Origin of the sequence: Flavipsychrobacter sp., from assembly GCA_041392855.1 — a bacterium.
Classification (GTDB): domain Bacteria; phylum Bacteroidota; class Bacteroidia; order Chitinophagales; family Chitinophagaceae; genus UBA5543.
The window spans coordinates 1,573,430-1,631,100 of sequence record JAWKLD010000001.1 but is presented as its reverse complement, the minus strand read 5'-3'; the positions used below and the strand labels follow the sequence as shown (position 1 = coordinate 1,631,100).

The 57,671-nt window shown below is 39.3% G+C and carries 49 protein-coding genes (1 of these 49 cut by a window edge); 21 read left to right on the top strand and 28 right to left on the bottom strand.

Annotation, left to right across the window (positions count from 1 at the left end; translation table 11 throughout):
• Positions 1-381: the 3' end of a GEVED domain-containing protein gene (locus tag R2800_07610; protein ID MEZ5016903.1), read on the top strand. The gene continues 1,059 nt to the left of window position 1, outside the view; 381 of the gene's 1,440 nt are visible here — the last part of the coding sequence; its start codon lies off the left edge, out of view; the stop codon is at positions 379-381.
• 275 nt (positions 382-656) lie between these two features.
• On the top strand, positions 657-2,081 hold the full coding sequence (locus tag R2800_07605; GenBank protein MEZ5016902.1) for a GEVED domain-containing protein: 1,425 nt from the start codon (positions 657-659) through the stop codon (positions 2,079-2,081).
• Between the two features lie 163 nt (positions 2,082-2,244).
• On the opposite strand, the gene metK is transcribed toward R2800_07605, so the two are convergent.
• Genes metK through R2800_07585 form a run of 4 tightly spaced genes read right to left on the bottom strand, consistent with a single transcriptional unit; the run spans position 2,245 to position 7,698 of the window.
• A complete protein-coding gene (gene metK, locus R2800_07600; protein ID MEZ5016901.1) occupies positions 2,245-3,498 on the bottom strand; it encodes a methionine adenosyltransferase in 1,254 nt (417 codons plus the stop codon).
• A 49-nt stretch (positions 3,499-3,547) separates the two neighbouring features.
• Entirely contained in the window at positions 3,548-5,386 is a 1,839-nt protein-coding gene (glmS, locus tag R2800_07595; GenBank protein MEZ5016900.1) for a glutamine--fructose-6-phosphate transaminase (isomerizing), read from the bottom strand.
• Positions 5,387-5,397: 11 nt separating this feature from the next.
• Entirely contained in the window at positions 5,398-6,834 is a 1,437-nt protein-coding gene (locus R2800_07590) for a DUF4270 family protein (GenBank protein MEZ5016899.1), read from the bottom strand.
• Between the two features lie 39 nt (positions 6,835-6,873).
• Positions 6,874-7,698 carry a glycogen/starch synthase gene (locus R2800_07585; GenBank protein ID MEZ5016898.1) on the bottom strand — a complete coding sequence of 275 codons (825 nt, stop codon included), beginning with the start codon at positions 7,696-7,698 and terminating at the stop codon, positions 6,874-6,876.
• 109 nt (positions 7,699-7,807) lie between these two features.
• On the opposite strand from R2800_07585, the gene panC reads away from it, so the two are divergent.
• Positions 7,808-8,650 carry a pantoate--beta-alanine ligase gene (panC, locus tag R2800_07580; protein ID MEZ5016897.1) on the top strand — a complete coding sequence of 281 codons (843 nt, stop codon included), beginning with the start codon at positions 7,808-7,810 and terminating at the stop codon, positions 8,648-8,650.
• Here panC and R2800_07575 read toward each other — a convergent pair.
• Together R2800_07575 and pyk are read right to left on the bottom strand one after the other, a co-directional pair.
• Positions 8,647-9,249, bottom strand: a complete 603-nt coding sequence (locus R2800_07575; GenBank protein MEZ5016896.1) for a hypothetical protein — start codon at positions 9,247-9,249, stop codon at positions 8,647-8,649. The two genes, panC and R2800_07575, sit on opposite strands and share 4 nt — an antisense overlap.
• A gap of 41 nt (positions 9,250-9,290) precedes the next feature.
• Positions 9,291-10,730, bottom strand: a complete 1,440-nt coding sequence (gene pyk / locus R2800_07570) for a pyruvate kinase (GenBank protein ID MEZ5016895.1) — start codon at positions 10,728-10,730, stop codon at positions 9,291-9,293.
• A 549-nt stretch (positions 10,731-11,279) separates the two neighbouring features.
• Between pyk and R2800_07565 the strand changes: the two genes are divergently transcribed.
• From R2800_07565 to R2800_07525, 9 genes are all read left to right on the top strand, one after another.
• On the top strand, positions 11,280-13,535 hold the full coding sequence (locus R2800_07565; GenBank protein MEZ5016894.1) for a T9SS type A sorting domain-containing protein: 2,256 nt from the start codon (positions 11,280-11,282) through the stop codon (positions 13,533-13,535).
• A gap of 153 nt (positions 13,536-13,688) precedes the next feature.
• Positions 13,689-14,552 (top strand): ATP synthase F1 subunit gamma, encoded by an 864-nt coding sequence (atpG, locus tag R2800_07560; protein ID MEZ5016893.1) that lies wholly within the window; start codon positions 13,689-13,691, stop codon positions 14,550-14,552.
• An 84-nt stretch (positions 14,553-14,636) separates the two neighbouring features.
• Positions 14,637-16,508, top strand: a complete 1,872-nt coding sequence (locus tag R2800_07555; GenBank protein MEZ5016892.1) for a T9SS type A sorting domain-containing protein — start codon at positions 14,637-14,639, stop codon at positions 16,506-16,508.
• Positions 16,509-16,551: 43 nt separating this feature from the next.
• A complete protein-coding gene (locus tag R2800_07550) occupies positions 16,552-17,796 on the top strand; it encodes an ABC transporter permease (GenBank protein MEZ5016891.1) in 1,245 nt (414 codons plus the stop codon).
• 11 nt (positions 17,797-17,807) lie between these two features.
• Positions 17,808-18,746: a ribosome small subunit-dependent GTPase A gene (rsgA, locus tag R2800_07545; GenBank protein MEZ5016890.1), complete on the top strand. Its 939-nt coding sequence runs from the start codon at positions 17,808-17,810 to the stop codon at positions 18,744-18,746.
• Between the two features lie 19 nt (positions 18,747-18,765).
• The gene (locus tag R2800_07540; protein MEZ5016889.1) at positions 18,766-19,071 is read left to right on the top strand and encodes a DUF4286 family protein; all 306 of its coding nucleotides are present in this window, start codon (positions 18,766-18,768) and stop codon (positions 19,069-19,071) included.
• 279 nt (positions 19,072-19,350) lie between these two features.
• Positions 19,351-19,632 (top strand): HU family DNA-binding protein, encoded by a 282-nt coding sequence (locus R2800_07535; protein MEZ5016888.1) that lies wholly within the window; start codon positions 19,351-19,353, stop codon positions 19,630-19,632.
• Between the two features lie 89 nt (positions 19,633-19,721).
• Complete coding sequence (locus tag R2800_07530; GenBank protein ID MEZ5016887.1) at positions 19,722-19,865, top strand: 30S ribosomal protein THX; 144 nt, start codon at positions 19,722-19,724, stop codon at positions 19,863-19,865.
• Positions 19,866-20,044: 179 nt separating this feature from the next.
• Positions 20,045-21,031 carry an SDR family oxidoreductase gene (locus R2800_07525; protein MEZ5016886.1) on the top strand — a complete coding sequence of 329 codons (987 nt, stop codon included), beginning with the start codon at positions 20,045-20,047 and terminating at the stop codon, positions 21,029-21,031.
• 1 nt (position 21,032) lies between these two features.
• On the opposite strand, the gene R2800_07520 is transcribed toward R2800_07525, so the two are convergent.
• Both R2800_07520 and asnB read right to left on the bottom strand, forming a co-directional pair.
• Positions 21,033-22,280, bottom strand: a complete 1,248-nt coding sequence (locus R2800_07520; protein ID MEZ5016885.1) for a glycosyltransferase — start codon at positions 22,278-22,280, stop codon at positions 21,033-21,035.
• Positions 22,281-22,338: 58 nt separating this feature from the next.
• Complete coding sequence (gene asnB, locus R2800_07515; GenBank protein MEZ5016884.1) at positions 22,339-24,252, bottom strand: asparagine synthase (glutamine-hydrolyzing); 1,914 nt, start codon at positions 24,250-24,252, stop codon at positions 22,339-22,341.
• Between the two features lie 53 nt (positions 24,253-24,305).
• On the opposite strand from asnB, the gene R2800_07510 reads away from it, so the two are divergent.
• A complete protein-coding gene (locus R2800_07510; protein MEZ5016883.1) occupies positions 24,306-25,673 on the top strand; it encodes a hypothetical protein in 1,368 nt (455 codons plus the stop codon).
• A 1-nt stretch (position 25,674) separates the two neighbouring features.
• Here R2800_07510 and R2800_07505 read toward each other — a convergent pair whose 3' ends face one another.
• From R2800_07505 to R2800_07445, 13 genes are all read right to left on the bottom strand, one after another.
• Positions 25,675-26,751 (bottom strand): glycosyltransferase, encoded by a 1,077-nt coding sequence (locus tag R2800_07505; GenBank protein MEZ5016882.1) that lies wholly within the window; start codon positions 26,749-26,751, stop codon positions 25,675-25,677.
• Entirely contained in the window at positions 26,738-27,859 is a 1,122-nt protein-coding gene (locus R2800_07500) for a glycosyltransferase family 4 protein (protein ID MEZ5016881.1), read from the bottom strand. Before R2800_07500 ends, R2800_07505 begins: the two co-directional genes overlap by 14 nt.
• A 1-nt stretch (position 27,860) precedes the next feature.
• Positions 27,861-29,066, bottom strand: a complete 1,206-nt coding sequence (locus tag R2800_07495; protein MEZ5016880.1) for a glycosyltransferase — start codon at positions 29,064-29,066, stop codon at positions 27,861-27,863.
• A 1-nt stretch (position 29,067) separates the two neighbouring features.
• A complete protein-coding gene (locus R2800_07490) occupies positions 29,068-30,282 on the bottom strand; it encodes a glycosyltransferase family 4 protein (protein MEZ5016879.1) in 1,215 nt (404 codons plus the stop codon).
• A 1-nt stretch (position 30,283) separates the two neighbouring features.
• Positions 30,284-31,171 carry a hypothetical protein gene (locus tag R2800_07485; GenBank protein ID MEZ5016878.1) on the bottom strand — a complete coding sequence of 296 codons (888 nt, stop codon included), beginning with the start codon at positions 31,169-31,171 and terminating at the stop codon, positions 30,284-30,286.
• A 10-nt stretch (positions 31,172-31,181) separates the two neighbouring features.
• On the bottom strand, positions 31,182-31,961 hold the full coding sequence (locus R2800_07480; protein ID MEZ5016877.1) for a glycosyltransferase family 25 protein: 780 nt from the start codon (positions 31,959-31,961) through the stop codon (positions 31,182-31,184).
• A gap of 13 nt (positions 31,962-31,974) precedes the next feature.
• Positions 31,975-33,162: a glycosyltransferase family 4 protein gene (locus tag R2800_07475; protein ID MEZ5016876.1), complete on the bottom strand. Its 1,188-nt coding sequence runs from the start codon at positions 33,160-33,162 to the stop codon at positions 31,975-31,977.
• Positions 33,163-33,165: 3 nt separating this feature from the next.
• On the bottom strand, positions 33,166-34,110 hold the full coding sequence (locus tag R2800_07470; GenBank protein MEZ5016875.1) for a glycosyltransferase family 2 protein: 945 nt from the start codon (positions 34,108-34,110) through the stop codon (positions 33,166-33,168).
• Positions 34,111-34,229: 119 nt separating this feature from the next.
• Positions 34,230-36,008: an ABC transporter ATP-binding protein gene (locus R2800_07465; protein ID MEZ5016874.1), complete on the bottom strand. Its 1,779-nt coding sequence runs from the start codon at positions 36,006-36,008 to the stop codon at positions 34,230-34,232.
• A 54-nt stretch (positions 36,009-36,062) separates the two neighbouring features.
• Positions 36,063-38,501, bottom strand: coding sequence for a polysaccharide biosynthesis tyrosine autokinase (locus R2800_07460; protein ID MEZ5016873.1), 2,439 nt, complete (start codon positions 38,499-38,501; stop codon positions 36,063-36,065).
• A gap of 22 nt (positions 38,502-38,523) precedes the next feature.
• Positions 38,524-39,381 (bottom strand): polysaccharide biosynthesis/export family protein, encoded by an 858-nt coding sequence (locus tag R2800_07455; protein MEZ5016872.1) that lies wholly within the window; start codon positions 39,379-39,381, stop codon positions 38,524-38,526.
• A 430-nt stretch (positions 39,382-39,811) separates the two neighbouring features.
• On the bottom strand, positions 39,812-40,462 hold the full coding sequence (gene pdxH / locus R2800_07450; GenBank protein MEZ5016871.1) for a pyridoxamine 5'-phosphate oxidase: 651 nt from the start codon (positions 40,460-40,462) through the stop codon (positions 39,812-39,814).
• Positions 40,463-40,466: 4 nt separating this feature from the next.
• Positions 40,467-40,607 (bottom strand): hypothetical protein, encoded by a 141-nt coding sequence (locus tag R2800_07445; protein MEZ5016870.1) that lies wholly within the window; start codon positions 40,605-40,607, stop codon positions 40,467-40,469.
• A gap of 136 nt (positions 40,608-40,743) precedes the next feature.
• Between R2800_07445 and chrA the strand changes: the two genes are divergently transcribed.
• The gene (gene chrA / locus R2800_07440) at positions 40,744-41,931 is read left to right on the top strand and encodes a chromate efflux transporter (GenBank protein MEZ5016869.1); all 1,188 of its coding nucleotides are present in this window, start codon (positions 40,744-40,746) and stop codon (positions 41,929-41,931) included.
• On the opposite strand, the gene R2800_07435 is transcribed toward chrA, so the two are convergent.
• A complete protein-coding gene (locus R2800_07435) occupies positions 41,928-42,578 on the bottom strand; it encodes an SCO family protein (protein MEZ5016868.1) in 651 nt (216 codons plus the stop codon). The genes chrA and R2800_07435 overlap by 4 nt on opposite strands.
• A 107-nt stretch (positions 42,579-42,685) precedes the next feature.
• Between R2800_07435 and R2800_07430 the strand changes: the two genes are divergently transcribed.
• Positions 42,686-44,158, top strand: coding sequence for an MBOAT family O-acyltransferase (locus R2800_07430; GenBank protein MEZ5016867.1), 1,473 nt, complete (start codon positions 42,686-42,688; stop codon positions 44,156-44,158).
• Positions 44,159-44,162: 4 nt separating this feature from the next.
• Positions 44,163-45,122 (top strand): hypothetical protein, encoded by a 960-nt coding sequence (locus R2800_07425; protein MEZ5016866.1) that lies wholly within the window; start codon positions 44,163-44,165, stop codon positions 45,120-45,122.
• Here the strand turns inward: R2800_07425 and R2800_07420 are convergent.
• Entirely contained in the window at positions 45,103-48,213 is a 3,111-nt protein-coding gene (locus R2800_07420; GenBank protein MEZ5016865.1) for a class I tRNA ligase family protein, read from the bottom strand. The genes R2800_07425 and R2800_07420 overlap by 20 nt on opposite strands.
• An 84-nt stretch (positions 48,214-48,297) precedes the next feature.
• Complete coding sequence (locus R2800_07415; GenBank protein ID MEZ5016864.1) at positions 48,298-48,798, bottom strand: hypothetical protein; 501 nt, start codon at positions 48,796-48,798, stop codon at positions 48,298-48,300.
• A 36-nt stretch (positions 48,799-48,834) separates the two neighbouring features.
• On the opposite strand from R2800_07415, the gene R2800_07410 reads away from it, so the two are divergent.
• A complete protein-coding gene (locus R2800_07410; GenBank protein ID MEZ5016863.1) occupies positions 48,835-49,965 on the top strand; it encodes an FAD-dependent oxidoreductase in 1,131 nt (376 codons plus the stop codon).
• On the opposite strand, the gene R2800_07405 is transcribed toward R2800_07410, so the two are convergent.
• Genes R2800_07405 through pyrE form a run of 3 tightly spaced genes read right to left on the bottom strand, consistent with a single transcriptional unit; the run spans position 49,955 to position 52,108 of the window.
• Positions 49,955-50,518: a Maf family protein gene (locus tag R2800_07405; protein MEZ5016862.1), complete on the bottom strand. Its 564-nt coding sequence runs from the start codon at positions 50,516-50,518 to the stop codon at positions 49,955-49,957. The two genes, R2800_07410 and R2800_07405, sit on opposite strands and share 11 nt — an antisense overlap.
• Positions 50,511-51,461, bottom strand: a complete 951-nt coding sequence (locus R2800_07400) for a geranylgeranylglycerol-phosphate geranylgeranyltransferase (protein ID MEZ5016861.1) — start codon at positions 51,459-51,461, stop codon at positions 50,511-50,513. Before R2800_07400 ends, R2800_07405 begins: the two co-directional genes overlap by 8 nt.
• 17 nt (positions 51,462-51,478) lie before the next feature.
• On the bottom strand, positions 51,479-52,108 hold the full coding sequence (gene pyrE, locus R2800_07395; protein MEZ5016860.1) for an orotate phosphoribosyltransferase: 630 nt from the start codon (positions 52,106-52,108) through the stop codon (positions 51,479-51,481).
• 46 nt (positions 52,109-52,154) lie between these two features.
• Here pyrE and R2800_07390 point away from each other — a divergent pair, with 46 nt between their 5' ends.
• The gene (locus R2800_07390) at positions 52,155-52,793 is read left to right on the top strand and encodes an NUDIX domain-containing protein (protein ID MEZ5016859.1); all 639 of its coding nucleotides are present in this window, start codon (positions 52,155-52,157) and stop codon (positions 52,791-52,793) included.
• A gap of 47 nt (positions 52,794-52,840) precedes the next feature.
• Here the strand turns inward: R2800_07390 and R2800_07385 are convergent, their stop codons facing one another.
• Complete coding sequence (locus R2800_07385) at positions 52,841-54,205, bottom strand: serine hydrolase (protein ID MEZ5016858.1); 1,365 nt, start codon at positions 54,203-54,205, stop codon at positions 52,841-52,843.
• Positions 54,206-54,470: 265 nt separating this feature from the next.
• Here R2800_07385 and R2800_07380 point away from each other — a divergent pair, with 265 nt between their 5' ends.
• The 3 genes from R2800_07380 to R2800_07370 are packed head-to-tail and all read left to right on the top strand — an operon-like array spanning position 54,471 to position 57,360.
• Positions 54,471-55,469: a histidine kinase gene (locus R2800_07380; GenBank protein MEZ5016857.1), complete on the top strand. Its 999-nt coding sequence runs from the start codon at positions 54,471-54,473 to the stop codon at positions 55,467-55,469.
• Positions 55,469-56,176 (top strand): LytTR family DNA-binding domain-containing protein, encoded by a 708-nt coding sequence (locus R2800_07375; GenBank protein MEZ5016856.1) that lies wholly within the window; start codon positions 55,469-55,471, stop codon positions 56,174-56,176. Before R2800_07380 ends, R2800_07375 begins: the two co-directional genes overlap by 1 nt.
• A 5-nt stretch (positions 56,177-56,181) precedes the next feature.
• Positions 56,182-57,360 (top strand): peptidoglycan DD-metalloendopeptidase family protein, encoded by a 1,179-nt coding sequence (locus R2800_07370; protein ID MEZ5016855.1) that lies wholly within the window; start codon positions 56,182-56,184, stop codon positions 57,358-57,360.
• Positions 57,361-57,671 lie beyond the last annotated feature (311 nt).

Here is a 57,671-nt window from a genome sequence, read left to right as displayed (position 1 = left end):
TTTTTGCAAGGTTTGTCTGGAGGTGTACAATATTACCTTCATGTTAGAAGCAGGTGTACTCCGACTCCACTGTCTGAATGGAATACAACAGGATTATTAACACAACCTCCTTTGTCTGTTAACGCAACAATTGGGGATGGAACTTTTGAAATATCCATATTTCCTAATCCTGTATCAAGTATTCTTAGTGTAGATATAAAAGGAGAGATAGGTGCTAATGCCATATTAGAAATACTTGATATGACAGGCAGGGTTCTTAAACAAAAAAGTGTAACAGTTCGGCTAGAGGAACTAAATGTATCTGAGTTGCCGAGCGGCATTTTTATTATTAAATATCAAGACGATCAAAAGATTCAACAAATAAAGATAAATAAGCAATAAGGTTAATTCGTAATAAATAGAAAGGGAGCCTATTAGGCTCCCTTTTTCTGTGACAATATGATATTTATTACAAACTATTTTAGTTAATAATCTGTCTATAAAATAAAAGAGTTAGCCGTATAACGGCTATACTACCTGTTTTGAGAACATAAAAAGGCATTTAGTAGAAAAATAATAGCCATATAGTGTGCAGCCCTATTGTATTATAGGTATTATTTTTTTATTATTGCTTAATTGTAAATATTTGTCCTAAAGGCATTAAACACACGTTTTATATGAACCAAAAGCCTTACTCTTTTTTCAAAGGTATAGCATTAACTATTGCTATGGTAGCTGCTGCAGTAGTTGCACAGGCACAATACTGTATACCAACATACAGTATACAGTGTGATAACAGTACGTTTATCAACAATGTTACTACTACTGGTGGTACAACTAATATTACTAATAACAATACTGGTTGTGGTAATACGACTACCTCTTATTCAGATTATACGGGTAATAGTAGTATGAAAGTAGTGCAAAATGCAGGTAGTAACGTAACTGTTACGGTAAAAATGGGACCGTCTGGAGGTACAGCGGGTACATATGTATCTAGAATACAAATATATGTAGACTGGAATCAAAATGGAGACTTCACTGATGCCGGCGATCTAGTAGGCTTTATTAATGCGCTTACTGGTGGTGGTGGTTCAGGTAATACTAGCTTTACTGTTCCATTAAGCGCTAAACATGGTTTAACACGTATGAGAATAAGAGCGGCTAGTCGTAAGAGTATTCCAGAGCCAGGAGGTAGTTTTAGCCCATGTGGTAACCACCAAGAGGGTGAAGCGGAAGATTATAATTTTGAAGTGATTAACCCTTGTGTTCCTCCTACAGGTTTGACTATATCTAATGTAGATTACAAATCAGCTACTATAACTTGGAATGTAAAGCAAAATGCTAAATTGTATGAGTACTACTTTACTAATGATAAAAGTACAATACCTCCAACAAGTATTGGATATACATACACATCAGCAACTACATTGAATTATAATAATCTTATTTGTGATACAATGTACTACTTCTATCTACGTAGTGTTTGCGATACTACAGGTAGTACAATATTTTGGGATACTTCAGCTTGGGTAGTAGATTCATTTAGAACAGATCCTTGTTGTTATGCACCAAATGTTTCTGTGCAGAATGTAGGTGCTTCTACAGCTGTTGCTAGCTGGGCGCCAATAAATACTGCTTATGGTTATGAATATATTGTAAGCGTTAATGCAACACTTCCTCAAGTGATACAAGGTACCTATACTACTTACACTAGTGCTTTCTTGCAAGGTCTTTCAGGATCTACACAATACTATGTACACGTAAGAAGTAGATGTAGCCCAACGCCTTTATCCGGCTGGACAACTACAGGTTTCTTAACTCAGCCTGCTGTATCTGTAAATACAGTATCAGGAAACAATATGTTTGATGTATCTGCTTATCCTAACCCTGTAGAGAATAACCTTACAGTGGAGATCAACGGTAAAACTACCGGTAATGCTTCTGTGTGGTTAATTGATATCACAGGAAAGGTGATCAGCAATACACCTGTAACCAGCAATAAAGTGAATGTAGATATGACTAGCTTGCCATCGGGTCTTTATACTGTTAAGTATGTTGATGATGCGCACAATGAAGTATTGAAGGTGACTAAGCAATAATTAATAATACTTTTTATAGGAAAGGGCAGGTAGTATTTACCTGCCCTTTTTATTTTTTATAAGACTGATTGCTTTTCAGCAGCTGTGATGTATAAGTAGTTGCTAGTAAATATAAAAGCCTCGCAATTTGCGAGGCTTTTATATTATAGTATTCTTGTATTGACTATTTTAGGTTGAATGCTTTCTTTACTTTACTTACAAAGTCTAGTTTCTCCCAAGTAAATAGCTCAACTTTTACTGTTTTAGTTTTTCCTTCAGCATTAGTGAACGTCTTAGTTACTTTCTCAGGTTGACGTCCCATGTGACCGTATGCAGCACATTCGCTATACATTGGTTGGCGTAGTTTAAGACGTTGCTCAATGAAGTAAGGGCGCATATCGAATACGCTTTCTACGATTTTAGAAATTTCGCCATCAGTCATTTCCACTTTAGCAGTACCATAAGTAACTACATTGATACTTGTAGGCTTAGCTACACCAATAGCATAAGATACTTGTACAAGAACCTCGTCACAAAGACCAGCAGCTACAAGGTTTTTAGCTATGTGGCGTGTTGCATATGCTGCAGAGCGGTCTACCTTACTAGGATCTTTGCCAGAGAAGGCACCACCACCGTGAGCACCCTTACCACCATAAGTATCTACGATGATCTTACGACCTGTAAGGCCTGTATCTCCGTGAGGCCCACCAATAACAAACTTACCAGTTGGGTTGATGTGATAATTGATCTTATTGTTGAACAAAGCTTTGTATTGAGGGTAAAGCTTTATTACTCGAGGTATTAATATTTTCTTTACGTCATTAGTGATCTGCTCCAGCATCTTCTTCTCAGTATCAAAATCATCGTGTTGCGTAGAAAGAACGATAGCGTCTATACGTACCGGCGTATTGTCGTCATTATATTCTAATGTTACTTGGCTCTTAGCATCAGGACGAAGGTATTTCATCTTCTTGCCCTCTTTACGTATAGCCGCAAGCTCACGTAGCAAAGCATGAGACATGTCTAATGCCAAAGGCATGTAGCTAGCAGTTTCGTTAGTAGCATAGCCAAACATCATACCTTGGTCACCAGCACCTTGGTCTTCTTTCTTCTTCTTGTCTACACCTTGGTTGATGTCAGGAGACTGCTCGTGAATAGCAGAAAGTACACCACAAGAGTTAGCTTCAAACATATACTCACTCTTAGTATATCCTATTTTAGCAATAACGTCACGAGCAATGCTTTGAGCATCAATGTAGGTATTACATTTTACCTCACCTGCAAGCACTACTTGTCCTGTAGTTACTAAAGTTTCGCATGCTATTTTTGAATTCTTATCCCAAGCTAGGAAGTTGTCTACTAAAGCGTCAGATATTTGGTCTGCAACTTTATCCGGATGTCCTTCAGATACTGACTCTGATGTAAATAGATATGACATTTATCTCTTTTCGTTTTTTATATAATGATGGTTGCGAATATACAATCTTTTATTCAACTGTAACCGACTTTGCAAGGTTACGTGGTTGATCCACATTACAGTCTCTAAAGATAGCAATGTGGTATGCTAGTAGTTGTAAAGGAACGATACTGATCAGTGGAGAAAGTATCTCTTCTGTTGCAGGTACTTCTATCACATGGTCAGCCAGTTTTTTGATCTCGGTATCACCTTTTTGTACTACCGCAATTATCTTTCCTTTACGTGCTTTTACTTCCTGTACGTTTGATACTATTTTCTCGTAGGCACTTTGGTTGGTGGCTAAGAATACTACAGGCATTTCCTCGTCAATAAGTGCAATAGGACCATGCTTCATTTCTGCAGCAGGGTAGCCCTCAGCATGTATGTACGATATTTCTTTCAGCTTCAATGCTCCTTCTAGAGCTACCGGGAAGTTGTATCCACGACCCAGATATAAGAAGTTACTCGCATTTTTGTAGATAGAAGCTATTTCTTTTATTTGCTCATCTAGTTTAAGAACTTCTTCTATTTTGCCAGGTATGTTTTCCAGCTCATAAAGAATTTCTTTAAGTCTTGATGTGGCAATAGTTCCTTTCTCTTGCGCTATTTGCAGTGCAATAAGCGTCAATATTGTTATCTGTGTAGAGAATGCTTTGGTTGACGCAACACCTATTTCCGGTCCTGCGTGAGTGTAAGACCCTGCATGAGATACACGTGCAATTGAAGAACCGATAACGTTACAAATACCATATATCAATGCTCTACGTTCTTTGGCTAGCTCTATAGCTGCTAAAGTATCTGCGGTTTCGCCAGACTGTGATATAGCAACAACAACATCACTTTCGTTGATGATTGGGTTGCGATAACGGAATTCAGAAGCATATTCTACCTCAACAGGTATACGTGCCAGGTCTTCGATCAAGTATTCACCGATCAAACCACTGTGCCATGATGTACCACAAGCTGTAAATAGAAAACGTTCAGCGTTATTGATACGTTTGATGTATTCGCTTAGTCCTCCCAGTTTTATCCAGCCTTTATCAGCACTCATACGTCCACGAAGAGCATCAGCAATAGCTTTGGGTTGTTCGTATATCTCTTTTAACATGAAGTGGTCAAAGCCGCCTTTTTCAATAGCTTCAAGACTCATTTCTAACTTCTGTACCGCTGGAGACTTCTCTACATTGCCTAGTGTTTTGATAACGTATTTGCCATCACGATTAACCACTGCATATTCCTGATCATCCAGGTATATAACGTTTTTAGTGTATTCTATAATTGGTGTAGCGTCAGAAGCTATGAAGAATTCATCTTCGCCAACACCTATTACCAATGGGCTTCCTTTACGTGCAGCTATTAGCTTGTCGGGGTTAGACTTGTTGATGATAACAATAGCATAAGCACCTACGACTTCATTTAGTGCTACGCGCACTGCATCTTCCAACTCTAGCTTATCCTGTTGTTGTATTTCCTCTATCAGGTTAATTAAAACCTCTGTATCAGTGTCTGATTGAAATTTATAACCACGCTTTTCCAATTCTTCTCTGATAGAAGCGTAGTTTTCTATAATACCATTGTGAATAATAGCTAAGTCCCCCGACTGAGAGATATGTGGGTGGGCGTTACTATCATTAGGCTCTCCATGTGTTGCCCATCTGGTATGACCTATGCCTATAGTTGCAGATACGTCTTTGTTGTCCGTCTCTTTTTCTAGTTCACTAACCTTGCCTGCCTTTTTATAGACGTTCAGGTCGCCGTTCAACAGTGCAACACCTGCACTATCGTAGCCCCTGTATTCTAATCTCTTTAACCCTTTAATTAATATAGGGAAAGCCTCTTTATTGCCAATGTAGCCAACTATACCACACATAAGTATGTTCTTTATTGAGTTTTAGAATAAACGATATGGAACTCAACAGTGTAAGTACTGTTTGTTTCACCACCGGCAATAAGTCTATATGCCGCAGGGAAGCCTTGAGCGCCTATCAAACGCAAATGTAACTCATCGCGTTTGTCTTTAATAGCTTTTTGCACCTCTTTAGGTATATTAAATTTGTATTGTTTAACAACCTTTCCATTAATAGCACCGAAGGATGATCCGCCACCAATAAAGGATATAGCAGACGCCTGATCGTTATAGTTTCGGTCTTCTATAGAGTAAAGAGTGCCATCGGGGTTTACGCCCCAAGGGTCTATTCTTACAGGTCCCCAGAATGTAGAGTCTTCGTTAGCATTGCCAGAGCCTACTAGCGAGATAATGATCTCGGCTTTATTGATAATGCCCGTTGGCATGTTTTTAATGTTAGGTATACGTAGGTCGATAGCAGCACCCGGAAGGTTTTGTAGTATTATTTCAGGGTCTGATTGATCTTTTGTTTGTGCGTATTTGTCAAATATAGCTTTAGCCTTAGGTGTATATGCACGGCTCACCCAGTTGAATTGAGCACATTCGTCACGATCGAAGTCAAAAAATAGTGTTTTTTGCTCGTTAGGGGTTGCATTGTCATGATAGTAGAATACCACTGCTGCACGTGTGTAGTCTTCAGAACCGTCTAAGAAGAAGTACGGCATTAGGTTGGTATTCTGGTTGGTGTCTGGCTCTATGTAAAAACCTTTGAACTCTGCTAGAAAATTAGCAGGAGTCTGAAAAGTAGAAGTACCTACTTTGCTTATAACCCTGTCTATATAAGTTTGAGGTAGTTTAAAACGAAGGTGAGGCCCTACAGTATCTTTATTGTTGCCTGTACCTACTATAGGTGGTGTCATTGTACCTACCGCCGCAGATGCTCTTAATGCTTTTAGGTCTACATTAAGGCTAGCCAAAGGATTGTTTCGATCCACATTCTTGGTAGTATTACTATAGTACACATCGTCTATGCTTAAGTCTTCTGTAAGCTCATATACGTTGAACTTCTGATTTTGAGGGTTGGTAGTATCTCCCCAAGAAAAGCGGGTGTATGGAAGTACCAAAACCGCAGAATCAATAGTATATGGGTTAGACGAAAAGTTGATATCATTGGAGCTAGGTTTTACTTGAAAGTAAACTCCGGCATTTGTTTTGCCAAAATAAGGGTCTACCACAGTACCTACTGCTCTAATGATACGTATGCCATCAAACTTAGCACTCGTTCTTAATGTATCTATATATAGCGATTTGCTAATAATAGTGAAGGTGTCCGGTACCTCTATAAGGTTGATGAGGTTGTTGCCTGGTGCTACTTTAGCGGGTATAATGGTATCTTCATTGCAGCTGGTAGCCAGCAGGCCTGCACTTGCCGTAAATACTGCGGCGCTTAAAAACTTTAAAGCTTTTCTCAAAATGGTCTTATAATTTTCGCTAAGATGGTAAAAGATATTCTAAGACTCTGTTAAGCTTTGATAAAGATCGAACAGAGTAGATATATCTTCTTTCCATGCTTCGTTGTGCTGTACTACTTTTTTGTATCTGCTAGCCTTGATATCACCTTTTATTTGTGCCTCAACATCTGCATCTCCATGTATTACTACATCAGCATGTTTTGCACCGCCAATTGTTAAGGCTTCGTTGGTGCCATCTTTAAAGATCTCAAGGTCCTTATCCTTAATGTCTGCACTGATAGCAGCTTTTTGAAGGAAGTTTTCACCTAGTTTTTCTGTAAACTGGTCAGACTGAGCAGTATAGATAACCTTCGATTCGTTGAAAACAGGCTCTTTTTTGTAGGTTGTCTTTAGGTACAAAGGTATTAAAGACGTCATCCAGCCATGGCAGTGTATGATATCCGGAGGCCATCCAAACTTTTTAACCGTCTCCATAGCACTCTTACAGAAAAATATCATACGTTCTGCGTTGTCATCAAAGAACTTATCCTTGGCATCGCGGAATACTTGCTTACGTTTGAAGTAATCGTCATTATCCATGAAATAAACCTGCAGACGTGCGTTGGGTAAAGAAGCCACTTTGATGATTAAAGGGTAGTCATCCTTATCAATAATGATATTGATACCGGAAAGACGTACTACTTCGTGCAAGCGGTGTCTTCTTTCGTTAATTACACCAAAACGAGGCATGATGATCCTGATCTCCAAGCCCGAGTCAAATGTTTTTACCGCAAGGTCGTTCATGATCTGGGCAAAATCAGAAAATTCGATGTAAGGGGATAGCTCGTTGGCAATAATTAAGACACGTTTTTTGTCTGCAGCCATGTGTATGGATTATTTATTAAAAGATGTATTATGAATAAAATTGTCTGCAAAATTACGAAAATATTAATTTACCTGCCTTATTTTGTCCCCGTTGTCTTAAATATAAAGCATGATCATCTTCAAAAAAGTGGCTGATATTCAACCTTACTTGTTGAAAATCAAGGAGAAAGGACAAATTATAAGTTTTGTGCCTACGATGGGGGCATTGCACCAAGGGCATATCTCTTTAGTGCAAAATGCTCAAGGTGAGGATACCATTACTGTGGCTAGCATTTTTGTAAATCCAACCCAGTTCAATGATAAAAAAGACTACGAAAAGTACCCTATATCTGTAGAAGATGATATAACCATGCTCATTGACGCAGGTTGCGATATTTTGTTCCTTCCATCGGTAGAAGAAATGTATCCTGAAGGGGCAGATAAAATGCCTACCTATGATTTTGGATATCTAGATACGATACTGGAAGGGAAGGAGAGACCGGGACATTTTGAAGGCGTTGGTCAGGTAGTGGCCAGATTACTCGATATCGTACAGCCTCATAAACTTTATATGGGGCAAAAGGACTACCAGCAATGCATGGTCGTTAAAAACCTATTGAGGCAATTGGGTTTGAATACAGAGTTGATCATTTGCGCTACACAAAGGGAACCTGACGGCTTGGCTATGAGCTCCAGAAATAGAAGGTTGACAGAGTTTCAGCGGGCAAAGGCGATGTTGCTATATCAGTGTTTAGTATCTATAAAAACAAAACAAACAGATAGTAGCTTTAGTACAGTACAGAAAGAGTGCATTGATATATTGAAAGACAAGGGCTTTGTTCCAGAATATGTGTCTTTAGCAGATGCCGATGACCTAACACTACTAGAGGAGTATGATGCTAATAGAAATATGGTAGCACTTGTAGTAGCTTGGCTAGGTGATGTGCGGCTTATTGATAATATGCTGCTCTAGTCTTGATCTTCATAATCAGGCTCATCTCTAGGGTCTGTCGCTCGCTGTATATATATAGTAAGGTGTTGCGCTATGGCAGGGTTGTATTTGCAAATAGCAGTAAATGTCACTTTGTCAAAATTGATGGTCTCTGGTTTTAGCCAGGTGAAGCCATCCATTGCACCAGCACTACAGCTAACACTAATCAGCGAAGTGTCTAATGGGAATATTCTACCATTAGTAAATATACCCTCTATATTAAGGTAATAATTTAGCACGGGTTTGATACTATCAGTATATAAGTTGAAACGTATATCGTCTAGAATAGGTAGCTCTAAGGTCAACGGAATTTCTTTACCTCCTGTTTTTAAAGTAAAGGGGAGTTTCCCCTCTGCTGCATAAAGGTCTTTTTTCTCAAAGTGGAGGTTATTACGTTTCACTATTCTACCTTGGTAGTACAACACTCCCTTTGTAGTGCTAGTAGCATCTGATTGATCGCTGACGTATACGGAGATATTATTATACAATTCGGGCATATCATCTTTGTCATAGCTCAGCTCGTAAGGCTGGGCTACAACAATTGATGGTAAAGCCAATAAAACAAGTAGAATAAACCTCATAGGTATATACTAAGTCAACAAATATGCCAATGATAAGGAGCTTATTTTACTCTGGATATTTTTAACATATTGGTAGGCAGGTGCTCCTTAACAGGTGTGCTGCCTGTGTTGATCACAATATCATTTGTTTTTAGCAATCCTTTCTCTTTAAGTATGGCTATCTGATCTTCAAATATTTCATCCAAACCTTCCTCTCGCTCGTAGAAAAAAGCTTGTACACCCCAGCTAAGGCTAAGTTGGTTGACAAGGGTTTCCGTCTTCGTAAAGATGTATAGCGGAGAGCGTGGTCGGTAGCTGGATAACATAAAACCAGTGTAGCCCGATTGTGTCATGCCTATTAAGGCATCTGCATTTACATTCTGCGCTATCTCACAAGCATTGTAGCAAAGTGCATCACTCAAAAAAGATGGCGAGTGAGGCTGTGGTACAAGGTTATGGTTGTATATGATCTCTTGTTTTTCTACTTCGTTGATGATGCTGACCATTGTCTCTATCACTTTCACAGGGTATTCTCCCATTGCGGTTTCTCCGCTTAACATCACGGCATCAGCACCTTCCAGTACGGCGTTGGCAACATCGGTTATCTCACTACGGTTAGGGCGTGTTCTGTCCATCATGCTTTCCATCATCTGTGTAGCTATGATCACAGGCTTTGCCCTATGGATACATTTACGAACAATGTTCTTTTGTATCATAGGTATTTTCTCCAAAGGCAGCTCTACTCCCAAGTCGCCACGAGCTACCATTACCGCGTCTGTGGCTAGTATTATTTCTCTAAGATGTTCTAGCGCTTCAGGCTTCTCTATTTTCGCTATGATCTTTGCATGGCTGCCCTTTGCTTCCAATATCTTTCTTAGCGTATGTATATCATCTGGTTTTCTTACAAATGATAATGCTATCCAACCTATATTCTGCTCTGCAATGAAGTCAATATCCCTCATGTCTTTTTCAGAGATAGAAGGTAGAGATATTTTGGTGTCAGGTAAGTTCACTCCTTTGTTAGAAGATAGAGTGCCTCTTACCAAGACTTCTCCTTTTACTCTATTGTCAGTGGTTATTTCTTTTATCAACACTTCCATCTTGCCATCGTCGAGTAGTATTTTCTCGCCTACTTTTACATCTTTGGCAAAGTTGGGGTAGGATATATATATATTATCATGTGTGCCTACTACTTTTTCATTAGTAAAGTAGATGGTATCACCCTCAGCTAGTTCTAGTGCATTGTCTTTTATTTCACCTACGCGTAGCTTAGGGCCTTGTAGGTCGCCAAGTATCACAATATTAAAAGGGAAGTCATCATTGATGCGACGTATATGCTGGATGACCTCCTCGTGTTGGGCATGAGTGCCATGTGAGAAGTTCAGTCTGAATACGTTTACCCCTGCTTCTACCAGTGCCAATAGTTTCTCGTATGTATTACATGCTGGGCCAACGGTTGCTATGATCTTCGTGTTGTGTAATTGGGAGTTGTTATTACTCATAATGATGCAATTTCTCTTATTTCTCGGGAAATATAGGGCTTTTAAGATTAATTAATTGCTATTCCCCTTTAAGTGAAAATTAAAGACAGTTTTTGAAGTAGCCAAGTCTGTTTTATTGGATGGTATAGTGATTTCGTATTGATTTTCTGGCTATTGGTTATTTCATGGTTCATACAGGTAGGTGGTTATATTAACTTTGGTTTTATAAAGCCGACATCCCCCTATTTGGAGCCAAGTGTATTGACTTGTCATCATGAGACTCACCATAACCAAGTCGCACAGACCTTTGAGTTTTCTACAGAATGGTACTACCTAAAGTGGCTATTCTTAGAAAATATACCAGATTGTAAGTAGGCTCATTATTGCTTAGTAAACCTACTTACAATCAGGTTTGTGTTTTCTCTTTAAAGGTCTTTCGTGCAACCAAAAGGCACTTTCGTATTACCATATCGTTATTTCGTATGATCGGATCAAAGATTTGCTGTCATATGTCATAACTTCATCATACACCCTCCGGAACGATTTTTTTCACTTAAAAACCAATTCATCATGAAACAATTAAGACACTTCCGTCTAGGAAGTAACAGCTTTATTACAAAAGCTGCATTAACAATTGCCTTAGGGTTGAGCTCTCTTTCTAGCTTTGGGCAAGCTACAGTTATCAACAATTACACGACTGGCGAAAACTTAAAAAACTACGCAGTAGAAGAAGTGCCTGGCTCTAATGGTAATGCCATGATCATGGCAGGTACTATTTTTGGTACAGGTACAATTGCCAGCCCTAGAACCAAGCAAGGAGAGTCTATACACTTTATGTATACAACCGGTGCTGGCGACCTGCAATGGGGTGGTACTTACTCTGTAGGTGTTCGCTACGATTTGACACCGGAGTATGAGGATGTACGCTGTGTAGATATTGTGCCTTACACTAGTACCGAGGCATTAATAGTAGTAGAAGCAAGAGCACTAAACCATCCAAGACATAATACCAGAGATCTGATATTGGTATTACGTATAAATATTGCAGATGGTCGCTTGTTGAATACCTACGAGATAGCATCTCCACTACCACAAAGTGGTGACTATGCTAACATCTATGCAACTCATGCTATTTACCACGAGGAGTATAATGGGGGAACACCATCGGGTAACTCCTATCTATATATATGTGGTTATGATGGTTTAGAAACAGACTTAGGTGGCCCTGGTAGACTATTTGGAGATGGTACACCAAATTTCATTCCTCAGTGGGGACCTAGCTGTCAAGACAAGCGTATCTTATTGATCAAGTTCGATATTGATAATAATATCAACCCTACACCGCAGGTAGTAGGTGCTAAAACTTATGACAAGCCATGGGTACAATGCTCTGTTGATCAGGTTTATCCTGAGCTATATGATTTTGATATGGCGATGAGAATAGTGCCAATGAATGATGGTACTGGAGATCTATACATCACAGGTAGTACTAACTCTGATTATATATATGACAACTCTAAGTACTCTAGTACTCCGGCAATGTGGTTGAGCTACGGTTCTGCAACATTATCATTAAGAGTGGATGAAGCTGGTACTGGTGGTGGAGCATTCAATACCGTAGCATTAAGACCATTTATTGAAAATAAAGTATTGCCTTTTGGTGGAGAAACACCATCGAACTTAAGAATGTTTGAGCATGGTTATGGTGCGTTTGAAGATAATTTAAACACAGGTTTGTATGTATTTAGTAATGCATTTCTTCCTGATAACTCTACTATGGGTACACCTAGTTCTCCAGGTACTGGTTTTAAAACCTATGCTGAGATGATACGTATGACTTATATAGATAAGGCTACGCTGAACTTTACACCATACACACAAAATCACAGAATTGCATTTAGCGCAATAGATTATAATTGGGGTACACAGGTGCTACCTAGCCCTAATGGTACTGATAAATTATACTTAGCAGGGTTACAGTCAGGATGGGACCAAGGTAATTGTGGTAACCCTACAAATGGTAATAACCCGCCAACCTTGTCGAATAATATCAATCCTTTCATGGCTGAAATTGAGCCTACATGGAGCGGTACAAATATTGGTATCAACAATATTAATTTCTGGAAAACCTACTTTACACAAAACAATACCGGCTATTTCGATGACTTAGGTGGCGGCTTGTCTAATATTACTTGGGCTACTGAGTTTGTGGCCAACAACCCTAACTTGAATGCACGTATCTCATTCATGGCGCCTAAGTGGGATCCCAATAGTAATGTATTAGGTGTTAAATACTATCGTACTGATGGTAATGGAGACCTAAGTACGGCAACCACACTATGTAATAATTCATACCAGCACTGTACACCAGTTTATAGCGATATTGATATTGCTGACGGTTGGTGGAATTATGACCAAATAGAAGATCCAAATATCAGCCTTATTACAACAGATGGTAGCGTACCGTTCAAATTATTGATACCTGCACCTGCCAAGTGTAAAGATTTCTGGTTCTACAAGCCTTCTGGCGTAGCTAATGCTAACACTAAAGGTTTAGATAATGCTCAGTTTGAAGTATATCCTAACCCGGCTAATACTTATGTAAGTGTTAAAGTAAAAGGCGAGGTAGAAGATGATGCACCGGTAAGCATAGCATTATATAATGTTATGGGGCAGCATGTAGCTTCATTGTACGATGGAACAGCCTTAAAGCTTAAGTCTGACTACCGTATGGAGCTTCCTAGCTCATTAGCTACAGGTGTATATATACTTAAAGTTACTTCTAAAGGTAGCGAGCTACATACACAAAGCGTTAGTATTCAATAGGTAATACGCTGATTTATAACAGACATAAAGCCACGCAATACGTGGCTTTATGTTATTTTGGTGAATGTGTATAACCAATATGGTGTATTCTTTTGAGTTTTGATATACATGGCGTACTTTTGCGCGCAGTTTATCAATTCATATTAGTATTATATGTCAGGACAACTTAAAGAGGTCAGAAACCGAATTTCATCGGTAACGTCTACAAAGCAGATCACAAAGGCGATGAAGATGGTAAGTGCCGCTAAATTACGTCGTGCTCAAGATGCCATTCAGCAAATGCGTCCTTATGCGCAAAAATTGCAAGAAATGTTGAGCAATATTGCTAGTGGTAGCGATATGGATATGAAGTTGGCTGAAGAACGCCCGATAGAAAATGTATTGATCATTGTTGTTACTAGTGATCGTGGTCTTTGCGGAGCGTATAATACGAACTTGATCAAAACTGCCAGAGAGCTTGCTAATAAAACATATACAGGGAAGAATGTAACCTTATTGCCAATAGGTAAAAAAGGTTATGACTACTTTGTAAAGCATGGCTATAAAGTGGTAAAAGAATACTGGTCTATATTCTCTGATTTGACCTTTGAAAGCGTACGTGCTGCTTCTGTATATGCGCAGGAGGCGTTCTTGAATAAAGAGTATGATAAAGTAGAATTGGTATATAGCGAGTTTAAAAACGCTGCTACACAAGTATTTACTTCAGAGGCTTTCTTGCCAATACCTAAAGTAGAGAAGAAAGAAGGAGAAGCTAGTTCTGACTTTATTTTTGAGCCTACTAAAGAAGTATTGATCGAAGAGTTGATGCCGAAGATATTGAATACACAAGTATTCAAAGCGGTATTGGATTGTCACGCATCTGAGCACGGTGCTCGTATGACGGCAATGGATAAAGCAACTGAAAATGCGGATGAGTTACTTCGTAATTTGAAGATCAGCTACAACCGTGCTCGTCAAGCAGCTATTACTACAGAGCTTACAGAGATCGTAAGTGGAGCTGCTGCACTACAAGGATAATAACACAGGAATATCATTTATATGAACCGCTGCATGGCTATATGCAGCGGTTTTCTTATTTTTAGTGGAAATAATTACCAGAACATGCGTAGAATTTTACTATCGGCAGTTGCAGTAGCAACAGGAGTGGGAGCTTTGGCTCAGTCGGCAAAAGTGACGAAGTATACAACACCTTTGGCAGCAACAGTGGTGCTAAGCGAAGTGGAGGATAAATACACGGCACAAGTATTCAACCTAGAAGCACCAAGCCCCGATGGTAATATAGATAAAGAAAAGCTACGTGAGGTAAAGGAAAAAGTACATCAACTATTTCCTTATAAAGTAAACAAAGCAAGTAGAAAGACTACTGCCGGTGCTGCACCCGTAGTAGCTATAGATTTTATAGCAGACTCTCTTACTGGCATTCCGCCGGATAATAACATGGCCATGTCTAAGGGAAATAAAGCAATAAATGTGCTCAACAGTAGTATTGCCGTATTGGATGGTACTACAGGTAAAATGACCTTTAAAAAGGCATTAGGGCTATGGACCACTAGCTTGGGTTTAAATGGTATTGGCCATCATAAGTATGACCCTAAAGTGATCTACGATCCAATATCAGACCGATATATCTGCGTAGTACTTAGTGGTACTGATGCTACGAATAATATTGTGATTTGCTTCTCTCAAAGCAACGATCCTGCGGGCGCTTGGAATATGTATAAGTTTTATGGAGACATAAAAGGAGATACTACATGGTTCGACTATCCTGCCATTTCTATTACTAAGGATGAGTTTTTCCTTACGGGTAATAAGCTAGGGTACAACTCTAGTTGGAAGACAGGATTTAAAGAAACAGTAGTGTACCAGATAGATAAGCAAAGTGGCTATACAGGAGCAACTAACCTAACTTATCAAATTTGGGATAGTATTAAACACGCTAATGGCGATTATGTAAGATACTTACATCCGGTACAGGCGGGTGCTACTATTGAAGGCCCTGCACAATACTTCATGTCCAACAGGAACTTTGGTATACAAACAGACTCTGTATGGTTGGTAAAAATACCGGACAATATAGCTAGTGGTAATAAAAATGTTGAAGTGAAGTTTTTGAGAACGCCAAGCAAATATGGTGCTCCGCCAAATGGTCGTCAACCAGATACTAGTGCTACACTAGCTACTAACGATGCTCGTATGTTGGGGGCTTTTTATATAGATGATGAAATACATTTTGCTAATACTTCTGTTAATCCTACTAGTGGTGCTGCAGCAGTATTTCATGGTGTAATTAAAGACTATAAGAATAATCCTACTGTTACACATTCAAGCCTTATAGGTGTTGATACTCTAGATTTTGGTTATCCTAACCTAGCCTATGCCGGTAAGAAGAATGGTAAAAATCAGGCAATAATCGGTTTTAACTTCACAGGACCTAATACCTTCCCTGGCTTGGCAGCTATATTATACGACGGTACACAATATTCCGATATCGTACGTATAAAAGAAGGTGCAGGTAGCATCAAAATGTTATCGGGCAAGGAGCAACGCTGGGGCGACTATACGGGTGCTCAGGTAGATTGGAATAATCCTGGCTCTGTATGGGTAGTAGGTATCTATGGTAAGAAGGTAGGCACCAATACACAGTATGGCAACTGGATGGCCAAGCTAACATCGCCAACGCACGTAGGCATTACTGAAAAACAAACGGCTAGCCGCACTGATGTAAAAGTGTATCCTAACCCTGCTTACCAGTTCATAGGTTTTGAGTTTGATATGAAAGAGGCAGAGCAAGTAAGCTTTGCTATTTATGATATGAAGGGGCAGAAAGTAGATCAGGTGTTAGAAAAACATTGTAAGCAAGGTCATAACCTTATACGTTTCAATATAGGCTCGTTACCTACAGGTAACTATGTGCTCAAAGCACAAACGGCTACAGGTGTAAGTGTAATGGCAGAAAAATTTATTAAACAATAATTTAAGTTTTGTTTGCCATAGGCATGCTAACTTTGCTTAAGGCATGACACAGTTTTTTTTCAATCTCAGTCAAGCATTCAGAGCGATCAAGAATAATCGACTTCGCTCTATCCTGACCATATCTATCATAGGTATAGGCATCACCGCGCTTGTGGGCATACTCACTGCTATTGAAGTGATGAAGGCTAGTATCTATACTAACTTTAGTAGTATGGGGGCTAATACCTTTCAGGTAACAAGTGATATCATTACCCAGAAGAAAAGAGGGGGAGGCATGCATATCAGCTTCAGTCAGGGCAAAACCATCAACTATGATGAGGCTAAGGCTTTTAAAGATAGATATGAATTCCCTGCTACAATTGGCGTATCTATGACGGGTAGCGGTATGGCAGAGGTGCGCTATGAGTCTGAAAAGACCAACCCCAACATTAGTACAATGGGGGTAGACGAAGCTTATTTTAAAATTTCGGATACCAAACTAGATTTTGGACGAGTCTTCTCCGACTATGAGATAAAGACAGGCGGCTATGTATGTATATTAGGCAACGGGGTAGCTAATAAGCTGTTTAATAACAGACCTAAGAATGCCATAGGTAAACTGGTATCTGTAGGTAGTATAAAATATAGAGTAGTAGGTATCTCGGAAGCAAAGGGTGGTAGTATGATGATGAATGCCGACAACTTGGTATTCTTGCCGTTGGAAAATGCGCGTAAAGTATATGGTGAGGATGAGCGGTTTGTGATAAATGTAATGGTAAAAGATATTGCCCAAAAGGAAATGGCCAAGCAAGAAGCTGAAGGGTTATTTCGTGTGATAAGAAAAATACCCGTTGGTTATGAGAATAACTTTAGCGTGAGTGAGAATGATAATTTAGCGAATATTCTTTTGAGCAGCATTAGCATTGTAGGTATTGCAGCGGTGTTCATTGGTTTTATCACCCTGTTGGGTTCTGTTATTGGTTTGATGAACATCATGTTGGTATCAGTAGCCGAACGTACCAGAGAGATAGGTGTAAACAAAGCCTTAGGTGCCCGTTCTTCCGTTATCAAAAATCAGTTTCTTACCGAAGCTATTATGATAAGTTTGTTAGGCGGTGTAACAGGTGTGATAATGGGCATGCTTGTTGGTAATTTGTTTGGTATAATATTCAAAACAGGTTTTATAGTACCTTGGGTATGGATAGGAGTAGGGGTAAGCCTTTGTGCATTGGTAGGTATTATATCTGGCATATATCCTGCGCTGAAGGCCTCAAAATTAGATCCTATAGTAGCACTACGCTACGAGTAAATATGTAGACGATGGAAGAAAGTACAGGACTGGTATATAAATCTACAGGTAGTTGGTATTCTGTTTGCGATGATAAAGGACGCTTTTGGAAGGCGCGTGTAAAAGGTAAGTTGAAGATCGATAAAGACATCTCCTCTACCAACCCCATAGCTGTAGGCGATAGAGTAGTTTTTGATATAGAAGATGAAGACGCTGATGTAGCTATTATTAAAAGTATTGTAACACGTAACAACTATATAGTTCGTGTATCTCCACACAATAAAAACCAAAGACATATTGTAGCTGCCAACCTTGATGCAGCATTAGTTGTAGCTACTATTACCGAGCCGCGCACTTCGCAAGGGTTTATAGATCGTTTTTTGCTTTCGGCGGAAGCCTATCATATTCCTGCTATTATAGTCATTAATAAAACAGACTTAATAAAGAAGGAAAAGCACTGGATGCAGCTGGCACATTGGAAAGATATGTACGAGGCTGCGGGTTATGAGTTTTATACTGTAGTGGCACTAAACGATGATAGTATTCAGCCTCTGAAAGACAGGCTTGCAGGAAATACAACACTTTTCAGCGGGCACTCAGGAGTAGGTAAAAGCACACTGATCAATCAACTGATACCCGGCTTGGATATTAGAACAACAGAGGTGTCTGAATGGAGTGGGAAAGGGCAGCACACTACAACATTTGCAGAAATGTTTGACTTGCCTAATGGTGGTCGTATCATTGATACGCCGGGGGTGAAGGAGTTTGGTCTTATCGGTTTTGAAAGGGAAGAATTGGCGCAATACTTTCCTGAGATCCGTGCACTGATGAACGACTGTAAGTTCAATAACTGTATGCATTTTAATGAGCCCGGATGTGCTGTAAAAAAAGCTGTAGTAGATGGAGCGTTTGATGAAGATAGGTTTACGAGCTATCTTACTATACTGGATACCGTGGAAAAAAAATGGTAAATAAAGACAAAGGATAATTATGATAATATACAATGTAACTGTAGGTGTAGACCATAGCATAGCTGCTGAATGGCTGACTTGGATGAAAGAAGAGCATATCCCCGAGCTGATGGCTACGGGCCTTTTTGAAGATGCTCGTTTGTGTAAAATATTGATGCAAGATGAGACAGAAGGACTTACCTATACGGCACAGTATTTTTGCAAAACAATGAGCGAGTACGATAGCTATATCAGCGATCATGCTGACACTATGCGTGCTAAAGGAATAGACCGCTTTGGCGATAAATTCGTGGCATTTAGAACAATAATGGAAATTGTGTCCTGATTCTCAGGTGTAATCACCTGTATTGCGCTCTAGGAGCGCAATACAACATAGCAAATTTCTTGCCAATATGACGATAGCCCCTATAGTAAAGGGTTTCAGCTTTCCTAATGTTTTTTTACAGTGTTGATAACTTGTTGTTTTTTGTGGAAAGCTGCTACAGGCAAGGGTTTTCGGCGATAAAAAAAAGACAAGTGATATTTGGAACTGTACCAAACGTGAGTATATTTGCTTACACTGTTTTGAAAAAAACATTATTTATTTACAACTAAACATATAGTTATGAACAAAGCTGAATTGATCGAGCAAATTGCTAAAGATGCTGACATTACAAAAACACAAGCTAATGAAGCATTGGATTCTTTCACTAATACAGTAATCAAAACACTTAAAAAAGGTGACCGTGTTACTCTTGTAGGTTTTGGTACTTTCTCTGTTTCTGAGCGTTCTGCTCGTAACGGTCGTAACCCACAAACTGGTGAGGTGATCAAGATCAAAGCTCGCAAGGTGCCTAAGTTTAAGGCTGGTAAAGAATTCTCTACTAAGATCAGTGGTAAGAAGTAATTCTACTTTTAAGAGTATTATAAAAGCAAGGAACGGTGTTTCTTGCTTTTTTTTGTATTTTCGCATCTTAAATAAAAAAATAGAATAAAATGGGCAGAGGTGATAAACGCACAAAACGTGGCAAAATAGCAATGAGTTCATTCGGTAAAAGCCGTATAGCTCGCCGTTCTACTAAAGTAGCTTTGAAAAAAGCGAACAAGGAGAAAATGGCTGCTGCCGCTAAAGAAGCTTAATTGATACGCTTCTTCAACGTTATTATCAAAGCCACTTATTCGAGTGGCTTTTTTAGTATCCTGCATTTTGCTATTAATTAGTTAACAGCGCTGCTTCTATTTAGTTTTCATTATTATTCGGCTAATTTTGCCCCCGTACACCAGATAATGGGTACAACAACTAACCAAAAAAACAAACAATGTCTGCATTTCATACAAAAGATATTAGCCAACACAGTTTTTTAGTGACGGGTGGAGCCGGTTTTATAGGCTCGCATATTACCGAGTACCTATTGAAGAATGGTGCAGGTAAGGTACGTGTACTAGATAATTTAGAAACAGGATTTCAGAAGAATATTGACCTTTTTACAGGCTATGATAACTTCGAATTCATGAAAGGCGATATCAGAGATGCAGCTACATGTGTGAAGGCTTGTGAAGGCATTGATTATGTATCGCACCAAGCAGCATTGGGCTCAGTGCCTCGTTCGGTAAAAGACCCAATAACCAGTAATGAAGTAAATGTAAGTGGCTTTGTAAATATGATAACCGCTGCTAAAGATAGTGGTGTAAAAACATTTGTATACGCATCATCCTCATCGGTATACGGAGACGAACCTAACTTACCTAAACGTGAGGAGAAAGTAGGTAATCCTTTATCTCCTTATGCAGTTACTAAAAAAACTAACGAACTATATGCCAATGTATTTGCAGATTTATATAGTATGCAGGTAGTTGGTCTAAGATATTTTAATGTATTTGGTCCACGTCAAGACCCCGACGGCCCTTATGCTGCAGTTATTCCATTATTTGTAAGTGGTATTCTCAACCAAACTCCTGTATACATCAATGGTGATGGTGAGCAAACAAGAGACTTCACTTTTGTGGACAATGCTGTGCAAGCTAACGTAAGAGGTATGCTTAGTGATAACCCAAAATCATTTGGTGAGGCCTATAACGTAGCTGTGGGGGAGAACTTTACGGTAAACTTCCTATACGAGTCTATAAGAGAAATGCTAGGTGTAGCGCACGAGCCTACACACCGTGAGCCACGTGCAGGTGATATTCGCGATTCTCTTGCCGATATTAGCAAAGCACAAACATTGCTTGGCTATGCACCAACACAAAGGTTTATGGATGGGTTGAAACAAACTGTAGCCTTCTTTGAAGAGATATACAAGAAATAGATCAGTACTGGTCTAGCGAGTTGGGTATTGGACGGCCACTATGGTTGCGATAGCTTACATTCTTTAAGTCCATTAATCGGTAGTAGTACTCCGACATGTCTTTTACCAAACGCTGGTAAGAGTATTTGTCTTGCACAAACTGACGTCCTTGGCTGCCAAAATAAGCACGTTTGTTCTCATTCTCTACAAACCTAAGCAGTGCCGCTGCAAATAGCTCGGCATCGTTTGGCTCTGTAATATAGCCGCATTGGTTGTCTATTACTACATCCATTACACCCCCTACATTGGTAGATACAACAGGGCGAGAGGCTGCTTGTGCTTCTATAAGCGATACAGGCGTACCTTCGTTGTGAGAAGTAAGTGCTACTATATCTAATCCCGCAAGTACTACATCCATGTCTGTCTGCCAAGAGGTGCATATGGCTGTTGCGGCACGTTGCTCTTCAGGATAATAAGCATAGTCAATCCCAGCTTCTTTAAACTCATCTTCCAACTGTGGTCGCATATCACCATCACCTATTACAATAAAGCGAACCTTTTTGTCGGTTTGGTCTAATACCCTTTTAGCAGCTGCTACAAATAAAGAGTGATTCTTGACTGGAACTACACGTCCTATGATACCGATGGCTATTTCGTCATCAGCTATCTGGAAACGTTTACGAAACTCTGTTCGTTTAACGTCTTGGTGTGTTTGGAATTTTTGTAGGTCTAAGCCCAAAGGTATGACCGCCATTTTCTCTCTAGAGCATATCTTGTATTTGTCTACCAGTTCATCTCTCTGCATATCACTGATGGCGATAATGCCTGTAGATTTCCTTGCCAGATAGCGTTCTATTTGTACAAAAGTATTGCTCTTCATTTTACTGAAGTAGCTATGAAACACGTGCCCATGAAATGTATGTACAATAACAGGCACCTTGCAGGCATCAGCTGCTAAACGACCTATGACACCAGATTTGGCAGCATGTGTATGAACTATATCAGGTCTGAATTTTTCTATTAATTCTTTGACCTTTTTATAGGCATGACCATCGTTGACGGGACTTATTTCCCGTTTCATTTCCGGTACTACAACAGGTGTGATGCCAAGATCCATACTCAAGTGGTCTGCATCTTGTTCATGGTCGTCCTTACCTCCTATCACCAACATGGTCTCAAACTCTGGAGCCATGTATTTGGTCAGGTAAGTGGCATTAATGGCAGGGCCACCAATGATCAGTCGGTTTAATATGCGTAGTACTCGGGGCATTTATTGTATTATGTTCAAAAATACATTAATACTAGCTCTAATGAAAGTAAAGCCTTGATTATGAGAGGTGTTTTTTCCACCAGTGTTGAAAAACTATTAATGCCCATATAGTAGCATGACTATCTTCGGGGTTATTACTGCGCAATTTACGTTTCAAGGCTTCAATCTCTTCTACATTAAATATACCTTGCTGCGCTACAAAATCCTTTTGTAGAAGGTCGTCATTTATTAACCCCCATAGTTCATTCCTAAACCAACCTAATAGTGGTATTTCAAAACCATGCTTTGGACGGTTGTATATTTCTTCGGGTAGCATATCTCTAAAAGCATCTTGAACAATGCGCTTCTTCATGCTGCCATCTATTTTATATTGCTCAGGCAGGGTGAAGGCAAAGTCTACCACCTTGTAGTCTAGGAATGGGCTACGTACTTCCAAACTGTTGGCCATACTCATCAGGTCTACTTTTACCAGCATATCACTTATGAGTACCAAGTTCATATCTGTAAGCAGTACCTCATTATAGTCGCCACCATTATTGATGTGTTTTAGTATGGCGTCTTTCTCTCGTTGTAATAATGGTGTATCTGTTTTAGCCATTACTTCAGGTCTTAGCAATTTTCCTGCTTGGTTGGCAGTGTTGAAGGAAGCCCATCTCCAGTACCTTTCCTTATCGCTAAGTTGTGCACCTTCTGCAAAGCGGTGTAGCTGGCGAAATATATTAGTGACCTTATTGTTACGGCTACGAGGCAGCATTTTCCAAATGGGTAGCCCCGCCTTCACTATTTGGTTGACCATAGAGCTTTGGCGCACTTTCCATTCGGCAGCATGTTTGTTATAGCCGGCAAATATCTCATCACCACCATCGCCACTTATAGCTACAGTTACATGTTTACGTGTGTTTTTGCAGAGTATATAGACAGGAATGGCAGAGGAGTCTGCAAAAGGCTCATCAATATAGTCTAGTACATCGTGTACATGCTCTAGAAAGTCGTTGGTGGTCAAGGAGAATACCGTATGGTTGGTATTGTACTTCTTAGCTACCAGCTGTGCATATTTTGTTTCATCGAAGTAGGGGTTGTCTTTATACCCTACAGAGAAGGTGTTCAGGTTGTTGGTGTACTTACTCGCTAGTGCTACCATAACTGAGGAGTCTATTCCTCCGCTAAGAAATGCCCCGAGTGGTACATCAGATATCATGCGCTCTTTTACCGAGTCATCCATGAGTTGTACCAGCTCTTGCTGAGCAGCATCATAACTATAGTTATTATAGGCTTCTTTCTTAATCTCTATTTCGTAGTACGGTTGATATTCTTTAATACCTGTAGGCGTGCAGATCATGTAATGCGCCTGCTTGAGCTTAGCTACGCCTTTCAGCATGCTTTGTGGCTGCGGCACATAGTTGAGTTGCAGGTATTGGAGTAGCACGTTATAGTCTAGCTCCTTAGGTATGTCCCATGCTAGCAAAGACTTCATCTCCGACGCAAAGGCTATATGCTTGTCATTAGCATGGTAGAGTAGTGGCTTCTTACCAAAACGGTCTCTGGCTAATATTACCTGTTTAGTTTCGTGATCGTAAAAGGCAAAAGCAAAGAACCCACTCAGCCATGGTAAGCATTTGGTGCCATACTCTATAAGTAGGTAAAGGAGTACTTCTGTATCAGAAGTCGTTTTAGCACCGCCTATACGAGCCCAAGTATCTTTTAGGTGGTTTATTGACAGCTGTTGATAATTGAATATCTCTCCGTTGAATACAATTGTGTACCTTCCAGTAGCATCCGTCATGGGTTGGGTAGCACCTTCAGAGGTGTCGATAATGGAAAGTCTTCGATGACCTAAAGCAATACGGTCGTCATTAAAATGACCACCACTATCAGGACCACGCAGGTAGAGTTTATCTGTAGATTGCGCTACCTTTGTAAGATTATCGTTGCTGCCATTATTAAAAACGTAGTAGCCGGTAATACCACACATGAGCTGGACTAAATGAGTTTGGTTAAGCTGTTAATATTGCAAGATATAATAAAATGCATCACTTAGAAGATACTTCATTTATTCATTTGCTGGACTATTTGCTCCTGCCCTTCTATTTGGTGATCATTTTTTTTATTGCCAGCAAGATAAGAGACGCTTACTACCCTCCAGGCCACCAGTGGAGACCCTATTTTATGCCCGGCCTGATAGCCAAAATACTAGGTGGTCTTTTTATCGGATTTATATACCAATACTACTATGGTGGTGGTGATACCTCCAAATATTTTGAGCATGCCTCAACGATCAATAGCTCTTTCGGTGAGTCGCCCATTATGTGGTTTAAGCTCACCTTTAGGCTAGCCGACTGGTACGATGGGCCATATATGAAGTACATTAACCAAATGGAATGGTATGAGGCACCTACAGAGTATATGGTAGCCACTATAACAGCGCTTATAGCTACGCTTACCTTCAGTACCTATTTGCCTACGTCTGTACTATTAGCATCGTTGGCTTATACAGGCATTTGGGCCTTGTTTCGTACGTTTGCTACCAAGTATCCACAATACACACTTTATATAGCGATTGCAGTATTGTTTATCCCAAGTACCATTATGTGGGGTTCAGGCATATTTAAGGATACCATATGTATGTTTGCCCTCGGGTGGCTAACCTATGGGGTTTTTAGGTTACTTATCAATAGAGACTTTAGGATAAGTATCATTTTGTTGACTGTATTTGCTTTTTACCTTATCGCTAATATTAAGGTGTATATATTAATAGCCTTCTTGCCGGCTATTGTATTCTGGATACTATCTACTTACTCGCACTATATCAAAAACCCTTTTGCACGCTTCTTTACTAAGATCGGTGTTATTATAATCTGTATCGGTGGATTCTTGTTCTTTGCATCGGCATTTGCTTCCACTTTGGGTAGGTATTCGCTGGATAAGGTGGCAAAAACTTCTTATTTGGTAGGTAACTATATTAGTGAGCAAGCAGGTGATGCAGGTAGTGCTTACGATATAGGAGAGTTTAGTCCAACACCAGCAGGTATGTTGTCGAGGTTTCCTGCTGCGGTAAATGTATCGTTATTCCGCCCTTACTTATGGGAAACCAGAAAGCCCATACAGTTTATAAATGCTATAGAGGCTACCATACTATTGTTGCTCACTATTAAGGTGTTGTTCTCTGTAGGTTTGGGTAGAGTATGGAAGAGTATAGCTACAGATCCCACCATTCAGTTTTGTCTCATCTTTACGCTCATTTTCGCATTTGCGGTGGGATTGTCGTCAGGTACTTTTGGTACACTGTCTCGTTACCGTATACCATGCCTGCCGTTCTATACTATGATGCTAGTACTTATCTACTATAAGAATAAACCTATAGAAAGCGATTTCTTTGCTTTTAACCTTAAGTGATCTAACTAAAGAGTTGTAGGAAAGTATCTTTTTGCGAAGCAATGCTGTAATTAGATGCCATCTTCTCCTTGCCTGATTGCCCAAATGATCTACGCAAATTTGCATCTGCTACAAGTGATGTTAATGCAGTTACCCATTCTTCAGGGCTATTACATAAATAACCGTTTACGCCTTCCTCTATAATAACTTTATTGACCCCAACAGGGTTGGCTACAGCGGGTATGCCAAGAGATAGATATTGGATCAATTTAAAACCGCATTTTCCTTCGCTCCAAGCATCAGCTTTAAGTGGCATGATGCCTATATCTATTTTTAAAAGGTCGGCTACTTCGGTTTCTTCACTCCATTTGATGAACTCCAAGTTTTTTAGCGGGAGGTCAGGCTGTTTGTTGGCAATGACTATAAAACGAGTATTGTGTTTTTCTTCCAGCTCTTGTAATACCTCTATGACATCATCCAGATATTTGAGGGTAGAGTGGCTACCTGTCCAGCCAATTGTAACCTGTCCTTCATGATGTTGTTTCTCGCCCTTGTGCATACGTTGCATGTCTACACAAGTAGGTAGCAATACTACACTGTCATTATGCTGTTTGGCAAAATTGCAGAGATAGTCATTACCTCCTGCAACCTTATAAGACCATTTGCAAATGCTTTTAGTCTTCCATGCCGCTTTTAGTAGTGCTGCCAGCTTATTTTCATTACTAGTGTTCTCCATCCATATAGCATCGTCAAAATCGAAGATGATCTTTTTACGCAATACTTTAGCGATCAGCCACTCAAATATAGGAGGCCCTAACGGGGCTGCTTCTCTATGTATAAATATGTAGTCGTACTTAGGTACGTCCAACAATACGGTCTTGAATCTTTTAAGGTAACCTTTAATAATACCTACTGCTTTTTGAAGAATAGAGCCATTTTTATATAGCACATTCCACGTTGCCTCATCCATAAAAGGACTAATGGAATAATCAACTTCCGCAGCTTGAAGTTCAGGTTCAAACAGTTCTACCCTAAAGCGTTGAGACGGAGCATGCCTTACAGGGTAGGGTACTATGAATAATACTTTAGCTGCCGACATGTTGCTCCTCTTTTAAAATTGATTCGATAGCTGTTGTATAATTACTGATAGAAAACTTATTTCTTACATAGGCCTTCCCAGCCAAAGCGTAGTCGTCTCTTACCAGTCTATTATTGGCTAGGGTTAGTATAGCATCACTCATTGCTGTAGTGTCCGCTTTCGGCACCAATAGCCCTGTCTCTTCGTGTACTATTATTTCTTCAGGTCCTCCGCATTTGGTAGCTATTAATGGCGTACCGTAAAAGGCAGCTTCTAAACAGGTCATGGAGAAAGACTCCGCATCAGAAAAATTAAGTACTATGTCAGCCTCCTTTATGTCTTGTTCTATATTTGTGCTAAAGGAATCGAAAGTTACCACTTCTGCAATGCCCAACTCTTGAGCTCGTTTTTGTAGTTCTACTTTAAAGGCTGCATTTTTATCCAAACCCATAATACCTCCTGCAAACCTTAAACGAAGCAATTGGTTTTGTTCGTAAGCCATAGCAAAAGCTTCTATGGCATAATCTTGCCCTTTGCCTTTTATGTAGTTGCCTAGGTAAAGCAGGTCTATAGTGTTCGTTTCTTCATCGTTATCTTCCGGTAGTTGTTCTTCTAGTTTTACAGGGTCATATATTCTTATGGTATTTTCCTTTTGTGGTAGCTGTTGCAGTACTGCATCAGACACAGCAATTACTTTGTAGGAATATTTTTGCGCCAACTTTGTCCACCATTTATTAAGTATACCAGGTATGGCTGAAGGTAAGAAGCGCACATAAGTGATCAACTTACCTTTATAACCTAGTTTTTTTAGCATTACACCTATTAGGTTGTAGTAGTCGTTTACCTGTACTACATCTATATTTTCATTGGCTACTATGCGAAATACTTCAACGGCATTTCGTAACAACATAAGCGGGTATAAAAACAGCACAGGGATAGAACGCTTTATTTCTACCATGTGTAGTTGGTGTACTTTGTATCCCTTTTCCTGCAACGGCTTTTTTAAGTTGCTATTGCTATGTAGTATAAAGGTGAACTTATGCTGGTCTGATAATAGGTCAGCTTCATTTAGTGCACATTTAAAGGCGCCTGTAAAGTTTAATGAGTTGTCTATTATCAGTATGTTCAAACTATATTGTTTTTTGATTGATCACATTGTCCCACTGTGTGAGCATGGCATCTAAGGTAAAACGTTTTGTGAGCCTATCATAGTCCTCTGGCATTGGCTTTCTAGCATTCAGCCAATGTTGCATTTCGGTCACCCATTGTTCAAAACGTTGTTCATTTATTTCATTCAGCATGGGTAGTAGTGAGCCTACTGTTAGTCTGTGCGTTTCTTCCGTTGGTGCATCCAGCCCGTTAACGTTTAATATCTCTCTAGGGCCGGTAGGGCAGTCGGTGCTTACCACAGGTATTTGGCAGATCAACGCTTCTGCTAATACATTTGGGAAACCCTCCCAAGAAGAGGACAATGCGAATAAAGAACTATGATGATAATATTTAAAAGCATTTGATTGAAAGCCCATTAAATACACATCGGCTTCTTCATAGGTTCCTTTCCAATCACATGCTTTCATGCCAAGTGATCGTGTTAATGCTATGAAGTCATCTTTTAGTTCTCCATCGCCCAGTATCATTAGTCGGGCATCTGTGGTCGTCTTTAACCTTTGAAGTAAGCGAATAAGCTTGTCTTGTTCTTTGGCTACATGCAACCTGCCTGATGTGATGATAACAGGCTTATCATATATCTTCTTTTCTTCTCCAGTAAGTGGCTCTTGTGCTTTTTGTAGAATGTCTTCTGTCTCGTAAAAGTTGTAGATGACCGTTAGCTTCTCTTTACAGATGTTGAAGTAATGGTTGAGTTCGTCTGCTAAAGCTTGTGTTACACAGATTACTTCATCAGCACGCTTGTAAAGAAATGGAATAAGTATTTTCTTTCTTATCGTACCCATTACTCCACTTATCACTTTGTCGTGCATCTTGGAGCCGCGAATACTAAGCACAATTTTTTCTCTACCTCTGGTAAGCACATTTACATAGTCTGGTCCTTCTAAAAAACTGATGGATACATCTATGTTCTGTTCTTGTTTGAGTTTTTTTATTTTTTGTATACGGTATTGCCAAGCTTTTATTTTTCCTACAACACCTGTATGTGCAGGAGGGTCTACAAAGACCACTCTTTTACATGTCTTGTAAAACTTTTCTCTATCGGTACCCGAAAGAATACAAAGTGTAACCTCATAGCCACGCTGCTCCAGATAATAACTTAGTAAGGAGATAGAGCGTTCTGCTCCTCCTTTTCCAAGTTCCGACCCTATGAGTAATACATTCTTCATACTATAATTTGGTTACCTTTTTCTCTAAATAATCTACTAAAGCTGTAAAAAGCTCCTGCATTTTATAGTTGTCTAAATTTGTCTTGGCATTGATGCCCATTTGTGGCAATGCCGCTCTGTTGTTATAAGCATTTAGCACTTCTTGTTTTATCCTTCCTGCATCTCTAATAGGTATTATGACACAACCACTGTTATCTCTACTCAGCAACTCGCCTGAACCACAGTTCTCTGTTATGATAACTGGCACGCCATAATGAGCTGCTTCTAACGCAGTATATGGTCCTCCTTCTGAAAGGCTAGGGATGACGAAGATGTCTAAGGTTTTTAAAAACTCAGGTACACTGGATACATGCCCTAAGTATTTAATTTTCTTCAGGTTGCCAAAGTGTTCTGCTATATAGTCTTTTAATTTAGGTTCTATATATCCGGCAACAGATAGCTCTATATTCAGGTCTTTGTTCTCTTCCTGTAGTTCTTTCCATGCTGTCAATAAATATTGCAACCCTTTTAGTACCACAGTATGTGCCATATAACCTACATGAAAAGTAGCACCTTTGGTACGCTCTTCTAATGTATATGGTTTGAAGTCAGGTTTTAAGTGTCCTGTTATATTAACTACTTCATAGCTTTTACGTGCAGCATTTACATAGCTGTCATAAACCGTTGGGTAGGTACCTATTACAGTGTCTACATACCCTATGGATTGATTGTAGAACTGTAGCCTTGGTTGATAAGTATAGGCATCGGTATTATGAATGCCAAGTAGGTTCTGCTCTTTAGTGATGAGGTCGTAAATATAGTTCTCTTCCTGATTGGCAGGGATGTATACAATAGGAATGCCTAACCGTTTGGCTTTTTTAAATGTTCTTCGCATATGAGCATTGGTGGTGAATAAAATACCAATGTCTTTTGTGATATGCTGTGTGCAGAAACGATCGTATTGTTGTTCTTGTATCAACCTGAACTTATGCGCAGGTATTTTTAAGAACTGGTTCAGTTTGTTGAGTAAGAATAAATAATAGCGCGACCATTTAGATACAGGTTCGCAAGGGAAGTCTGTCGTATGTTTCCCTTTTGAAAAAACGATAAACTTTTCTAATAAATTACGTTGATGCAATTCTTTTGATAAGTAATAGCCCAATCTGGCCATGCCGCCCGCACTATTAGCGGTAAGCGATTGAAAGGAGACGACTAGTATTTTCTTTTTTGCGTTCATCTTATTGCAACATTTCAGAAAGGGTCACTTTTTCTACATTATCATACTGAGAGACATAATCTAAAAAGTCAAGCAGTACTCTTTTCATAGTAATGGTCTCATCATAAACCATAGGATAATCAAACTCTACATAGTGTGTAGAAAGTACAAAATCTCCATTATGTTTCCGTACCATATCAAAATCATAAATCAGAGAATCCAAGCGTGTACCAGGTTGTAAAGGATAATGGTATGGTAGCTCGTTATGGTTTTTATAGTGTACTACTCTCGGGTAGTCAGAGTCTCTATGCAGTACTTTAAATGCTAGTTGTTTGGCTATGTTTTGCAAACCCTTTATGTCCTTTTCTTTTTTGTAAAAGGCAATACCTCCTCCGCAAATGTTTAAGCCGGCATTGATCACTGAATTGTAGCCCAACTTGCTCAATAAGTTTTGTGGTGGGGTGAAAACAGATATGTTACAACCCAATAGTTGGTTAAGGTGTGTTACTTCTGTTTTAATATCTTCAGTAAGATCTCGAGTAGTAAAATACTCTGCACATCTTACATAGTTATTAGCCCTGCTTTTAGGCAGGTAGGTATCTTCGTTTCTATGATATTTGGCATGGTAGGCAATGTCTAGCTTTCCTTCTTTTACCTTTTCTTTCAGGAAGTCTACCAACGCACCATTACCTTCTATTGGATAGGGGGTATTATCGTTGGTCCATGCTTCCCAGTCGGTATCATGTTTGTCTTTATATATTTGGTGTACCCAGTGCGACCATTTGCCTTTTACCTTAGAGATAAGGCAGAGTGTCGGGGGATAGCTATCCCATATGTCACCATAACAAGCCTTCAGTTCTTCAGGCGATGTAAAATAGTTGGTGTCGTCGTCTCTTATTGCAAATCTCATAAAGAAGCGTTTAGTCTATTAGGCGAAATTTTTTTAAAGAATTTGAATAGGCTTGTCGTCTACGTGTAATGATAGTACTAAAAATAGGAATCTTCTTGTTTACTATAGTAGTAATCAATCTTTTTAAAAATGCTTGTGTTTTTGTTTGGGTATAGTCTATTTCCGATCCGAATTGTTCATTTTCAGTAATAGGTGCAGGGAAAATACAATCAATAGAATGAAAGGCTCCTTCCTGTTTGAAAACAACCCAAGAGTCGGCTTGCGCTAGCAGTGGATAGTTGACGTCTACCATGCGCTGACAAGTCTGTTTTGATAAAATATAAGCAGCAGCACGGCCTATGCCATGTATTTCTGATGGGGTGCAGATATGATAAGTTTTATCTGCTTTTATGGTTTTACCTTCCTGCTTTTTTAGGTCTAAATAACCCTCTCTACACCAAAAGTAGGTAAGTAAGGTTATGTTATCAGGGTTTAGTTTAGCTTTTATTTGTTCTAAAAACTGTTTGAATTTCTTTTCTGTGATCTTTACATCATCTTCCAACACTAAAGCGTAGTCCTCTTTTCCTGCTATTACTTTTCGGTATACGTTGATGTGCGATAGCGCACAACCTGTTTGTGAGCGTGTGAACTCTTTGGGGTTGGTGGTGTGTTTGATATATTCTTCTTCAGTGAGCAGTTTACCATCAACAGCTTCTACTATTTCATAATTAAGCTCCATGCTTTGTAGCATTTTCTCCATAGATTCTCTTCTATAGATACTTCGTTTCATGTTGATAACGTAGATTTTCATGCTATATAGAAGCTTAAAAGTGTTTGTATTCCTTTAAATAGGCATCAATACATTTTTTCATGTCAAACTGCTCATAGCAAATAGAGGTATTGGCTATATGCTTCTCAAGTAGGGGTTTATCGTTCAGGTAAGTGTTCATCGCCCGGCCAACGTCATTGGCCGATACCGTATTGTTCTCTATTGGAATAATAAGTCCTGCAACAGCCTCGCCACACTTTATCATGTTGTTGATCTCACCAGCATTGGATGCAACTACTGGCTTGCCGCAGCATAGGTATTCTATCACAACTGTTGGCAGACTTTCTGAGGGGTAGGTAGTAGGTAGTAGTCCCACATCCATCATATTTACCCAGTCAAGTGGATTGTCCGCATGACCTGTGAAGTGAATATTCTTTTCGCTAGCGTACTGCTCTTGTAGCTCTGTAAGGTAATCGCTAGCACCCACCAGTACTAAATGAGTATTGTCTGTCTTTATTTTTATAAAGGCATCGATAGCTACTTGCCATCCTTTTTCTAGTATGCCTCGAGATACCATACCGAATACAAAATCCCCGTCAGGGATATGTAGTTTGTTTCTTAGCTCTTTCGGTTGTCTTTTTACTTGTCCTGTATAGCCATTGTATATCTTGCTGAGTTTGTTGTTGGTCTCTTCGGCAAAATGCTCTTTAAAGAAAGCCAATTGTTTGTCTGATATGCAAACAACTCTATTTAAACGTTTAAGGTTATGCGTTGCTTTTTTCTGATAGTTGAGCAATGGTATCGGCACATTGTTCTTTGTCTTGTTGTAAAACTGTAGATAGTCTCCGTGAATGGTATTTACAACAGGGATATTCTGTTCTGATGCCACATCAAGACATACGCTATCTGTTTTAAGTAAATGGCTATGTATGACCTCTGTTTTGTGCGTAGCTATTACTTTTCTTAAAGCTTTTTTGATGTATTGTATTCTAAAGCTGTAGTCTATCTTCAGGCGAAACAGAACGCCGTCTATTTTTCTTAGTAGAAATGAGTTAGGGATATGAGCCTTAGTAATGGGAACGTTAGGTGCTAGTAAGTTGTAGAGCTTATCATTAAAGCCATCTTTGTAGAAAATAAACAAATGCACATTGTGCCCTGCTTTTTGCAACGAGGTTGCTAAGCGCAAGATAAATGTTTCAGCTCCACCGGGATGTATTACTTCTGTAGCTAACAGTATATTCATTACTTAGCTGTTTAGGTATTTTCTTCTATAATAGTACAGTATAGTTCTAAAGCCATCTATGCTATTCTTTTTATATTTCAGCTTTTTCAAAATTAGCTTTTTTGCTGTAGCCCAGTCTTTTCTATCAATAGCCTTTGCTGCCCATATCCTATACTTCTCAGCCATTAGAGCATTATCTTGAAAAAGAGACATTTCGAAGTCTCTTAGCTTCCTTCGTTGGTTTTTCTGCAGCCAGTCGGTACCAGTTTCTTTTATCTGACGATATAGTTCGCCCAGTAGTTCGTTAGCAAACATTTTTCTCGGGCTGTCAAATACATTTGTTAGCGAGTTGGGGTTTGAACGGTAACCATACAGCGCATCTTTTACAAAGTAGATAGGGTATTTACTGTTCACTACATAAGTCCAGTAATGATCATCTCCATATACATCATCGAAGTAGTCTGAAAAATAGCCCACCTCATTAAAGAGCTCTTTTCGCCACATCAACCCAGGAAACCAGAAAGGATATTCTCTTTGTAGTTCTGCTATGACAAAGTCTTGTTCATACTCCTTGCATTCCAACACATTATCCTGCTCGTCAATAATTTCATAGTTAGTACCACATATCATCAGTTTCGGATCATTGAGGAATGGGGCTACTTGTTTCTCCAATCGCTCTGGTTTGCTGGTGTCATCTGCATCAAGCTGAGTGACTAGCTCTCCTGTTGCTCTTTTTAAAGCATCATTCTTATTGCCTAGGTATCCCAAATTCTCAGGCTGAACGATCACTTTTACTCTTGGGTCTTTATCAGCATAGCGTTGCGCTATTTCTACAGTATTGTCTCCGGGAGAGGCATCATCACTTATAATTAGCTCCCAGTTGGTATAAGTCTGGTCGATAATGCTTTGTATTGCACGCTCTATATATTGTGCCGAGTTGTAGGCACACATTATGATACTGACTTTCATTAGGCGTTCTCTTTGCTTTTTGTGTATAAGTAGTACCTCTGTGTCTTATTATTCATTTCCTGCAGTTTATTGATGATTGCTATTGTGCTTTTGTCAACAATAATGATAGCTGTATATATTTAGTTATGATTGGGTTGGTTTTCTATTAGTTTTTCATAACTAATAGACGAGCCTAATATTCCTTTTTCAATATTGTAGATCTTCTCACAATATTTCAAAGAAGAGTATCTATGTGCTATAATAATAATAGTTAAGTTCTCGTTTCCTAGTTCTCTAATAGCGTTGGTTATTTCTTCTTCTGTTTTAGAGTCTAATGCAGAGGTAGCCTCATCAAACACCAATACTTCTGCGCCTTTATAAATTGCTCTGGCTATGGCTATACGTTGTTTCTGTCCACCCGAAAGGTTATTGCCCCTTTCGTTAAGTATGGTATCTGCGCCGTTCTCCCAACTATTCACTAAGTCTGTAAGGCTGGATAATTTTATTGCTCTTTGTAGTCTTGCATCATCTATTTGGTCTCCTACTTCTCCTATGGCAATGTTCTCTTTAAAAGATGTGTTCATGATGAATACATCTTGTCTAACATAGCCCAGTATCTTCCACCAGTTTTTAGTGTTGTCTTCTTCTAGTGTTGTGGTGTCAATAGATATATTACCTTCTGTAGGGCTAAGGAAGCCCAATAGGTTGCTAACTAAGGTAGATTTACCAGAGCCTGATTTACCAACAATACCAATTTTCTCGCCCTTCTTTATTTCTAGGTTACAACTTTTTAATACAGGTGTGTTACTACCAGGGTATTGGTAAGAAACATTATTGAAGTTAATTGTACGCTCAAATGATAAAGGCTCGATAGCTGGAGTGTCTTCTTCCGTATTATCAGAAGGTGTAAAGTCTGGGTCTTTAAATAGAAAATCAGTAGAGTTAAGGTTGTTCATTGCCATTACAAACCTATTCACAGATGGTATGCTTCTATATGCAATTACAGAGAAGAGAGTAATGGTAGTAATGATCTTTTCGGCATCTTTTAGTACAAAAACCCCATAGAGTAGTATTACTATGATACACATAAAAATTACGATCTCGATGATACGTGTAGGAATGAACATCATGAAGTCCAACCTAGCTTGGTATACACTGAAGTTTTTAGCAAAACCACCAAACCTTTTTTTGAAACGCTCTTCTGTACCAGCTATCTTAATATCAGTATAGCCAAATATCATTTCTTGAGCACTGGCATATAGTTTAATACTGTTTTGAGACTTTTCACTACCTGCATGCTTTATCATGTTTTTTACCTTGGCATAAAACCCTCCCATTACAGGTAGTAGTACCCCAATAAGTAATAAGAAAAGACGCCAGTCGTAAGTGCATACTATAATTGCAGTCAGTGCAAATATGATCATCTCGTTGATGAGGATAATGGTAGAGATAGCAGCATTGCTACATAGTGCCGACTGGTAATAAGTAAGTTTACTAACAAGCTCGTTTGAGGTGTCTTTCTGTATGTCTAGTAGAGATCGGTTGTATACTTTCTCCAATACATTCATCGAAGAACTAACGTAAAGGCTACGAACAAAGTTTACCTGAAGTTTATTGATATAAAGCCCGAAAGCATTTTTTAGCAGTATCAAAAAGAAGAACAGAAGTACTGTATAAACCAATAATTCATTTTTAGTTAACCCCGCAAGAGAAGGCAAATAGTCTACTAGTGTGGTATGGAATGTTTCTGACAACACAAGCCCTACAACTGGTATCACAAATCCTAAACCTACCAAATCACTTATAGAGCTGATAAAGGTGAATAGTATCAACCAATTGAACGCTCTTTTTTGTTTGGTATTAAAGAGGGCATGAAGCTTTTTTACCGACGAAATAGCACTCGTACGTTTAGAACTCATTCTGTTTTACCATTTATGGTTAGGTACTACTACTGTAAGCAATAGTATCATTGATTATTTTTTAGTAAAAAACCTAGTAATGAAATTAGGTTTCTTCTTTTTAGACGAATTGTCAACATATCCATACCCATATCCATAGCCGTAAGAATATCCATATCCCGAACCGCTACCATACCCATATCCATACTTCTTCAAGAACTCTACTCCATTAAATATAATAGCAGGGTTCTGTATCTTCCCGTCTTTATGAAGCACGTCAAACATTCTTACCTGATCTTTAGCCGTAAATGATTGACGAACAATAAATAGATTCACATTGGCATGTTGAGATAGTATTAAGGCATCTGATACCAGCCCGATAGGTGCGGTGTCAATGATCACAACATCGAACATCTCTTTTAGGTCGGCCATGAGCTGCTGCATTTTGCCCGATACTAATAATTCTCCAGGGTTTGGAGGTATAGGACCACAATTGGCTATGTATAAATTCTCATGAATGCCCGATGCTTTTAGTACTCCTTCCAGTCCTGTCATGCCAGCAAGGTAACCGCTAATACCGCCATTGTTTGGCAAGCCTAGATACTGAGATATTTTTGGTTTACGCAGGTCAAACTCCATGATCACAACTCTTCTCTTGGCCAAGGTCATGGTTACACCAAGGTTGATAGAGATGAAAGATTTACCCTCACCACTTGAGCTTGAAGTGATCATGAATACTCTGCTATCTTTAGCAGAAGCCATGAACTCAAGGTTGGCTCTTATTAGTCTAAACTGCTCTGCAACACCCGTACGTATATGCGGACCAACAACAATAGTATTATCTCTGTTAGTAGCTTCTTCAACTCTACCTACCGAACCAAGTACAGGTATGTCAGTAATGGCTTCTATATCGTTATCGTTGATGATGCTATTGTTCATCAACTCTCTTGCAACTATGAATGTACCTGGCACTAATAGCCCTAGCAATATCATCATCACATATATAGAGTTACTAACCGGCTCTATTGGTTGGCTTGAAGCATAAGGTACTACTACTACTTTAGACTTGTTAGTAGCGGCATATTCCGAAATTTCATTCTCTACTCCTTTTTGGTAAAGGAATAAATAGATGCTTTGTAGTACAGGGTAGTTTCTTGTAGCATCTTTAATGTCATTATCAACATTAGGAGCTACTCGAAGTTTGTCTTCAGCTTCCCTAGCATTTTGTGCTGCGTTAGCCAGTTGCCTGTTTATAGTTTTCTCAATGGCCAAGCTGGCATCCGTAATGCTTTTACGCATGGCAGCTATTTGGCTTTCCAGCTCTAGCAGAGTAGGGTGAGATGGACCGTAGTTTCTAGCCAGTTGCTCCAGCTTTTTTACTTGCGCATTGTATTGCCCTACAAGTCCGTTAAGACTCGCATCTCCTATTGTCAATCCGGCAATCACCTCATTTCGGCTACCAGCACCATTTTGCATGTTATTAATGAGGGCTCTTATCTCATTAATTTTCATATTCAGTAGCTGTATCTCGTTTTCTGACTGAGCTTTCTCTGTAATGAATTTTGTAGTCTGTGCTGTAGGGTTAACGATGTCGTTGGTTAGCTGAATGTCAACAGAAAGAGAGTCCATAGACTTTAACTCTTGAATCATGTTGGCCTTACGGTCGTTGATGAACTCACGAGTTTTTTTAGCTCTATGGTTAATGCTTTCCAGCTCATTCTTTCTGTAATAATGGATCAGTACATTAAGAAAGTCTACTCCTCTTTGGCGTATATTATCCGTATAAGACAAGTCTAGTAGGCTGTTCCTTCCATCATTAAGGTAAACTTCAAAGCTACTGCTTACAGCTCCTACCGCATCGCTCATGTCTTTTATTTTGACCAAGAAAGGCGTAGCATCTAAATAGCCTTTGTTTACATCACGTCCATCGTTGTATATGATCTTGAATCTTCCCCAAGGTCTTTTTATCCATGTATCATAGAGTACTCTTTCCGAAGCTTCACCTTCTATTAGTTCAAACTGGCCATCAACAATTTGTTTAATGGTCAACTCCATATTACGCCCCTGAAAACCAGTAGTATCGAATAATACTTTTATTGGACACTCTTCATAGATCTCTGTTTCCTTTACACGTCCTATAGCCCAGTAGCGAATGTTAAGATCAAGAGAATCCACAACCTTCGCTATCATATCTTGCGACTCCAGTATTACTTTCTCGTTATAGAGGTTCACTCTCGATTTGTCCTTGTCGGGAGCCAATTCTGTTAATACACTTTGCGCTACGTTGTTATCGTCTTGATTGTCTATCAAAATGGAACTATCGATAGAGTAGATAGGAGTCGTGTACCGTAGGTATAGGAAACCTGCGGTCATAGTGATGGAAATAGCCAACACAAACCAATACCAGTTACTAAGCAACGCTCCCAACATTCGTTTAAAGTCGAATGAGGAGTTAAGTTGCTTCAGTATCCTAGTGGATGCCTGAGGCATTTGTTGTGTTGTGTTCTGTTCCATTTATCTCAATAAAGGCTTGCCTTTATTTTGTACTTGTTAATCGTGAAATACTATAGAATGTTAACCCCGCAGATATTAGCGTGGTAGCAGTAGGTAGGTAGAAACGCAAGAAATCGTTGTTTTCTTGTCTTTTCACCCTTCCCGGTTCTACATATATCACATCATTTTGTTTCAAATAGAAATAAGGGCTTTGGAATACATCTTTACTGTTTAAGTTCAGTCTGGCATATTCTCTTTTCCCTTCAGTTTCCCTTATGATCAATACATTGTCTTTTCTTCCTGTAATAGGAATATCTCCCGCTGCAGCTATAGCATCCAGAATGCTTATTTTTTGGTTAGGAGATATAATTGTTCCCGGAGAGCTTATCTCTCCCAAGATGGTTATCGTAAAGTTGATGATACTTGCCTCTACTACAGGCTCTTTCACATAAGCTTCCAGTCTTCTTGCTAGTAGTTCTTTGATCTCTCTAAGTGTTAGGCCCGAAACTTTTAGCTTGCCGATCATAGGGTAGTCAATATAGCCCAGCTCGTCAACCAAGAAACCTTTATTGGTAGCACCACCACCAGCTCCGCCGCCACCGCCTGCACCACCACCACCTGAAGGAGCAATGGAATAATTAGTACCTGCATTGTTGAATATAGCAGCTGGGTCAACTCCGCTAGTAGCTACATCTGTAGAGATACTGCTGATGGTACTAACATTTATGGCAAGAATATCTTTAGGTAGTATTTTGAGTTCTTTGATCGGCTCAATATTATCTACCTGAACATGAGGGTTTTGTGGCGTATTCTCAACGAAGTATACAGTTTTTTGAGGTGTAGCACATGATGCTACTAATAAAAGGCTTACTACGGCAATGAGGTATCTTTGCTTCTGCATAGTTTTGTGAATTTACATGGGTTTGTAAATCAAATTTGTTCAATAAGTTGTAGTATAAAGGTGCAGGAACCCGGAGGTGCTGAACCTCCTCTCTAAGTCTTCTATATATGTAGCTTGTACCTAGCACTGTTGTGAATAGAAAGCATAATCTGGTAATAAGTATCGCAGTTACACTTTACCTTTTATTTCTATTAGTGCAAAATACACAGTAAGCACTAGAAAAATTAACACTGTGGATAACTTTATCAACAGGAAATCAACATGTTATTAACATCCCTTTGTTGCTTACAATTACAAATTTAGTATGCTTTAGGTTGATAACCATGAGTAGTCATGTTATCCTGATGTTAATGATACGGATAGCTCTGCTATAGAACAGCTTATGTATTTAATAATATGTAATGATTGAAGTGGGAGAGGGTAGGCTGTGTTATGGGGCAAGTCTATTCTTTTGCCATTCATTTTCTTCGTTCAAAGAAAATAAGATACGGTCATGCATTCTGTTGCTACGACCTTGCCAAAACTCTATATGTGTAGGTATGATCTTATACCCACCCCAATGCTCCGGACGTGGTATTTTGTTGCCAAACTTTTCTTGGTAGAGCTTATAGTTTTCGTCAAGGATGTCTCTACCCTCGATAATACTACTTTGTGGAGAAGACCAAGCGCCTATTTGGCTGCCTTCAGGTCTTGAAAAGAAGTATTCATCATTCTCTTTGTCGGATATTTTTTCAATCCTGCCTTCTATGCGTACCTGGCGCTCTAGCTCGTGCCAAAAGAATACGAGTGCAGCATTCGGATTGTTTTCAATATCCTGTCCTTTAGCGCTGTTGTAGTTGGTGAAAAAGACAAAATTATTGTCTGTAATGCCCTTCAGCAGCACAATGCGTGCATGTGGTCTATTGTCAGCATCTACGGTAGCTATGGTCATAGCATTTACCTCTGATACCTGCGCATCAAGTGCTTCATTAAACCATTTGTTGAAGAATGATATAGGATTGTCGCCCACAGAGTGGTCGTCAAGACTAGCCAACTGATATTCAGTTCTTATATTGGCTATATTTTCTTTTGGCGTAGACAAGGGACTACTTTTTTTCGCCTCCTAAGTATTTAGCCATAACGTATAACACCCCAATTGTCATCAAAAGAAGTAGTGTGTAAGAGATAGTAGTACCTAGGCTGTAGTTTACTGAGTCGTAAAATGCGTTCAATAATTGAAGTCTCATAAAAACTTATTTCAAATTTTGCGTTTGCAAGATACAAAACCATTAGCTTATTCTACAGCTATATATTTCACTTTTTTGTGAGTATTTTTCCGCCAGGAAAATAAGACGCTAATTTTTGTTACGCCATATACCATTTTTGAGAACAGTTTTCTTGTATGCCATTACTGCTTTTGGTGGCCCGCAGGGGCATTTGGGTATGATGGTACGCACCTTTGTTCAAAAGCGTAAAGATATTACCGAAGAGGAGTTGGTAGAGTTCAATGCATTTTGTCAGATGCTGCCAGGGCCATCTTCTACACAAACAGTGATGTTGATAGGGATGAAGCGTGGAGGTATTCCGTTGGCGTTACTCACCTTACTTATTTGGATACTACCTGCGGCTATATTGATGGGGGCTTTTTCTTTTTTAGTGACCTATATAGATACAAAGGATATTAATACCAATTTGTTTAAATATGTTCAGCCCATGTCTGTTGGGTTTATATGTTATGCCGCAGTGCGTATGATGAAGGTAAGTGTACGGCACGTGGCTACATGGTCTATCATGATAGGTTGCGGATTGGTAACGATCTTTATACGCACACCATGGATATTTCCTGTATTACTATTGGTGGCAGGTGTTATTAGTAATTTTAGTAATAAGCGTATACCTGATAGGAAGGATAAGCCAAAGCCCATTAAATGGGTGAATATCTGGATATTCGCGGTCATCTTCATTGTTGCAGGTGTCTTGAGCCAGCTAGCAGTAGTGTACCAGCTGGAGAACGGGCGTATACTAAATCTGTTTGAGAACTTTTATCGTTTTGGTTCTATTGTATTTGGTGGTGGGCAAGTGTTATTGCCTATGATGCTTTTCCAGTTTGTAAACCGCCCTATGAGTATGGGGATGGCGCCATTACTAACAGGTGAACAGTTGCTAACAGGGTATGGGGTAGTGCAGGCATTACCTGGTCCTGTGTTTTCTATTTGTGCCTATGTAGGCGGTTTGGTAATGAGTCCGTATGGTGCTGGCTGGCAAATAGCAGGGTGCATAGTTGCTGCTATAGCGGTCTTCTTGCCTAGTACGTTACTTATTTTCTTCCTATTTCCTGTATATCAGAACTTGAAAAAATATGTGGTGATATACCGAGCCCTTGAAGGCATTAACGCAGCTATAATAGGTATGATATGGGCATCTGGTTTTATCCTATTCCAAACAGTGCCGTTTGAGTGGACGAATGTAGTAGTAGTAGCTATTACATTTTGTATCCTATTTTTTACCAAGATACCAGCACCCTTTATAGTGCTGGGCTGGTTGCTATTGGGGTGGACGATGTTTACTTAGTGCTTCGTTTCTTCTTCCTTCGCTTCTTTTAGCAGTTGGTCTATCGCGCCAATTAATTTTTGAACTTCTGCTGTATCTGTACCTTTATATTGCCCACGGATATAACCGTCCTCGTCTACTAGTACAAAACGATCGGTATGAATAAAATCGCTGGCGATGTCTACAGTGCCCGTATCGTCAGCAGCAGTTACTAAATAGCTGAAGCGTGCAGCATCGTATAGTGCTTTTTTGTCACCTGTAAGAAATAGCCATTGCTTAGGGTCTGCCTCAAATCTTAAGCTATAAGCTTTCATTGCAGCTACTGTATCCTTAACAGGATCTACCGTATGTGATAAGATTTTCACATTAGGGTAGCCTTTGTACGCCTCATATACAGTATTCATATTCTCGTTCATCTTTGGGCATATACCTTTACAGGTAGTGAAAAAATATTCTACTACCAGAATATTTCCGGCAACATCGGCTTTGGTGATGGTATTGCCTTCTTGGTCTGTGAAAGAGAAATCTTTTGCTTTATGGCCTGGTTGCCCAATTATTGGAAGTGCTTTAGGGCGCTTGTTATGCTCACCCATTGCCCACCATACGAAACCTGTACCAAGAGCTATAAAAAATACAATAAGAAATACGGCTGACTTTTTGATTTTCATAATGCCGCAAAGGTAAGGCACAAATGCTTAATAGGTAAATAACCTTGTGTAATTTGCATAGGCTGGATATAGTTTTTATATTGAATGTACACCCCTAGTCTATGTAAATGCTATTTAACTCGATACAGTTTCTTGTATTTCTGCCAATAGTAGTGTTGTGCTACTATAAGTTGGCACATAAATATCGTTGGATATTATTATTTGTGGCAAGTTGTTATTTCTATGCCTCGTTTATACCCGAGTATCTTTTTATCCTGCTGGGCATTATTCTAATAGACTTTTTTGCGGCAAAAGCTATTGCCAGAACTGTAAATAAGAAGAAGAAAAAGCGATACTTGCTCGTTAGTATATTAGCCACTTGTTGTGTTCTTTTTGTTTTTAAGTATTTCAATTTCTTTTCAGAGAATGTAAATGCATTAGCCAGTTTTATCGGGTGGAACTATTCTGTAGGTATTTTGAAGTGGGCATTGCCCATAGGCCTGTCTTTTCATACTTTTCAAAGCCTGAGCTATGTAATAGAAGTATACTGGGGCAAGCAAGAGCCTGAAAAGCATTTAGGAATATATGCAACTTATGTGATGTTCTTTCCGCAACTGGTTGCTGGGCCTATTGAGCGACCTCAAAACCTGATCCCTCAATTCAAAGAAAAACATCCCTTGTTGTATAAGAATCTAAGTGTGGGCTTCCGTATCGCATTGTTGGGTTTTTTCAAGAAAATGGTCATTGCAGATAATTTAGCACTTTATGTAAATGAGGTGTTTTATGCGCCCGATTACTTCGGAGGTAATATGGCGATACTAGGGGCTTATTTTTTTGTGATACAGGTGTATTGCGATTTTTCCGGTTACTCTGATATTGCTATTGGTGTGGCCAGAATGATGGGCTTTAAACTCATGGTGAATTTTAGGCAGCCGTTATTCTCAACTTCAATTATCGAATTTTGGCGCAGGTGGCATATCTCTCTGTCTACTTGGTTTAGAGATTATATCTACATACCGCTTGGTGGTAATAGAGTAAAGGGGTATCGTATTTATTTCAACTTGTTTGTTGTGTTTTTAATATCCGGTGTATGGCATGGAGCAGGGTGGACATATATTATTTTCGGTGCACTGCAGGCAGCATATATAAGTCTTGAAGTATTATTGCTGCCCATCACAAAAGGCATTAATGCCAAATGTAAAGAATGGAAATTGAGTAAATGGTGTAATGCTTTGGCATGGATAATTACATTCCATTTTGTGGTGTTGAGTTTTGTTGTATTCAGGGCAAGTGACATGCAAAATGCAATAGATGTGTTTCATGCGATGTCATTTGATGCAAGCACTTTTATTAGCCAGTTGCAGGCTATTTCTGAAAAAGTTCATGCTGCGAACCTGCTAAGAATACCTGTACTCTTTTTGTTGGTTTCCTTAGCGCTGTTCTGGTTGATCGACTTAATATTATTTCGCATTGAAGCAGAGCAACTATTGGATAAAACACCCAAACTGGTACGCTGGCTAGGGTATTATACCATCATTGCATGGATATTATTTTTTGGGATGTACGAAACGGCACCAAAGTTTATCTACTTCCAGTTTTAGTATTATGAGTGAACGTAAAAAAATATGGTCCAATATATTGTTGTTTGCATTGCCGCTGTTGCTCGGGCTTGTAGGGTTGTTTATAGCAAATGGTAATGAACGGTTCCGATATCATTTTCCCAAGTACAATTGTTCAGGGCATAGTGGGTGGATATATGATAGGCTCAACCTAATAGATAGAAAAGTAGACATAGCCTTCCTAGGCACTTCTCGTACTATGGATGCTATCAATGATCATGTTTTAGAGCAGCGTATTAAGGATAGCGGTGTTGATATGAATGTGCTGAACATGGGCTACTGTAGGTTCGGTAGAAATATGCATCACTTATTAGCCAAGCGTATGCTGGAGCGATGGGACCTGAAGCACGTAATACTGGAAATAAACTTAAAAGAAAATTGGGACGGGCATGAAGACTTTGCCTATCTGGCTAGTAATGAAGAGTTGTTCCAGCCTGTGATGATATTTAACGATAACTATATTGAAGATATATACAAAGCGTCCAAAGCTCGCTTTGATGATGTAAGAAGCCAGCTGTTTCGTGTAGACATGCTACCGCCTGTACACGACGACTGGTTGTTTGGGCATTTTACAGACACCACACATGTAGCAAGCGAAGTACTGGATAGATTGGCAGAAGAGGGTAAGCATATTCAAAAAACAGAAGGCTTTAGTAGATGGTTTCGTTACCAGTACTCATTTAGGTATATAGATAAAACCATAAAAATGCTGGAGGAAAAAGGCTGTCAAGTACACTTTCTTTATTTGCCTCAGTATGGACTAAGTAGAGTGCCTGAAGAATATGACTTTTTCAAAAAAAGAGGTACCGTTTTGATACCTCCTGATTCTATTTATAACAATAAGTATTATTGGAAAGATGGCAGCCATATGAATGAGTATGGTGCTACTGCTATGAGCCAATGGCTAAAGCATGAGTTGGTAGCTATTATCCAACCACCACATTGATCATTCTGCCTGGTACGTAAATGAACTTACGTAGCGTTTTGCCTTCCATCCATTTAATAACAGTTTCGTTGGCTAACACTTGTTGTTCCAATTCTGCCTTGTCTATATCCAAAGGAAACTCCATTTCATCTCTTGTTTTACCATTGATGGCAATTGGATATTTCTTCGTGTTTTCTACCAAGTACTTTTCTTCAGCAGTAGGGAATGGCGCTAGTGTTACACTATCCTTATGTCCTAGTTTGTGCCAAAGTTCTTCTGCCAAGTGTGGTGCAAATGGTGCAATGGCAATTGCCAATGGCTCCAGTATAGCACGCTTATGACAGTTAAGTGTTGTTAGCTCATTCACACATATCATGAACTGCGCAACAGAAGTATTAAAAGAGAAACGCTCTATATCATCGCCTATTTTCTTTATGGTTTTGTGTAGCAATTTAAGCTCATCGTTGGTCGCTTCTTCATCTGTTACTATCCAGCCTTTTTGATCGTCAGCATACAAACGCCATAGTTTTTTCAAGAAACGATGTACTCCCTCTATACCTTTTGTGTCCCAAGGTTTGCTTACTTCTATAGGCCCAAGGAACATCTCATACATACGGAAAGTATCCGCACCATATTGAGCAACGATGCCATCAGGGTTTACTACATTGTATTTACTTTTTGACATCTTTTCAACTTCGGCACTACAGATGTACTTTTGGTCTTCTAGTAGGAATTCATCTTTTGAGTATAAGATGTTGTCTTTTCTTAATTGCTCAATGTCTAGCTCTAAGCCATCTACATACTTGATATTAATATGCTGTTTGTCTACGTGCGATTTGTCGAATTCTTTTAGTCTATTATATGAAATATAAAATTCACGCCTATCTTTTTTTGAGTAGTAGTTTTCTTCATTATTAAAAATATTACTTAATAAAGTCTTTAATTCAGAAATATCCCTTTGATAAATCTCAAAGATTTCTTCACGGCTTATTAGTATTATTTGTATATGCTTGTATGTGTCACTTAATTTAGCTAATCGCTTTTGTATGTTTTTTTGATAAGTTACGATGATTGCAATGCCTTCTTTTTCACTGAAGTAGTCGGCTTCAATTGGTATATTTTCATATTCACTTTTAAATTCATAGCCACTAAAATGCTTTTTTAGTGTTCTTAAAATAAGAAAAGATGCAGCATCAGTATTAAGCCTATACACAAATCTGGAACTACCCTGTATCATCCCTTGGTTAATGAGTTGCTTGAAGGGCTCATCGAAACCAATATGTCCTAGATCATACAATGCTTTCGTCCACATACGGCTGTATAGCAGATGGCCTACAGCATGCTCTGTACCGCCTACATATACATCTACAGCTTGCCAGTAGTCAGTCGCTTTTCTATCTGCAAAAGTTTCATCATTGTGAGGGTCCATATAGCGTAGGAAGTACCAGCTACTACCCGCATAGCCAGGCATAGTATTGGTCTCACGTTTGCCAATAGCAGTATTTACCCAATCTTCCTCATTTGCCAAAGGGCCTTGTCCTTCTGGTCCCGGTTTGTAGTTATCAACCTTTGGTAGTTCTACAGGAAGGGTTTGGTCAATACCTGCTGCTTCGTTTTCGTCAGTGGCATAAGGTTGGCCGTCTATATATACTATTGGAAAAGGTTCGCCCCAGTAGCGCTGGCGACTAAAACCTGCATCGCGCAATTTGTAGTTGATCTTAGCCGTGCCCAATCCTTTTTCTTCAATAGCTTTTACAGCTACACTTATCGATTCAGGAATAGCTATGCCATTTAAGAAATCGCTATTCTCAATAGTTCCTTTCTTGTCAGTATATGCTTCCTCTCCATTGTAGTTATTGCCAAATATATTGGTGATAGGTATGTTGAAATGCTTGGCAAAAGCATGGTCACGCTCATCACCCGCAGGTACAGCCATAATAGCGCCTGTACCATAGCCTGCTAATACATATTCTGATATCCATACAGGTACTTGCTGCTGCGTGAAAGGGTGTGTAACATAGGCACCAGTAAAAGCACCCGTAATGCTTTTTACCTCCGTCATACGCTCACGCTCACTACGGCTCTGTACGTATGCTCTATATTTTTCTACTTCCGTTTTTTGCCCGGCTGTTGTTATCTCATTTACCAGATCATGCTCTGGAGCTACTACCATAAAGTCTACCCCAAATATGGTGTCGGGGCGAGTAGTAAACACTTTGATATGCTTATCCGTTCCTGTGATCGGGAAGTCTACTTCTGCACCTTCACTCTTTCCTATCCAGTTGCGCTGCATTTCTTTCATGGCATCTGTCCAAGAAAGATTGTCGAAACCTGATAGCAAACGTTCTGCATATTCAGTTATGCGTAAAAACCATTGGTTCATACGTTTCTTCACTACAGGATGTCCGCCACGTTCTGATACGCCATTTTGTACCTCATCATTTGCCAATACAGTACCTAGCGCCTCACACCACCACACTTCTGCATGGCTTAGGTAAGCAAGACGGTATTGCATCAATACCTCACGCTGCTCTTTAGCAGGCATAGCTTTCCATTTCTCTGCAGAAAAACTCAAACTGTCGTCAGCAGGGCAAGTATGGTTGGTGTTTCCTTCTTGTTCAAACAGGCTAATAAGCTCGGTAAGTGGTTTTGCCTTTTGTTCCGTTCTATCAAACCAACTATGGAATAATTGTAAGAATATCCACTGTGTCCACTTGTAGTATTTAGGGTCGCTGGTGCGTACCTCACGGCTCCAGTCGTAGCAAAAGCCTATATTGTCCAACTGCTGACGGTAGCGCGCAATATTTTGCTCTGTAGTGTCGGCAGGGTGTTGCCCTGTTTCCAAAGCGTACTGCTCGGCAGGCAAGCCAAAGGCATCATAACCCATTGGGTGGAGTACATTGAAGCCTTTCAGTCTTTTGTAACGGGCAAAAATATCAGAAGCAATATAGCCCAGTGGGTGACCTACGTGCAAGCCCGCACCACTTGGGTAAGGGAACATGTCCAGCACATAATACTTAGGTTTATCGCTATTGTTGCTTACTTTATATACTTCGTTCTCTTTCCAGAACTTTCGTGCATTCTGCTCTATTTCGCCGAAATTGTACTCCATTGTATTGCCGTATGTCTATTATAGATAGTCTGTTGGACGGCAAAAATACAAAACCAGCGATGATAATCGAGCTAAAATGCCAGATTACAACTTAGCGCAGTCTACATTTCTGAAAATAAACTTAGGAGGTGCTTGGTTGAAGAAGAATTTGGCCTTACAACCTTGGTCGCTATATTCCACTTCTGTCTTAAACATCGACTTTTTTACATCCATAGGAAATACCCATATATCGCAGGTGTCAGGTCTTAGCGTCATTTCTGTAATGTGGAATATGGCTGCTTCACCGCTTTTTACTTCTTGTGCAAGGGTTTTCATGTTTTCCATGACATCTATTTGCTTAATAGCTATACCATTCGAGGTATCGGGCATCTCTATCAAAAAGTTTTGCTTGTTGATATATATCGTTTTGGTAGACTTCTTGACTTTGTTTTTTGTAAGGGAATTGAAGATACCATCGGTCTTACAAAGCTCTTTAGCCACATATTGATAGCAGTTTTTTACTTCAAAACCTTCAAACGGTTGTTCTTCCTCCTGAGCAAAAATAAATTGAGGTATTAGTATTAATGCAAATATTAGTCGTTTCATACTGCCAATTTAAGGTAAAGATTTTTACTTTGTATCATGCTCAGTTATTGGGAACAAGAAAGTTTAACAGAATATGATGCCATAATTATTGGTTGTGGCATTGTAGGGCTTAGTACAGCCATAGCGTTAAAGGAACAAAAAGCGAAGTCTCGAGTATTGATTCTGGAGCGAAGCTTGCTGCCTGCTGGTGCCAGCAGCAGGAATGCAGGGTTTGCCTGTATGGGCAGTGTTACAGAGCTTTTGGACGATCTGGACCACACTACAGAGGATGAGATAGTAGACTTGTTTGTACAAAGAAAAGAGGGGTTGTCTATTTTAAGAAGTAGACTAGGTGATGAGGCAATAGGTTATGCCGCTAACGGTAGTTATGAATTGATCAATGAGCAAGAAAAATATGCTTTGGAGAAGATAGATTATTTTAACCGACTATTACTCCCGGTTAATAAGCAGCCGGTTTTTAGATTGGCTAATGATAAAATTGACGCACTAGGGTTAGATGGTAACTACACAAAAGCACTGATAGAAAATATACAAGAGGGGGAGCTGCATACAGGTAAAATGGTTCGATCTTTAATGGATCATGCCATAACATTAGGTGTGGAGATAAAGACAGGTGCAACGGTAAAAGAATATGAGGATACAGGGAGTGGTGTAACCGTTGTAGTAAACGATAATGTGAGAACAAGTATTGGGTTTAATGGCAATCAGCTATTTATATGCACCAATGCTTTTACCAAAGAGCTACTACCCAATGAGGATGTAGAAGAGGGGAGGGGGCAAGTTTTAATTACCAAACCCATTGACGGTTTAAAAGTAAAAGGTGTTTTTCATTTCGATAAAGGGTACTATTACTTTAGAGAGATAGACAACAGAGTGATGATAGGTGGAGGTAGAAATTTAGACTTTGCAGGGGAAACAACTACAGATATGGCTACTACTCAAATGATTCAGGATGATCTGGTTCGTAAACTTAAAGAGATAGTGCTGCCTCACAATAACTTTGAAGTAGATATGTGTTGGTCGGGTATTATGGCGTTTGGCAAAACAAAAAAGCCCATTGTAAAAGCAATTTCCCAAAACGTGTTTGGTGCTTTTAGAATGGGCGGTATGGGAGTAGCCATAGGTAGCTTGGCGGGCAAGCAACTGGCTACTTTAGCTAGTCAATAGTTAAGTAACGGAGCTGCTTCACAATTTTTCCTATGGGAAGACCTACTACATTATAATAGTCTCCTTTTATCCTTTTGATGCCTATTAAGCCTATCCACTCTTGTATGGCGTAAGCACCTGCTTTATCTAAGGGTTTGTACTTCGTTACATAGTGGTTGATCTGTTTGTCGGAAAGACGGCGGAAGTGCACTTCTGTAGTTACGGAGAAGCTAATGACTTGTTCTCCTTTTTTCATACATACGCCTGTGATGACTTCATGAGTTTTACCAGATAGTTTGCGAAGGGTTTCTTTAGCCTCTTCTTCATCAGCAGGTTTGCCCAATATCTTGTTGTTTAACACCACTATAGTATCTGCAGCTATTACTACAAAATCGTCAGGTGCATCTATAGCCATAGCTTTTTTATTAGCCAGGTATTCGGGTACAGCATTGGCGGTCATAGCCTCGGGGTAGGTCTCAGCTACATTTGCGGACATGACCTCAAAGCTAAGCTCGGCTTGCTCCATTAGTTGTTTTCTTCTTGGTGATTGTGATGCTAAAATAAGCTTATGCATAAGTTTGTAAATAATAGATGATCAGTGAGCCGATACCTAGTACCATGATTACCTTCAGCCATCGGCTAGCTTTATGGTAGTGTTCTGTTGTGGCTTTTTTGTTGAGAAAAAATATCCAAATACTGATAGGTAAGGCTAATCCCAAAAGGGTATATATGCTAAGTGTTATCCAATTAGCATGATAGAGTTTTAATGCTCCCAATATTAGCGGGGTGATGGTAAATAGCCCTAGTGCCTGTGTGAAACGCACGCTACGCAGTAGCCCCCATTTTATAGGCATGGTCATACAGCCTTGTTCTTTATCTCCTTTAAAATCTTCCATGTCTTTTACTATTTCGCGCATCCATGTGAGCATAAAAGCGAAATAGGCGTATATGCCTAGCACCCAAACAGGATTGGGGCTAAGCCCGTTTTTAGTATCGATAAAGTAGGGCTTGAAAAGGTGGAAGTGCATACCTGTTTCATATACCATGAGCACTACTATAGTAAAGGCCGTTAGCAGTGCAACAACAAGGTTGCCCGTGATAAACTGACGCTTGAAAGTAGTAGAGTAAAAAACAAGTAAAATAGTACAGCTAAGTTGCAAGATCAGCCAAATGTAGTGCCCAGCTCTTCTAGCTACTATCAGTGCTAATAAGATGCCGATAATATTAATGATGCTATGGGCAATAATGGCCAGTCGCATAGGGATCCTCTTTTCGAGAACCATTTTTTCGGGTTTGTTTATCGAGTCTATCTTAATATCAAAATAGTCATTGATAATATAGCCTGCTGCTGCAATAAGTACAGTAGAGGTACTTATTAATAAGAAGTTGGACCAATCAAGTAATAATGGTGTCTCAGCATATTGCTGCATAGGCACAATAACGCAGCCCCACGCAAAAAGTTGCGTTAAGAAAATGATGATGAGGTTTTGCCAGCGTATCAATTTAAGCCACGCCATATATACTGATATCGATATTATTTTCTCCAGTTAGCCGGGTCTGCACGCCAAGACTCTAGTGTAGCTTTCTCTTCAGGCTGTATGAGCTTTTGTTCTTCAGCTACATCCATCAAGGCAGCATAGTTGCTAATGGTAAATAATGGAATGTTTGCTTTTTCAAAAGCCTCCGTTGCAGCATCAAAACCATAAGTGAATAAGGCACACATGCCAATTACCTCACCGCCAGCAGCTTTGATAGCGTCTACAGCTTTAAGGCTGCTTTTGCCTGTAGATACTAGGTCTTCTATCACCACAACTTTTTGTCCTGCTTCGAGTACGCCTTCTATTTGGTTGCCCATACCATGTGCTTTGGGTTTATCGCGCACGTATATGAACGGTAATTTTAATAAGTCGGCAGCCATAGTGCCATGAGGTATGCCTGCTGTAGCTACGCCTGCTATTACATCAGCCTCTGGGAAGTGCTCTAACGCCATATTGGCCAATTCGCTTTTCACAAAGTCGCGTACATAAGGGTAAGATAATACCTTACGGTTGTCGCAATATACAGGAGAATTCCAGCCCGATGCCCATGTATATGGCTGTTGCAGGTTGATTTGCAATGCCTTAATTTGCATCAGTTTTTCGGCAAAGTGTTTTTGTGTGCTCATTTGCGCTCAAACCTACGTCAAATAGATATAAATACAAATACAGTGTATGGACTTTACACAAAAAATATACTTTAATGATAAGCCCTTAATACTGACTACCAATGCAAAAGCGTACATAGAAAAGCATACAGGCGCCGAAAATTATTTAGTGCTAACAGGGGCTACTAAGAAGAATGTGAAGGAAGGTATTCGCTTGCTAGAAAAAGTGAATATAAAAGGTGTGTTGCTTGAGGACGTTTCTTCTAAAGACTTACGAGAAAGTTTTTATAGCATATACAAACCTGTGCATGCAGGCGGTGGCGTAGTGCTAAATGAGAAAGGGGCAGTGTTGATGATATTTAGAAGAGGGAAATGGGATCTGCCAAAAGGCAAACTTGATGATGGGGAGAGTATAGAGGAATGTTCTGTAAGAGAGGTGGTAGAAGAAACGGGGTTGGAAAAAGTGAAGCTAGGCGAAAAAATATGCGATACTTACCATATTTATAGTCAGAACAATAAGAACCTTTTAAAATGTACTGCTTGGTACAAAATGAAAGGTACGATACATGACAACCCCGTGCCACAGGCAGATGAAGGTATAAAAGAGGTGAAGTGGGTGCTGGAGAAAGATCTGGCACCATATGTTTTTAAATCGTATGCTGCTATTAGAGAGGTGTTGCTACGCTCCGGTCTAAAATGGTTTTAAAGTTACCAGATCAAAAATAAGAAAGGGGGCAATTGCCCCCTTTCTGCTTATTTAAGAATAGTGATGGTTTGTTTGTGTACAGGAACTCCTTTGTCTGTTATGTTTAAGAAATATGTCCCGTTGGTGAGGTCTGATAATGATATCCTATTATCGCCTTTTGATATAGATTGTATTTGCATCTGCTTACCTGCTACATCGTATAGCTGCAATACGGCAGCTCCATTATAGTCTAGTTTGATATTTAGTACATCATTAGCAGGGTTGGGGTATACGGTAATGTTCTTCTTTTTATCAATTGTTGCTACGTCAGTGTATTGTATGGTTACTTTATGTAGTTCTCTTATAATGCCATTAAGAATAATGCTGTTGACTACGCTGTCTTGATTGGTAAGTAGAGATATGCTAACGCCTGAGGTTTTATCTGCCAAGTTTTCATTAATAAAACCAAACAAAGTACCGCCGTGAGTGATGATGTCCCTGTTGTTCATAGAACGAGAAAAGATGCCTAGACCATAACCTTGACTAAGGGTGACTTGTACCAGCGTTTGCATCTCTGTCATTGATGCACTATTTAGCAGTTTCCCTTCTACTAATAGATTCCAAAATTTAGCATTGTCTTTTGCTGTAGACATCATACATCCTGCGGCACCTGCTAAACTTAGGTAGGCATTATGAGAATAGTTGTGAACAACATCCATGTCTTGCATAGCAGGTCCACTATTAAGTACACTAGACCATGCGTGTGGTATTGAGTTTGCCGGAGGCATTTCATAAGGGAAGAAATAAGTATCATCAAACCCATAAGGATCCAATAACTCATCGCGAAAGGCAGTGTGTAGCGCCTTGCCTGTAACATCGCTTATGATAATGCCTGCTATTGCATAGTTGGTATTACTATAGTTAAAACTGCCGCCAAAAACTGAAGAGGGTTTTACCAAAGTTAAAAATCTATCAATAGGGTATATCTGTGTATAAGGAGGTGTAATAAGATTATTGATGTCGTTATTGTCAGTATAGCTGTATATTCCACTAGTGTGGTTCAGTAATTCTCTTATTGGTATTTTACCATCAATGTTAGGGTGCTGTACCCATTTGCCTATAGTGTCGTCTAGGTCTAGAAGCCCTTTTTCCTGTAGCTTTAGCATCATTACAGCTGTAAATGTTTTCGTATTACTACCTATGCCCATGCACATGTTTTTGGTAATAGGTGTAGTGCCATGAGATACTCCATATGTACGTTCCCAAATGCCCTCATTGGGCACAACTATCGAAGCTGATGCGCCTTTGAAATTGTGCTTCTTGCATAAGCTATCAAAAAGCTTATCTAGTGTGATCGTATACACAGGAGCTATTTGTGCCTGTGATGATAGTGTTGTCAATATAATGACTGCTAGTAAAATTATCTTTTTCATAAAAGTTTTGTATTTGTTGTAGCAAAAGAACACTAGAGAAATAGTTACATAAAAACTGTTCGACCAAATAAGAGTTATCTTCGACAAATCGCTACAGCTTTTTTTGTCGAAGAAAAAGGGTGTTTCGTCTATATTAACTTTGAGGTAAAGTTGCAGGTGTGTTTTTTTGTATTAAGCCCCGGTAATTATGAATGACATCAGTAAGGTTTTAAGCAGTAGGTTAGCCAGGAATGTTTTTTTCTGGCTCGTAGTGTTCATTTTTACAATGGAGTTAAATGATAATACGCACTCCTACGACAAAAGCCTTTATTTTTTATTTAAGATCATTACAACCACTTTATTGTTACTGCTTACTGTCATCAACAATTTTGTGCTTATCCCTCGTACGCTGGCTAAAAAGCATTATTGGCTATATGGTCTTTTAGCGGCACTGGTAATTTTTGTGTTTGCAATTGTATATGTACTCGTACTCAAGCTGATGAGAGAAGCATATCCATATATGAATGTATATGACGTTAGCTTACTCACATCGCCCGTAGGAAGTAGTTGGTCATTTTCAAATATTTTATGGGAGGCGCAATCTTATGCTATGGCATTAGGTATCTGGATCGCAGCGTTTATCATGGCATGGTATATGAATGCATATACAGAAAAAGAAAAACAAGCAACTCTTGCGTTGCAGAAACAAACGGAAGCAGAGTTGAGTTTGTTACGTAATCAGATAAGTCCTCATTTTTTATTCAATACCTTAAATAATATTTACGGGCTTTCTTTGAAGAAATCCGATACTGCACCGGAAGCTATTTTAAAACTATCAGCATTAATGAGGTATATGCTGTATGAGTCTGATGGTAAGTTAATGCCTTTTAAAAAAGAAAAAGAAGTGATGCAGGCATATATCGATATGGAGTTGCTAAGGTTAACTAATAAAGAGCATATGTCTTTCAGAATAGAGGCGGATAAGAACTATGACATACCTACGCTTTTATGGTTGCCTGTTTTAGAAAATGTATTTAAGCATGCAACAAGGGTGATAACTGAACATTGTTTTATAGATTATAGCTTTCGAATTAAGGATGGGGTTATTACAATAATATCTTCTAATAGTTATAAAGAGCCAGCGTTACAAAGCGATACAAATGGAGGGGTAGGGTTAAAGAATTTTCGTAAAAGGTTGGATATACTATATGGCAATACTTATAGTATGGATACTAAAAGAGAAAGTGGTGTGTATCAAATTGAAGTAGTAATAAATTTAAATTGATGTTGAAAGTATTAATAGCAGACGACGAACCTATAGCTAGAGATATACTCATGGAGTATGTAAGCAAGATGCCTATGCTAGAACTTGTGGGTGTTTGTGCTAATGCAATTGAAGCATTCTCAAAACTTAATACCTTAACGGTAGACTTATTATTACTGGATATCAATATGCCCGAAATGACAGGTGTTGACCTCCTGCGAGCATTGAAAAATCCGCCTATGGTCATCTTTACTACAGCATATGCTGAATATGCAGTAGAGAGCTATGAACTAAATGCTGTAGACTATTTACTAAAGCCTATTTCTTTCGAACGGTTTGTACAGGCAATCAACAAGGCAGTTGACTTGAAAACAGAAGCCAGTAGTAGTAATAAGCAAACCAGTGCTAATACCATTTTTGTAAAATCAGAAGGAAAGTTGGTAAAGGTTGAGCTGGATAAGCTTTTGTATATCGAAGGGGTTAAGGATTATGTAAAACTGTGGCAGGAAGAAAACTACCTGCTTGTACTTAGTACGATGAAGAATATGGAAAGCTTGCTGGAGAAGTATGAATATTTTTTAAGAGTGCACAAGTCCTACATTATTAATTTACTGCATGTTACTGAAGTAGAGGGCAATATGCTACGTATGGGTAAACATACTGCCCTTATAGGTAATACTTACAAAGAAGGAGTGCTAAAGGCATTTGATAAGTATCGCTTATCTTAGTACGCATGAGTCTGCTCAAACACAGCTTTTTGTTATTGATCGCAATTTGCTATACTGTAATAGCTACTGCGCAAATAAAGTTTCAGCTACCACTAAGTGGTGTGGTAGGAAAAGACTACTGGATAGTAAACTATGTAGACCACGACCTTACTCCAAACATTAAGAACTATGCCTGTGGTAATAAAACCTATGATGGGCACGAAGGAACAGATTTTGTGATAAGGAGTTTTAAAACTATGGATAGCGGAGTGTATGTACATGCTGTTGCCGATGGTATTGTCTTTAAATTGCAAGACGGTGTTTTTGATAGGAATAAAGCAGTAAATAATGGAGGGTTGGGCAATTATATAGCCATCAACCATAGCAACACACTCTATACTTACTCTGGGCACTTAATGAAATATTCCTTGTTGGTAAAAGTAGGTGACACTGTAAAAGCTGGGCAGCCCATTGGTAAGGTAGCCTCTTCAGGTAGATCTACCGATCCTCACTTGCACCTAGAGGTATACGATGTTAATTCAAACCTTGTTGACCCCTTTGTTGGAGCTTGCCAAACGACAACTGCAAGCATGTGGCAGACACAGCCTGTATACGATACATCCCTTATAGTAATAGATAACGGGTTTGCCCCTTATAGTAACAACCTGGATACGCTACGCGAGCGTTATGATGTAAGAGATACGTTTTATACCCAAAACGATACGGCTGTTAGTTTTTGGATACAATTACAAGGTGTACGTAAAGGCGATGTGCAGCGAGTAGACTGGTATACCCCCAAGGGACAATACTGGTTTTCTTTTAGCCATACCACCACTCAAGACTATTGGCACTATTATTTTTGGACATACATCAATATGCCTCATGATAGCCTAGCAGGGCAGTGGGAGGCTCGATATTTTATTAATAATCAATTGATAATTCAGCGCGACTTTTATGTAAATGCTACCACTAGCGTGAAAGACGCTTTTAGGGGACCTCTTAATATGGCTTTCCCTAATCCGTGCTCTACTTACTTTCAGCTTTCCAGTAGCGCTACAGAAGATATAGTGTACTTGTACGACTATCAAGGTCAGTTAGTGAAAGCATATCAGCCAGGACAAAAAAAACATGATGTTTCAGGCTTGCCTAGAGGAAAGTATATAGCTCGTTATCGGCAAATTTTCTATCAGGTATTAAAGCAATAAGGCTGTTCTGTCATTGCAATGTCATAAGCCGTCCCGTTTCCCGATTTCAATAATGCTTTTCCCGATTTGTGAAGTTATTCTTCATGGGTTGATAATATATTTGCACCAATCAACAACGCTTGCTCCGTATACGTTGAGAAAACATAATTACCAATTGCTATTAATGAGCTGAAAAATGCTTGTGTAGCCTTAATGTTTACGGATGCTCCAGACAAAGCTAAAATACCTATGGTCAAGGTCTTTACTTGACATGACCCCATCTCACACGCAAGGCGGCTATCTATCACATTTAAGGTTTACATGATTATAAA

Excerpts from the sequence above, each read along its gene's own strand:
- R2800_07605 (MEZ5016902.1), top strand. The coding sequence starts at position 657 with ATGAACCAAAAGCCTTACTCTTTTTTCAAAGGTATAGCATTAACTATT.
- metK (MEZ5016901.1), bottom strand. The coding sequence starts at position 3,498 with ATGTCATATCTATTTACATCAGAGTCAGTATCTGAAGGACATCCGGAT.
- glmS (MEZ5016900.1), bottom strand. The coding sequence starts at position 5,386 with ATGTGTGGTATAGTTGGCTACATTGGCAATAAAGAGGCTTTCCCTATA.
- R2800_07585 (MEZ5016898.1), bottom strand. The coding sequence starts at position 7,698 with ATGGCTGCAGACAAAAAACGTGTCTTAATTATTGCCAACGAGCTATCC.
- panC (MEZ5016897.1), top strand. The coding sequence starts at position 7,808 with ATGATCATCTTCAAAAAAGTGGCTGATATTCAACCTTACTTGTTGAAA.
- R2800_07575 (MEZ5016896.1), bottom strand. The coding sequence starts at position 9,249 with ATGAGGTTTATTCTACTTGTTTTATTGGCTTTACCATCAATTGTTGTA.
- pyk (MEZ5016895.1), bottom strand. The coding sequence starts at position 10,730 with ATGAGTAATAACAACTCCCAATTACACAACACGAAGATCATAGCAACC.
- R2800_07565 (MEZ5016894.1), top strand. The coding sequence starts at position 11,280 with ATGAAACAATTAAGACACTTCCGTCTAGGAAGTAACAGCTTTATTACA.
- atpG (MEZ5016893.1), top strand. The coding sequence starts at position 13,689 with ATGTCAGGACAACTTAAAGAGGTCAGAAACCGAATTTCATCGGTAACG.
- R2800_07555 (MEZ5016892.1), top strand. The coding sequence starts at position 14,637 with ATGCGTAGAATTTTACTATCGGCAGTTGCAGTAGCAACAGGAGTGGGA.
- R2800_07550 (MEZ5016891.1), top strand. The coding sequence starts at position 16,552 with ATGACACAGTTTTTTTTCAATCTCAGTCAAGCATTCAGAGCGATCAAG.
- rsgA (MEZ5016890.1), top strand. The coding sequence starts at position 17,808 with ATGGAAGAAAGTACAGGACTGGTATATAAATCTACAGGTAGTTGGTAT.
- R2800_07540 (MEZ5016889.1), top strand. The coding sequence starts at position 18,766 with ATGATAATATACAATGTAACTGTAGGTGTAGACCATAGCATAGCTGCT.
- R2800_07535 (MEZ5016888.1), top strand. The coding sequence starts at position 19,351 with ATGAACAAAGCTGAATTGATCGAGCAAATTGCTAAAGATGCTGACATT.
- R2800_07530 (MEZ5016887.1), top strand. The coding sequence starts at position 19,722 with ATGGGCAGAGGTGATAAACGCACAAAACGTGGCAAAATAGCAATGAGT.
- R2800_07525 (MEZ5016886.1), top strand. The coding sequence starts at position 20,045 with ATGTCTGCATTTCATACAAAAGATATTAGCCAACACAGTTTTTTAGTG.
- R2800_07520 (MEZ5016885.1), bottom strand. The coding sequence starts at position 22,280 with ATGCCCCGAGTACTACGCATATTAAACCGACTGATCATTGGTGGCCCT.
- asnB (MEZ5016884.1), bottom strand. The coding sequence starts at position 24,252 with ATGTGTGGTATTACCGGCTACTACGTTTTTAATAATGGCAGCAACGAT.
- R2800_07510 (MEZ5016883.1), top strand. The coding sequence starts at position 24,306 with ATGCATCACTTAGAAGATACTTCATTTATTCATTTGCTGGACTATTTG.
- R2800_07505 (MEZ5016882.1), bottom strand. The coding sequence starts at position 26,751 with ATGTCGGCAGCTAAAGTATTATTCATAGTACCCTACCCTGTAAGGCAT.
- R2800_07495 (MEZ5016880.1), bottom strand. The coding sequence starts at position 29,066 with ATGAAGAATGTATTACTCATAGGGTCGGAACTTGGAAAAGGAGGAGCA.
- R2800_07490 (MEZ5016879.1), bottom strand. The coding sequence starts at position 30,282 with ATGAACGCAAAAAAGAAAATACTAGTCGTCTCCTTTCAATCGCTTACC.
- R2800_07485 (MEZ5016878.1), bottom strand. The coding sequence starts at position 31,171 with ATGAGATTTGCAATAAGAGACGACGACACCAACTATTTTACATCGCCT.
- R2800_07480 (MEZ5016877.1), bottom strand. The coding sequence starts at position 31,961 with ATGAAAATCTACGTTATCAACATGAAACGAAGTATCTATAGAAGAGAA.
- R2800_07475 (MEZ5016876.1), bottom strand. The coding sequence starts at position 33,162 with ATGAATATACTGTTAGCTACAGAAGTAATACATCCCGGTGGAGCTGAA.
- R2800_07470 (MEZ5016875.1), bottom strand. The coding sequence starts at position 34,110 with ATGAAAGTCAGTATCATAATGTGTGCCTACAACTCGGCACAATATATA.
- R2800_07465 (MEZ5016874.1), bottom strand. The coding sequence starts at position 36,008 with ATGAGTTCTAAACGTACGAGTGCTATTTCGTCGGTAAAAAAGCTTCAT.
- R2800_07460 (MEZ5016873.1), bottom strand. The coding sequence starts at position 38,501 with ATGGAACAGAACACAACACAACAAATGCCTCAGGCATCCACTAGGATA.
- R2800_07455 (MEZ5016872.1), bottom strand. The coding sequence starts at position 39,381 with ATGCAGAAGCAAAGATACCTCATTGCCGTAGTAAGCCTTTTATTAGTA.
- R2800_07445 (MEZ5016870.1), bottom strand. The coding sequence starts at position 40,607 with ATGAGACTTCAATTATTGAACGCATTTTACGACTCAGTAAACTACAGC.
- R2800_07435 (MEZ5016868.1), bottom strand. The coding sequence starts at position 42,578 with ATGAAAATCAAAAAGTCAGCCGTATTTCTTATTGTATTTTTTATAGCT.
- R2800_07430 (MEZ5016867.1), top strand. The coding sequence starts at position 42,686 with ATGCTATTTAACTCGATACAGTTTCTTGTATTTCTGCCAATAGTAGTG.
- R2800_07425 (MEZ5016866.1), top strand. The coding sequence starts at position 44,163 with ATGAGTGAACGTAAAAAAATATGGTCCAATATATTGTTGTTTGCATTG.
- R2800_07420 (MEZ5016865.1), bottom strand. The coding sequence starts at position 48,213 with ATGGAGTACAATTTCGGCGAAATAGAGCAGAATGCACGAAAGTTCTGG.
- R2800_07415 (MEZ5016864.1), bottom strand. The coding sequence starts at position 48,798 with ATGAAACGACTAATATTTGCATTAATACTAATACCTCAATTTATTTTT.
- R2800_07410 (MEZ5016863.1), top strand. The coding sequence starts at position 48,835 with ATGCTCAGTTATTGGGAACAAGAAAGTTTAACAGAATATGATGCCATA.
- R2800_07405 (MEZ5016862.1), bottom strand. The coding sequence starts at position 50,518 with ATGCATAAGCTTATTTTAGCATCACAATCACCAAGAAGAAAACAACTA.
- R2800_07400 (MEZ5016861.1), bottom strand. The coding sequence starts at position 51,461 with ATGGCGTGGCTTAAATTGATACGCTGGCAAAACCTCATCATCATTTTC.
- pyrE (MEZ5016860.1), bottom strand. The coding sequence starts at position 52,108 with ATGAGCACACAAAAACACTTTGCCGAAAAACTGATGCAAATTAAGGCA.
- R2800_07390 (MEZ5016859.1), top strand. The coding sequence starts at position 52,155 with ATGGACTTTACACAAAAAATATACTTTAATGATAAGCCCTTAATACTG.
- R2800_07385 (MEZ5016858.1), bottom strand. The coding sequence starts at position 54,205 with ATGAAAAAGATAATTTTACTAGCAGTCATTATATTGACAACACTATCA.
- R2800_07380 (MEZ5016857.1), top strand. The coding sequence starts at position 54,471 with ATGGAGTTAAATGATAATACGCACTCCTACGACAAAAGCCTTTATTTT.
- R2800_07375 (MEZ5016856.1), top strand. The coding sequence starts at position 55,469 with ATGTTGAAAGTATTAATAGCAGACGACGAACCTATAGCTAGAGATATA.
- R2800_07370 (MEZ5016855.1), top strand. The coding sequence starts at position 56,182 with ATGAGTCTGCTCAAACACAGCTTTTTGTTATTGATCGCAATTTGCTAT.